The sequence below is a fragment of the Psychrobacillus sp. Z16_25 genome (genome assembly GCF_056856695.1).
The window spans coordinates 230686-281768 of record NZ_JBXEOV010000003.1 but is presented as its reverse complement, the minus strand read 5'-3'; the positions used below and the strand labels follow the sequence as shown (position 1 = coordinate 281768).

At 39.3% G+C, this 51083-nt stretch carries 51 protein-coding genes (1 of these 51 running past the window's edge); 44 read left to right on the top strand and 7 right to left on the bottom strand.

Annotated elements, in window-relative coordinates; genetic code table 11:
- Both AC1VU3_RS05890 and AC1VU3_RS05885 read right to left on the bottom strand, forming a co-directional pair.
- Positions 1 to 185, bottom strand: a 185-nt coding sequence (locus AC1VU3_RS05890; protein ID WP_482983032.1) for a hypothetical protein, incomplete at its 3' end; no start/stop codon positions are given.
- 89 nt (positions 186 to 274) lie between these two features.
- Positions 275 to 1189, bottom strand: coding sequence for a nuclease-related domain-containing protein (locus AC1VU3_RS05885; protein WP_482983031.1), 915 nt, complete (start codon positions 1187 to 1189; stop codon positions 275 to 277).
- A 152-nt stretch (positions 1190 to 1341) separates the two neighbouring features.
- On the opposite strand from AC1VU3_RS05885, the gene AC1VU3_RS05880 reads away from it, so the two are divergent.
- The 15 genes from AC1VU3_RS05880 (at position 1342) to AC1VU3_RS05810 (ending at position 13270) form a co-directional block, all read left to right on the top strand.
- Positions 1342 to 1908 (top strand): nuclear transport factor 2 family protein, encoded by a 567-nt coding sequence (locus AC1VU3_RS05880; RefSeq protein WP_482983030.1) that lies wholly within the window; start codon positions 1342 to 1344, stop codon positions 1906 to 1908.
- A gap of 107 nt (positions 1909 to 2015) precedes the next feature.
- Positions 2016 to 2861 (top strand): DegV family protein, encoded by an 846-nt coding sequence (locus AC1VU3_RS05875; RefSeq protein WP_482983029.1) that lies wholly within the window; start codon positions 2016 to 2018, stop codon positions 2859 to 2861.
- A gap of 299 nt (positions 2862 to 3160) precedes the next feature.
- A complete protein-coding gene (locus tag AC1VU3_RS05870) occupies positions 3161 to 4213 on the top strand; it encodes an ATP-dependent helicase ComFA (RefSeq protein WP_482983028.1) in 1053 nt (350 codons plus the stop codon).
- Complete coding sequence (locus tag AC1VU3_RS05865) at positions 4210 to 4827, top strand: ComF family protein (protein WP_482983027.1); 618 nt, start codon at positions 4210 to 4212, stop codon at positions 4825 to 4827. Before AC1VU3_RS05870 ends, AC1VU3_RS05865 begins: the two co-directional genes overlap by 4 nt.
- A 44-nt stretch (positions 4828 to 4871) precedes the next feature.
- The gene (locus tag AC1VU3_RS05860) at positions 4872 to 5279 is read left to right on the top strand and encodes a TIGR03826 family flagellar region protein (protein ID WP_480388854.1); all 408 of its coding nucleotides are present in this window, start codon (positions 4872 to 4874) and stop codon (positions 5277 to 5279) included.
- A gap of 81 nt (positions 5280 to 5360) precedes the next feature.
- Positions 5361 to 5621 (top strand): flagellar biosynthesis anti-sigma factor FlgM, encoded by a 261-nt coding sequence (gene flgM, locus AC1VU3_RS05855; protein WP_482983026.1) that lies wholly within the window; start codon positions 5361 to 5363, stop codon positions 5619 to 5621.
- Between the two features lie 12 nt (positions 5622 to 5633).
- Positions 5634 to 6128, top strand: a complete 495-nt coding sequence (locus tag AC1VU3_RS05850; protein WP_480388852.1) for a flagellar protein FlgN — start codon at positions 5634 to 5636, stop codon at positions 6126 to 6128.
- A 12-nt stretch (positions 6129 to 6140) separates the two neighbouring features.
- Positions 6141 to 7682 carry a flagellar hook-associated protein FlgK gene (gene flgK / locus AC1VU3_RS05845; RefSeq protein ID WP_482983025.1) on the top strand — a complete coding sequence of 514 codons (1542 nt, stop codon included), beginning with the start codon at positions 6141 to 6143 and terminating at the stop codon, positions 7680 to 7682.
- 16 nt (positions 7683 to 7698) lie between these two features.
- Positions 7699 to 8601: a flagellar hook-associated protein FlgL gene (gene flgL, locus AC1VU3_RS05840; protein WP_482983024.1), complete on the top strand. Its 903-nt coding sequence runs from the start codon at positions 7699 to 7701 to the stop codon at positions 8599 to 8601.
- An 87-nt stretch (positions 8602 to 8688) separates the two neighbouring features.
- On the top strand, positions 8689 to 9243 hold the full coding sequence (locus AC1VU3_RS05835) for a DUF6470 family protein (protein WP_482983023.1): 555 nt from the start codon (positions 8689 to 8691) through the stop codon (positions 9241 to 9243).
- Between the two features lie 94 nt (positions 9244 to 9337).
- On the top strand, positions 9338 to 9787 hold the full coding sequence (gene fliW, locus AC1VU3_RS05830; RefSeq protein WP_482983022.1) for a flagellar assembly protein FliW: 450 nt from the start codon (positions 9338 to 9340) through the stop codon (positions 9785 to 9787).
- A gap of 3 nt (positions 9788 to 9790) precedes the next feature.
- On the top strand, positions 9791 to 10012 hold the full coding sequence (csrA, locus tag AC1VU3_RS05825) for a carbon storage regulator CsrA (protein WP_482983021.1): 222 nt from the start codon (positions 9791 to 9793) through the stop codon (positions 10010 to 10012).
- Between the two features lie 178 nt (positions 10013 to 10190).
- A complete protein-coding gene (locus AC1VU3_RS05820; protein WP_482983020.1) occupies positions 10191 to 11003 on the top strand; it encodes a flagellin N-terminal helical domain-containing protein in 813 nt (270 codons plus the stop codon).
- A 31-nt stretch (positions 11004 to 11034) separates the two neighbouring features.
- Positions 11035 to 11586, top strand: a complete 552-nt coding sequence (locus AC1VU3_RS05815) for a hypothetical protein (protein ID WP_482983019.1) — start codon at positions 11035 to 11037, stop codon at positions 11584 to 11586.
- A 1-nt stretch (position 11587) separates the two neighbouring features.
- Positions 11588 to 13270, top strand: a complete 1683-nt coding sequence (locus AC1VU3_RS05810) for a motility associated factor glycosyltransferase family protein (RefSeq protein ID WP_482983018.1) — start codon at positions 11588 to 11590, stop codon at positions 13268 to 13270.
- A 553-nt stretch (positions 13271 to 13823) separates the two neighbouring features.
- Here AC1VU3_RS05810 and AC1VU3_RS05805 read toward each other — a convergent pair.
- Positions 13824 to 14090 carry a hypothetical protein gene (locus tag AC1VU3_RS05805; RefSeq protein WP_482983017.1) on the bottom strand — a complete coding sequence of 89 codons (267 nt, stop codon included), beginning with the start codon at positions 14088 to 14090 and terminating at the stop codon, positions 13824 to 13826.
- A 270-nt stretch (positions 14091 to 14360) separates the two neighbouring features.
- Complete coding sequence (locus tag AC1VU3_RS05800) at positions 14361 to 17240, bottom strand: IPT/TIG domain-containing protein (protein WP_482983016.1); 2880 nt, start codon at positions 17238 to 17240, stop codon at positions 14361 to 14363.
- 176 nt (positions 17241 to 17416) lie between these two features.
- On the opposite strand from AC1VU3_RS05800, the gene AC1VU3_RS05795 reads away from it, so the two are divergent.
- The 13 genes from AC1VU3_RS05795 to fliT all read left to right on the top strand — a co-directional run bounded on the left by AC1VU3_RS05795 (position 17417) and on the right by fliT (position 28871).
- Positions 17417 to 18421 (top strand): NAD-dependent 4,6-dehydratase LegB, encoded by a 1005-nt coding sequence (locus tag AC1VU3_RS05795; RefSeq protein WP_482983015.1) that lies wholly within the window; start codon positions 17417 to 17419, stop codon positions 18419 to 18421.
- Positions 18418 to 19572, top strand: a complete 1155-nt coding sequence (locus AC1VU3_RS05790) for a LegC family aminotransferase (protein ID WP_482983014.1) — start codon at positions 18418 to 18420, stop codon at positions 19570 to 19572. Before AC1VU3_RS05795 ends, AC1VU3_RS05790 begins: the two co-directional genes overlap by 4 nt.
- Positions 19573 to 19577: 5 nt before the next feature.
- Positions 19578 to 20705: a UDP-N-acetylglucosamine 2-epimerase gene (gene neuC / locus AC1VU3_RS05785; RefSeq protein ID WP_482983013.1), complete on the top strand. Its 1128-nt coding sequence runs from the start codon at positions 19578 to 19580 to the stop codon at positions 20703 to 20705.
- On the top strand, positions 20702 to 21781 hold the full coding sequence (neuB, locus tag AC1VU3_RS05780) for an N-acetylneuraminate synthase (protein WP_482983012.1): 1080 nt from the start codon (positions 20702 to 20704) through the stop codon (positions 21779 to 21781). The genes neuC and neuB overlap by 4 nt, the downstream gene beginning before the upstream one ends.
- Positions 21774 to 22397, top strand: a complete 624-nt coding sequence (locus tag AC1VU3_RS05775; RefSeq protein WP_482983011.1) for an acetyltransferase — start codon at positions 21774 to 21776, stop codon at positions 22395 to 22397. The genes neuB and AC1VU3_RS05775 overlap by 8 nt, the downstream gene beginning before the upstream one ends.
- A gap of 3 nt (positions 22398 to 22400) precedes the next feature.
- Positions 22401 to 23477: a nucleotidyltransferase family protein gene (locus AC1VU3_RS05770; protein ID WP_482983010.1), complete on the top strand. Its 1077-nt coding sequence runs from the start codon at positions 22401 to 22403 to the stop codon at positions 23475 to 23477.
- Positions 23464 to 24384, top strand: a complete 921-nt coding sequence (locus tag AC1VU3_RS05765; RefSeq protein WP_482983009.1) for a Gfo/Idh/MocA family protein — start codon at positions 23464 to 23466, stop codon at positions 24382 to 24384. Before AC1VU3_RS05770 ends, AC1VU3_RS05765 begins: the two co-directional genes overlap by 14 nt.
- On the top strand, positions 24377 to 25081 hold the full coding sequence (locus AC1VU3_RS05760) for an acylneuraminate cytidylyltransferase family protein (RefSeq protein ID WP_482983008.1): 705 nt from the start codon (positions 24377 to 24379) through the stop codon (positions 25079 to 25081). Before AC1VU3_RS05765 ends, AC1VU3_RS05760 begins: the two co-directional genes overlap by 8 nt.
- Positions 25081 to 25905 carry an SDR family oxidoreductase gene (locus tag AC1VU3_RS05755; protein WP_482983007.1) on the top strand — a complete coding sequence of 275 codons (825 nt, stop codon included), beginning with the start codon at positions 25081 to 25083 and terminating at the stop codon, positions 25903 to 25905. Before AC1VU3_RS05760 ends, AC1VU3_RS05755 begins: the two co-directional genes overlap by 1 nt.
- A 289-nt stretch (positions 25906 to 26194) precedes the next feature.
- Entirely contained in the window at positions 26195 to 26566 is a 372-nt protein-coding gene (locus tag AC1VU3_RS05750) for a flagellar protein FlaG (RefSeq protein WP_482983006.1), read from the top strand.
- A gap of 17 nt (positions 26567 to 26583) precedes the next feature.
- Positions 26584 to 28089, top strand: coding sequence for a flagellar hook-associated protein 2 (locus tag AC1VU3_RS05745; RefSeq protein WP_482983005.1), 1506 nt, complete (start codon positions 26584 to 26586; stop codon positions 28087 to 28089).
- A gap of 30 nt (positions 28090 to 28119) precedes the next feature.
- Positions 28120 to 28521, top strand: coding sequence for a flagellar export chaperone FliS (gene fliS, locus AC1VU3_RS05740; protein WP_482983004.1), 402 nt, complete (start codon positions 28120 to 28122; stop codon positions 28519 to 28521).
- Positions 28518 to 28871 carry a flagellar protein FliT gene (gene fliT / locus AC1VU3_RS05735; protein ID WP_482983003.1) on the top strand — a complete coding sequence of 118 codons (354 nt, stop codon included), beginning with the start codon at positions 28518 to 28520 and terminating at the stop codon, positions 28869 to 28871. Before fliS ends, fliT begins: the two co-directional genes overlap by 4 nt.
- 70 nt (positions 28872 to 28941) lie before the next feature.
- On the opposite strand, the gene AC1VU3_RS05730 is transcribed toward fliT, so the two are convergent.
- The gene (locus AC1VU3_RS05730; protein ID WP_482983002.1) at positions 28942 to 29274 is read right to left on the bottom strand and encodes an SCP2 sterol-binding domain-containing protein; all 333 of its coding nucleotides are present in this window, start codon (positions 29272 to 29274) and stop codon (positions 28942 to 28944) included.
- 160 nt (positions 29275 to 29434) lie between these two features.
- Here AC1VU3_RS05730 and AC1VU3_RS05725 point away from each other — a divergent pair, with 160 nt between their 5' ends.
- The 11 genes from AC1VU3_RS05725 (at position 29435) to AC1VU3_RS05675 (ending at position 43929) form a co-directional block, all read left to right on the top strand.
- Positions 29435 to 30124 carry a C40 family peptidase gene (locus tag AC1VU3_RS05725; protein WP_482983001.1) on the top strand — a complete coding sequence of 230 codons (690 nt, stop codon included), beginning with the start codon at positions 29435 to 29437 and terminating at the stop codon, positions 30122 to 30124.
- A gap of 17 nt (positions 30125 to 30141) precedes the next feature.
- On the top strand, positions 30142 to 31830 hold the full coding sequence (locus AC1VU3_RS05720; RefSeq protein ID WP_482983000.1) for a methyl-accepting chemotaxis protein: 1689 nt from the start codon (positions 30142 to 30144) through the stop codon (positions 31828 to 31830).
- A gap of 1009 nt (positions 31831 to 32839) precedes the next feature.
- Positions 32840 to 34507: a dihydroxy-acid dehydratase gene (gene ilvD, locus AC1VU3_RS05715; protein ID WP_482982999.1), complete on the top strand. Its 1668-nt coding sequence runs from the start codon at positions 32840 to 32842 to the stop codon at positions 34505 to 34507.
- Between the two features lie 352 nt (positions 34508 to 34859).
- Positions 34860 to 36599: an acetolactate synthase large subunit gene (gene ilvB / locus AC1VU3_RS05710; protein WP_480388880.1), complete on the top strand. Its 1740-nt coding sequence runs from the start codon at positions 34860 to 34862 to the stop codon at positions 36597 to 36599.
- Complete coding sequence (gene ilvN, locus AC1VU3_RS05705) at positions 36596 to 37111, top strand: acetolactate synthase small subunit (RefSeq protein WP_480388825.1); 516 nt, start codon at positions 36596 to 36598, stop codon at positions 37109 to 37111. The genes ilvB and ilvN overlap by 4 nt, the downstream gene beginning before the upstream one ends.
- A 186-nt stretch (positions 37112 to 37297) precedes the next feature.
- The gene (gene ilvC / locus AC1VU3_RS05700) at positions 37298 to 38332 is read left to right on the top strand and encodes a ketol-acid reductoisomerase (RefSeq protein ID WP_480388824.1); all 1035 of its coding nucleotides are present in this window, start codon (positions 37298 to 37300) and stop codon (positions 38330 to 38332) included.
- Positions 38319 to 39863 (top strand): 2-isopropylmalate synthase, encoded by a 1545-nt coding sequence (locus tag AC1VU3_RS05695; RefSeq protein ID WP_482982998.1) that lies wholly within the window; start codon positions 38319 to 38321, stop codon positions 39861 to 39863. The genes ilvC and AC1VU3_RS05695 overlap by 14 nt, the downstream gene beginning before the upstream one ends.
- A gap of 16 nt (positions 39864 to 39879) precedes the next feature.
- The gene (leuB, locus tag AC1VU3_RS05690) at positions 39880 to 40980 is read left to right on the top strand and encodes a 3-isopropylmalate dehydrogenase (protein WP_480388822.1); all 1101 of its coding nucleotides are present in this window, start codon (positions 39880 to 39882) and stop codon (positions 40978 to 40980) included.
- Between the two features lie 16 nt (positions 40981 to 40996).
- Positions 40997 to 42406, top strand: a complete 1410-nt coding sequence (gene leuC / locus AC1VU3_RS05685) for a 3-isopropylmalate dehydratase large subunit (RefSeq protein ID WP_482982997.1) — start codon at positions 40997 to 40999, stop codon at positions 42404 to 42406.
- 11 nt (positions 42407 to 42417) lie between these two features.
- Positions 42418 to 42996 carry a 3-isopropylmalate dehydratase small subunit gene (gene leuD, locus AC1VU3_RS05680; RefSeq protein ID WP_480388820.1) on the top strand — a complete coding sequence of 193 codons (579 nt, stop codon included), beginning with the start codon at positions 42418 to 42420 and terminating at the stop codon, positions 42994 to 42996.
- 87 nt (positions 42997 to 43083) lie between these two features.
- Positions 43084 to 43929, top strand: a complete 846-nt coding sequence (locus tag AC1VU3_RS05675; RefSeq protein ID WP_480388819.1) for a VOC family protein — start codon at positions 43084 to 43086, stop codon at positions 43927 to 43929.
- Positions 43930 to 44168: 239 nt separating this feature from the next.
- On the opposite strand, the gene AC1VU3_RS05670 is transcribed toward AC1VU3_RS05675, so the two are convergent.
- On the bottom strand, positions 44169 to 44297 hold the full coding sequence (locus tag AC1VU3_RS05670; RefSeq protein ID WP_482982996.1) for a hypothetical protein: 129 nt from the start codon (positions 44295 to 44297) through the stop codon (positions 44169 to 44171).
- Between the two features lie 363 nt (positions 44298 to 44660).
- On the opposite strand from AC1VU3_RS05670, the gene AC1VU3_RS05665 reads away from it, so the two are divergent.
- The gene (locus tag AC1VU3_RS05665) at positions 44661 to 45446 is read left to right on the top strand and encodes a DUF5677 domain-containing protein (RefSeq protein ID WP_482983038.1); all 786 of its coding nucleotides are present in this window, start codon (positions 44661 to 44663) and stop codon (positions 45444 to 45446) included.
- A gap of 158 nt (positions 45447 to 45604) precedes the next feature.
- Positions 45605 to 45820: a hypothetical protein gene (locus tag AC1VU3_RS05660; protein WP_482982995.1), complete on the top strand. Its 216-nt coding sequence runs from the start codon at positions 45605 to 45607 to the stop codon at positions 45818 to 45820.
- Positions 45821 to 45911: 91 nt separating this feature from the next.
- Here the strand turns inward: AC1VU3_RS05660 and AC1VU3_RS05655 are convergent, their stop codons facing one another.
- Positions 45912 to 46703: an SDR family oxidoreductase gene (locus tag AC1VU3_RS05655; RefSeq protein ID WP_482982994.1), complete on the bottom strand. Its 792-nt coding sequence runs from the start codon at positions 46701 to 46703 to the stop codon at positions 45912 to 45914.
- Positions 46704 to 47084: 381 nt separating this feature from the next.
- Between AC1VU3_RS05655 and AC1VU3_RS05650 the strand changes: the two genes are divergently transcribed.
- The 3 genes from AC1VU3_RS05650 to secA form a co-directional block, all read left to right on the top strand.
- On the top strand, positions 47085 to 47579 hold the full coding sequence (locus tag AC1VU3_RS05650; protein ID WP_480388817.1) for a C40 family peptidase: 495 nt from the start codon (positions 47085 to 47087) through the stop codon (positions 47577 to 47579).
- 486 nt (positions 47580 to 48065) lie between these two features.
- The gene (hpf, locus tag AC1VU3_RS05645) at positions 48066 to 48620 is read left to right on the top strand and encodes a ribosome hibernation-promoting factor, HPF/YfiA family (protein ID WP_480388816.1); all 555 of its coding nucleotides are present in this window, start codon (positions 48066 to 48068) and stop codon (positions 48618 to 48620) included.
- 269 nt (positions 48621 to 48889) lie between these two features.
- Positions 48890 to 51083, top strand: partial view of a preprotein translocase subunit SecA gene (gene secA, locus AC1VU3_RS05640; RefSeq protein ID WP_482983037.1) — the 5' portion only. Its footprint extends 317 nt past the window's final position; the window shows 2194 of its 2511 coding nt (coding positions 1-2194); its start codon is at positions 48890 to 48892; the stop codon falls past the right edge of the window.

The following is a 51083-nucleotide window of genomic DNA, read 5'->3' as shown; positions in this document are numbered from 1 at the left end:
TTCGCGCGGAAGACAAAGACACTTCGGGTTACCGCTCGGTAAAGAGGGTCTACTGCTCGAAAATGAGCCGCTACTGCTCGAAACTGGTAGTCTATTGCTCGAAAACAAAGTGCTTTCGCGCGGAAGATCAAAATCCTAAGGGCTACCGCTCGATAAAGCTGGTCTACTGCTCGAAAGTGAGCCACTACTGCGCGAAACTAGCAGTCTATTGCTCGAAAACCAAGCGCTATCGCGCGAAGGTCAAAAACACCTTGGTATGTCTAAGGAATCCTATCTAGCGGGTGCTATCTTTTGTGTAGTAAGTGTGCGGACCAACCTTATACATTTTTAGATTCATGTTTTGTAATAAACGATTGGCTACGTGCCGAGATTCTATTCTAGCAAACTGTCGAAATTCTTTATTCGTTACTTGGGGTTTAATTAGATGAAAATAATCCTCCACCGTCTTCTCATGCGCATTTCTACTAGTAACCCCACACGATTGGCAGCTCCACGTTTTCCCGATTCGCTTCATTCCTAGAACTCCGCATCCGGGACATTCTACTCCAGGTTTCAGCTCGCTCGGAAGTATTCGGTAGTATTCACAAAGAGGGGGTTGCTTATAGGGAGCTTGATTCTTAAGGAGAAGCTTTTCTATTTTATCAAGTTGTTTGGTAGATAGTTGATTGGCTGGGGAATTCTCATAAATGGAATGGATCTTTTCAACGATCGCTTCGAGCTTGAAAATTGGATAAAAAGAGGGTTTTTCGCGGATGCGGCTATTTTTAGAAGTGATGACTACTGCGCCGGTTATTTTTAAAGAGGGGAAATCCTTTCTCATCAACTCTTTCATAAAACGGAGATGCTTCATTAATTGGAAATAGGGGTTTGGGTAATTGATTTCTTCCTCATCCACAATTCTATAGAACTCTTCGATTTTTTCCTTAAAATACAAGTCGCCGCTCACATTCTTCGATTCAAGCACAATACAGCAGCGGTCTGTCAGAACTAGGCAATCTATCTGTATGACCCAATTTTCCATTCGGAGCTCTACATTCGGGATTACTCGAAAGCCATTCTCCAGGCGAAGCTCATTTAATTTCTTTAAAAGTCGTTCCTCGCCTCGAATACCAGACTCTCTTTTCCTTAAGTCTTCCTCAATCCAAGTATACTTTTCATTCTCTAAAGATAACCTCTTTAATAAACTCATTTTCCATCTCCTTGCTTTTTAGTGGGTGTCAAATCTCTCCTTTTATCATACTCCAATCATCAGAATATTTCATTATCCGCATTGCCGGAACATACTTATTGAGTTTTCGTCCTAACTATGACAAAATACGAACAGCAGGAGGGATTTAGACAATGAAAAAAATTCTTATAATTGCAGCGATATCCTTATTACTAGCTGCTTGTAGTGATAAAGAAGAAACACAAAATGCAGGGTCGGCAAATGACAATGCACCAACGAATGCTCAAACGGTAACGGACCATGGGGCGAAGGATAAATCGGATATAGGCTTTGAGATGGCTGGCGGTAATATTGAAGAAGCAACGAATATCCCGGAAAATGAAAAAGAAGCAATCCTTCAATCTTTCAATCAATATATCGAAGCTTTCAATAAAGAGGACCTCGCTAGCTACTTAGAGGTAATCTCCAAAAATCCAGAAGGCTTTGATTATGCAAATGAAAAAGAAGTAGTCGCACAGACCTTCGAAGAATACGACACGGTGCGGACTGCTAGCGATATAACAATCATCAAGTATGATAAAAATGAAGCACAAGTTTATTCCAACCTAGATATCTCTCTAAGTCAGCCGGAATCTGGCACAAACCTAGATCGCAAGGGTCGTCAGGTAACTGTTTTCGTAAAAGAAGAGGATAAATGGGTGGTAACAAGTGTATATTATATAGGAGAAACAGCTGAATAATAAGCGTCACCCCAGCATATATGATAAATATCATGTTTGGGGTCTTTTTATACTTTCTTTTCCATTCAAAATTAAGTAAACTGTTAGGTAGGAGTGTGATTTTTTACATGAAAACGGTAGTAGTAACTGATAGTACGGCTTATATACCTTTAGACCTACGAGAAAGATTGAATATACGTATGGTGTCGCTTAGTGTGGTAATTGGAAACGAGACACACCGCGAAGAGGTAGATATTAATGCAAGTGAGTTTTATGAAAAGATTCGAAACGAACATGCCTTACCTAAAACCTCACAGCCTGCATTAGGAGATTTTGTGAGTATGTATGAAGAGCTTTCGAAAGAATACGACGCGGTCATCTCCATCCACCTATCGAGTGGAATCAGTGGAACGCTAGCTGGAGCAGCACAAGCAGGAGAAATGGTAGACAATGTAGACGTCTATACGTTTGATACAGAAGTATCTTGTATGGTTCAAGGATTCTATGTCATCCGTGCAGCGGAAATGGCGCAAGCAGGAGAATCTGCTGAAAGCATCCTAGAAGAGCTAAACAATATGAAAAAGAAAACGCGTGCTTATTTCATGGTAGACAGCCTGGATCACCTTCACCGTGGAGGCAGACTAACAGGAATTGAACGTGTCATAGGATCTATGCTACAGGTCAAGCCGATTCTTCACTTTGAAAATAAAGTCATCGTGCCATTTGAAAAGGTTCGTACTCGCAAAAAAGCGATGAAGCGCATAGCAGACATGCTACAAGAGGACGCAAACAACTTCAAAAAAGTACAAGCGACCATCATCCATGCAAACAATGAGGACAATGCAATCGCATGGAGAGACGAGCTAGCTGCGACTATGCCGAACGTAGAGTTTATCATCAGCTACTTTGGCCCAGTTATCGGAACACATCTAGGCGAAGGCTCGATGGGACTAGGTTGGACGATTGTTGACTAGCCCAAAACGTTAGGATGATGTCCATGAACGAACACCTGCAACAATTCCTTACCGGCCGAATCTGGCTTCGTGATCATACACCATTTCCTCGCGAAGTCATCGATGCCCACATTGCCAGCGGCCACATAACCCTCAAACCTGGCATCGGTACCTTCTCAATATCTTTTTTACTTTGGGAATTAAAGAAGCAAGTTTGTAACCGATGTCTAACTACTAATCCCAATCACTTTTATCCCTTTCCCTGTTTTCGCTGTAATCAAACCTGTACCTATTGTCGCAATTGCATAAGGATGGGGCGGGTGAGCAGCTGCACCGAATTACTCCTTTGGAGCAAGGAGCATGCTCGCGGCGCGAACGCCCATGTGTTCAACTGGGAAGGGAGCCTTACCCCCCTTCAACAAAAGGCTAGCGATGAATTGCTAACCAGCGTGAAGCGAAATGAATCTCATCTATTGCACGCTGTATGTGGGGCAGGAAAGACGGAGCTTTTATTTCCGTCTATTTTCGCTGCTCTACAGGCTGGCAAGCGAGTATGCGTCGCTGCGCCGAGAACAGATGTGATTCTTGAATTATTCCCACGCTTTCAACAAGTTTTCCCTAAAACGACGATACATGCACTATATGGGGGAGCTCCGGAGCAGGACGGCTTTGCAGAGCTCGTCCTTGCTACCACTCATCAGCTATATCGATTTGAAGCTGCCTTTGACGTCATTTTCGTGGACGAGGCAGATGCCTTTCCTTACTATGCCGATCAAACCCTTCAGTCAGCGGTTCAAAAAGCTGCAAAGCCTTCTACCGCTATCCACTATGTAACAGCCACTCCTACCAAAACACTTCAAACGACCAATCATTCCTTTTTATCCAAACGATTTCATGGCTTTCCGTTGCCCGTCCCCAAATTTGTTGGGTTATGGGGCTATGCCAGACAGCTAAAGAAAGGAAAAATACCGTATCCATTACAGCAATGGATAGACGAAAAACAGAAGAAGCAGATCCCATTTCTAATCTTCCTTCCTACTATTGAAATGCTCGAAAATTTCCCGGGCAATCTTCCACGCGTCTATGCGGAGCATCCCGATCGAAAAGAGCTTGTGCTGAAGCTTCGGGCAAAAGAGCTGCCAGGGTTGCTTACGACGACCATTCTAGAAAGGGGAATCACTATCGAAAACTTACACGTAGCGGTAGTAGGTGCAGAGCAAGACATTTTCACTGCTAGTGCCTTGATTCAAATTAGTGGTCGAGTCGGACGATCTCACCGTTTTCCAAAAGGAGAGATTGTGTTTTTTCATCATGGCATCACGCTTGCGATGGACGAGGCCAAGCACTCTATAGAAGGGTGGAATAAGGAATGATTTGTTTGTTATGCCAAGGAAGGTTTGATCCGAAGCCGACCTGGCGAAGATTGTTCTTTTTAGAGCACGAAGCAAGAGCTTGCAATCGTTGTATGGAGAAATTTAAACGGTTTGAAGGGCAAATAGATTTTCAGGATTTCAAGGGAACTAGGTACGAGGGGGCCTTGGATTCAACAGCTGCAATTTACACGTATAACGAGCCGATGAAGGAGTATCTACACCAATATAAGTTTTTACAAGATGCTGCTCTGCATACTGTTTTCACAGGTGAATTGAAGGACAGGCTCGGCAAAATTCAGAGTGTGCTAGTCCCCATACCAATGCATCCAGATAAGCAGAGAATCCGAACGTTTTCCCATATAGAGTTGCTGCTAGATGGGATAGACTATCAGTCTTTATTAGGTAAGCTAGAAGCAGGGGAGCAGGGACGAAAATCGAGAAGTGAGCGGTTGCATGCAGCGCCTTTGTTTCAAGCGACTGGGAAAGTAGAAAGCAAAGACTATCTGCTCTTTGATGATATTTATACTACTGGGGCAACCTTACATCATGCTGCAAAAGCACTAAAGGAAGCTGGAGCGAGAAAGGTCTATGCGCTTACTTTAATCAAAGGATAATCTGCCGATATAAGTTATATGAACAGTATCGGGAGGTAAGCATCATGGGTGAGCTGAAAAATTGTTCTTCATGCGGTGAATTTTTTAATTATACAGGGCTTCGTGAGGTATGTAATCCTTGTGCAATGAATGAAGAAAAACAATATGAAACGGTGTATCGCTTTTTGCGTAAGCGTGAAAATCGTGCAGCAACAGTAGAGAGAATTGTAGAGGTGACGGGAGTAGAAGAAAAGCTTCTACATAAATGGGTGCGCAAGGGAAGACTGCAGCCAGCTATGTTCCCTAACCTTGGTTATCCATGCGATAATTGTGGTAAGCTAATCAATATAGGCAAGCTTTGTGTGAATTGTACGGAGGAGCTAAAGTCGAATCTTCGTCAATATGAAGCTGCGAAGGAATTTAGAGAAAAAGTAAACCAGCAAGAAGGGGCCTATCATAAAGACCAAAGATGAAATTAGAGGTAATCTCTAAACTATTGAAAAACAGTGCCGAAATATACGATAGATAATTAGAACGAAAGGGAGAGGTTTGTTATGAAGATTACGAATCTGGGAGTTAATCAAGTCAATCCGTATAAACGTCAGCAGCAAGCAGAAAAGGTGAATAGCACAATCAAGCCAGCAGCAGACCAGCTGGAGATTTCATCCGCAGCCAAAAGCATGCAAACAAAATCTCCGATAGAGGTGGAACAGGCTGAGCGTGTGGCTTCCTTAAAAGCGCAAATTGATGCAGGTACGTATCAGGTAGACCCAAAGCAGCTCGCTGCGAATATTTTAAACTATTATAAGCTATAAAGGAGAATCACCATGTCCATAAACAATATTTTGTTGGCCCTTGATAAATTAGATATGCTTCATAAAAGCTTGCTAGAGATTGCATATAAAAAAACAGAAGCCATTAAAGTGGGGGACATGGACAGCCTGAACCAGCTGCTCAAGGACGAGCAGGCACATGTAGCTGGGATTTCTCAGCTTGAGCAACAGCGTCAAATCGAGGTAACGGATTACCTTCGAGCAAAAGGAATTGCTCCGATTGATAGCCCAACCGTTGCTCATGTACTGGAGCATACCAGCACAAAGGAAGAACAAGGTTCACTAAAGGCCGCAAGAAATAAGCTGCTATTAACAGTAGAGACATTAAAGCAGCAAAACGAACTGAATCAAAAGCTGTTATTCCAATCATTACAGTTTGTCAATATGACTTTAGATTTGCTACGACCTAAGCCAGACCAAATAAATTACTCGAGAAACGAAGTAAAAAGTCCTTCAAAGGATAAATCCTATTTCGATTCACAAGCTTAAGGAGGATAACCCATGCGATCGACATTTATGGGACTAGAAACTAGTAAGCGAGGTATGTTTACTCAACAAACAGCACTATATACTACTGGACATAACATTTCCAATGCTAACACCTTAGGCTATTCTAGACAAAAAGTAAACATGCAGCCCACTCTACCGTTTCCCGGTATAGGTTTAAATGCTGGAAAAGTACCAGGTTTTATAGGAACAGGAGTAGAGGCTCATTCAATCCAGCGTATACGTGATCAATTTATTGATCGTCAATATAGACAGGAATCTAATGCGTTAGGGTATTGGAATGCCAGGTCAGAAGTTATTACGCAAGTAGAAGATGTATTGTCAGAACCATCAGATTTTGGATTAAATGAATCTTTGGATTTATTTTGGAGCTCTTTGGGTGACTTAAGTGGAAGACCAGAAAATGCAGGAACTAGAAGAGTTGTGATTGAACGAGGTATTGCGGTGGCTGATTCCTTTAATTATATTCATAAACAGCTTACCGATATCCAAGGAAACTTAAAAAATGAAATTGATATTTCTACAAAAGATATTAATTCTTTATTAAAACAAATTGCTTCTATTAATGAAAATATACAAAAAATAGAGCCAAATGGTTATATGCCAAATGATTTATATGATGAAAGAGACAACTTACTGGACGAACTATCCGAATATTTTCCGATTGAAATTAGTTATGAAAAAACTGGTGGTAATTCACTGGCGATAGCAGAAGGAACTGTCACTGTGAGCATTAAGAAAAGTGATGGCTCAACAGTTAAGCTGGTGGAAGGAAAAGAATCAACGGAGTTAGTTCATAATATTACGATGACAAATATAACGAATGATCCATTCACTCAGCTTACCTTTAATGGTGCTCCAGCGACAGCGGGAGATAGTTTATTATTTACCGATTTTAATAAGAATGAAGGAAAACTTGCTTCTCTTATCGGCTCTTATGGATATACAACACCAGGGTCAACTAATGCCATTGGATATTTTCCGGGCTTAATAAGTGATATTGATAGTATGGCAAGCTCTTTTATGAATGAATTTAATAGAGTACATGCAGAAGGATTCACATTAGCGGATAATACAGACCCAAACAATATAATCCCAAGTATAGATGGGCAACTTTTCTTCCAAGGCACAGGTGCAGGGGATATGGAAGTGCGTCAGGATATCAGAGATAATGAAAATCTACTTGCAGCTTCAACTTTAATTAATCAAGAAGGAAACGGTTTAAACAGCTTAAAATTAGCTGATGTTAAATCTGTTCCATTAATAAATGGTGCATCTGTTCAAACATTTTATGAATCCCTTATAGGAAGAATTGGGGTGGATGGGGAACAGGCAGCCCGCTTGCAAAAAACAACAGCTAATAAACAACTTACTATAGAGAACAACAGGGCATCTGTAAGTTCAGTTTCCTTAGATGAAGAAATGACGAATATGATTATGTTTCAGCAAGCATATAATGCATCTGCTAGGATGATTACTGTAGTAGATGAAACTCTAGATAAAATAATTAATGGTATGGGTAGAGTAGGTCTATAATTAGGAGGGATATTTCATGCGAGTAACCCAATCTATGCTTTCGAATAATATGCTTCGAAATTTATCGAGTAGTTATTCCAAAATGGGAGTTTTGCAAGATCAATTAAATACCGGTAAAAAGATTACAAGACCCTCACAAGATCCAGTTGTGGCTATTAAAGGAATAGGTTATCGAACTAGTCTAAATAAAATTGAGCAGTATGAACGTAATTTGGATGAGGCAAATAACTGGCTTGATTCAACTGATGATGCGTTAGATAAAGTAGGATCTGCATTACATCGAGTGAGAGAATTAATTGTTGACGCTGCAAATGATTCAAAGACACCAGACGATCGATCTAAAATAGCACAAGAAATTGAACAATTAAAATTGCAAATTTTGGATGTGTCTAACACAAAGGTTGGCGATAAACATATTTTTTCTGGAACAAAGACATTGAGTCCTTTATACAATAGTAATGGAACAGCACCAGACTATAATGCTGATGGATTTTTAATAGCAACTGGTGTCAATGAGAAAGTAAGCATTGAGGTAAATGATGGGGTAAAACTAGAAGTTAATTCTACTGGTGCTGATGCATTCCAAAGCATGAATAGCATGTTGAATGATTTAAGCGATTTGCTTACAAATGGCTCTACCGGAACGCAAATTAGCAGCATGCTTACCGAGGTAGACAATAATATAAATAGAGTATTGACTGAACGTTCACAGATAGGTGCTCGTATGAATCGAGTTGAAATGGTTACCGATAGGTTATCATCTCAAAACGTCATTATCCAAAAGCAACTTTCCAATAATGAAGATGTGGAATACGAGAAGGCTATAACAGAATTAATTACCCAAGAATCTATTCATAGTGCAGGATTATCAGTAGGTTCTCGAATTATTCAACAAACACTTGTAGATTTTCTTCGATAAGTTTCGAGGTAATTATTCATATAAAGTAAAAAATTTAAAAGGCGTTTGGATTTTAATCCAAACGTCTTTCTTTAGAAGGTGACATGATTGAATATCCCACAACTACAAATTACTACTGTACGCGGTATTCTAGGTCTTAGATCTACACCAGGAACACAAGAAATAGAACAACCACGTGCCATTCTTTCACAACAACAACCTGCTGCCATTTTGGAAATCTCAACGACAAAGCCTGAGCTTTCTATTGATACAACAGAAGTACGAGCAGATTTGGATTTAAAAAGTGTTTTTAAACGAACAGAGGAATTTGCTCAACAAGGTATCCAAGGTGGGATGGAAGGAATAGCACGACGAGCAAAACAAGGTAGAGAACTAATGGATATTACCAATGGAAATAATGCTATCAAGCAACAAGCGATTGAGAATGGAAGTCGCCCTATGAAATCATTGGGAATCAAATTTATTCCAAATCCGATGAAGCTTCAAATGTCCATCCAACCAGGAACGCTTGATATCAATGTGGAACCACAAAAACCTGTTAATGAAGTTACAGTTCAAAAACCAGTCCATCATTATACGCCTGGCAAAGTGACTGGTGAGATGGAACAATGGCCTTCCATTCATATTGATATTAAATGGTAAGTAAATACTTAGATAAAAGACTTGTTTAAATACAAGTCTTTTTATAAATGATAGAATAGTTTAAAGATAGACACATAATAAAGGAGTCGATTCTATGCACATCCAAACAAAGTTTTTTGGTGAAATTCAGCTTAATTCTGAACAACTTTGGCATTTTCCAAAAGGGATTCCAGGTTTTGAAGATGAAAAAGAATTTGTTTTACTACCAATTGAAGGCAACACGGTACTTCAAGTGCTCCAATCTATCAATGCTAGTGAAATTGCACTGATAGTTGCAAATCCATATATTTTAGTGGAAGACTATTCTTTTGATATTGATGAACCAACAATAGAATTACTGGATATAAATCATGTAAATGATATATTCATTTTAGGGGTTTTATCATTAAAAGACCCTTTAGAAGCTTCAACAATAAATTTACAGGCACCCATTGTATTCCATGCTGCAAATAAAAAAGCGAAACAAATGATTATAAATGATAATAGATTTTCTGTACGCCATGTAATTGGTTCACAACCATCTCTAACAAAAGAGGAGGCGTGACCAATGCTTGTGTTATCACGAAAAGTAAATGAAACTATAAAAATTGATGAGGAAATCGAAATTAGAGTATTAGAAGTGAAAGGCGACACGGTTAGGATAGGAATTGAAGCACCTAAGTCGATGGAAATTTTACGTGGTGAACTTATTCTTACCATTTCTGAAACAAATACAGAGGCCAATAAACTGAATCATGATCTTTTTGATAAACTTTCAAAAAAGAATTAAAAGTTTAAAAAAAGAATTAAAAGTTTTAAAAAAAGCTAAACATACTAATAGGAAATCCGATAATATTATTGTAAGCAGCAAGTAAGGAATACCGGCCGATTCCTGAAAGTTGTTAACAAACAAAAAACTGGTTCACATGGATGTGAACCAAACACACACTCAAGGAGGAAATACTATTATGAGAATCAATCACAACATTGCTGCGCTTAACACGCACCGTCAATTAACTACAAACAACTCTGCTGCTTCTAAAAGCATCGAAAAATTATCTTCAGGTCTTCGTATTAACCGTGCTGGTGATGACGCTGCTGGATTAGCAATTTCTGAAAAAATGCGTGCACAAGTTCGCGGACTTGACATGGCTTCTAAAAATGCACAAGATGGTATCTCTTTACTTCAAACAGCTGAAGGTGCATTAAACGAAACACATTCAATTCTTCAACGTATGCGTGAATTAGCTGTTCAGGGTTCTAACGACACAAATACTGCAGAAGATCGTGCTGCTGTCCAATTAGAAGTAGACGAACTAATAAAAGAAATTGATCGTATTGCTGAAACAACAGAATTTAATACACAAAAACTATTAAATGGCGATATTACTGACCTAAAACTACAAGTTGGAGCTAACTCAGGTCAATCAATTTCAGTGGTAATTAATGAGATGTCTACCGTCACTCTAGGAGTCGATGGTGTCGCATTAACAGACCATGCAGCTTCAACTGCTGCAATTAAAACAATTGATGGAGCTATTAGTATGGTTTCTGCACAAAGAGCAAACTTAGGAGCGATTCAAAATCGCCTTGAACACACAATCAATAATTTAGGAACATCTTCTGAAAACCTAACTGCTGCAGAATCACGTGTTCGTGATGTTGACATGGCGAAGGAAATGATGGAATTCACAAAAAATAATATCCTAACACAAGCTTCTCAAGCTATGCTTGCACAAGCTAACCAACAACCACAAGGTGTTCTTCAATTACTTCGTTAATAAATAAACTACTGAAAATAGGTAGCCATCAATGGCTATCTATTTTTTAGATTGGAGAGATAATATTATGATATATGTAAATGGTAATCTGGTGACCGAAGAGACAATGCCTGAAATAGTTGCAGAGCATCTTAAGAGTTATTTGAATAAAAAAAAGTTGATTATTGTAAATGATAATGATGAGCCAATGGCACAACAAGAACTATCAGTACTAATTTTAAGGAATTCTAAAGAGATTAAGTTAAAAGCAATAAGTACCTCTATATTGTTAAGAGGATTTAAAGAAGAGTTACATAATTATATACTAAAAGTTGAACAATACATAGAAGGTACTCGTGAATCTGAAAATTTTTCTTCTGTGTTAAACAATTTTATACAAGTAGTTGAGGCGCTAATAGAGTTCTCAGCAGTGGAAAATTTTTTACAAAAAGAAATGGTTCCGCAACAACAGATTAATAATATTACTAAAAAAACCTTCGAACAAGCAGAAGTGGGAAATGACGAATACATTTTGGATATTTTAGAATATGAATTACTACCAATTTTAAACCGAATTTTAGAAGAGACAAATGAGGTAATGTAGAATGGTATATAAAATTAGTACTGATCTGACAAATTCTAACGAAAAAGTTTATATTTACGAAACGGATAACAAAAAAATACCATTGAATTCATTGTATTCTCCTGACAAAGAAATAGACAGATTTTTAAAGAAGTTAACAGACACCAAAAAAACTTTTGTTATCTTTATTGGATTTGGTAATGGAAAATTGTTAGAAAAACTGGTTGATAATGAAATATATAAACAAAATATACACTTTCTTTTTATAGAACCTTTTAGTGAAATAGAACTTTCTGAAGTCCATAAAAAAATACTTTCGACTACAAAAAAAATATCTTTTGTCTATGCAGATAATTTAACTTCTATTTTATTTGCAGATTTTTTAACAAAGTTAATAGGGGTAGGGGTTACAATTCAATTCCATCCTAACTATATGAAATTAAATGAATTAAAAATCAGAGAAATTTTGCAAGTAATTAATGAAGGTATTGAGACTAAGCAAGTAATAAATAATACGGAAATGAAGTTTGCGATAGATTGGATATTAGAACCGATTTCAAATAAAGATTCTATCGTAAATTCGATAAGTTTAAAAGAATTACAAGGAAAGTTTAAAGGAGAACGAGCATTACTAATCGCTTCTGGTCCGTCACTAAATACTCATATGGATTTTATTAAAGCTAATCAGGAGGGATTTCATCTATTTGCACTAGGTCCCTCGTTGCGTGCATTACTAGCAAACAATATTGAGCCTGATTATACTTTAAGTATAGATTCATCAACAGTTAACTATGAAACCCATTTTAGAGGGTTGGATTATAATGGGGCACTTATATATGAAACAATTTCGAATTCACAAATTCAAAGCAATCATAAAGGGCAATTAATCGCTGTCAAGTCAACTGCAGATCATGTTACCTCTCCAGTGTTTCCAAATTTATTTAGTTTTGAAAAAGCATCACCTAGTGTTGCGGTTTTTACATTACAAGTAATAAATTATTTAGGTTTTTCGGAAGTATACTTTGTTGGCCAAGACTTGGCACTTATAGATGGTAATTATTATGCAGAAGGTATTAAGCAACATGAGGGTTCGAAAAATGTAAGAGAAGAGCTTACTGTAGAGGACAATCAAGGAAATCAGGTAGGTACGACACAATCACTAAAAATATTTTTGGAGACATTTGAATATATCATTAAAACTTTAAGAAAGGATTTAAAGCTTTACAACCTTTCTGAAAAGGGTGCTAAAATTGAAGGTGTTAGCTTAATTAAAGAGAATAAGATTGCGCCAAGTAAAAAGAAACAGATAGTTATTCCAATAGATGATAGAGTTCTGCCGCATATTGATACCGAAATATTCTTTAAGGAGTTTGTTCAAGAATTGCACTCATTAAAACAAGAAGTGAAAGTTGCACTGACTAATTTGAATAAGTTCTTAAAAATGGGGGTAGCTACATCAAAAGATATGGAAAAAATATTAAAAGAGTATAGAAAAATAACAGCAAATAAGGTACTAGATAATGTTTTATTATCGTATCTCACCTTTTTGTTTAAAAGAATTACGAATACATTTAAATTAATGGATAATAAAAAGAGTTATATGAGTAAAGATTATTTGGAAATAATTAAAGAACTTGAGAGATTTTATTCGATAATTTTTAGTTTTAGTGAAGGATTATTGAAAGATAAAAGATTGAAAAGATAAATAGTATATATATGATTACAATCGAGGTACTCATACAATATTAATCCTAGTTATTCATCAAACAACTCAAGATCTCGTAACAAATACTGTGAGCCTGTTTTTTTGATTGGATTTTTTTCACCTTTAAAATGCAAAAAAATCCAATCAATTTCTGATAAGTTAAAATCGACCAAGAACTAATCAAAATGTAGTTACTTCTATTGATAAGATTACCGCAAACGATTCATATTTCAATCGCCAGCTAATGCTATCCATTAGATTAGCGTTTTTTTGTATTAGTCCAAATGGACGTTTCTTAGTCAAAAAAACAATTAATCACTGGCTATGGTGAAGATGAAGTAGCGGATCAACTCAAAACGCGGGCTACCTTAATCACACAAGTTAAGGTCTCATCGTGGCTTTCCTCTCAACAGTCCTTATTGAGTTTCTTCTATGGTCTTTGTACAATCGCTTTACCTTGCTTCAAGCAGACAATCAAATACATATGACCGTGCAATCAAGAAAAGTCTGATTGTACGGAATTCCAGTGCTAATCCTATGAATCCCATTTTTCCTAAATCATCGTGTATTTTCTTTTTGTACGATGTAGTTTTTTCTTTAGCTTCGAATCTTCTTCGAGCCATTCAATCACGATCTCTCCCCATCCCTCCTCGTACATCATCTTTTTTTTATGAGTTTTTTCTTGTGGCAACTGATCGCCATCTCCATATTTTTTTGCTGTACGCCAATTCACTTTCAATGTTTTGGCTATTTCAGAAATGGATAACTCTTTTTCATTCCGTAATGTTTTTATACAAATAACTTCATACATTGCTAGCATCCTTTCTTACCTCCCCGTTTAGATTCGACAACTAAAACAGTAGAGGGACTTGTGGTGGCTGGCAAGTCTTTTTTTATGCACCAAAAAAAGTGCAGGACTCTGTACAAATTCTTTGCACTAGTCTGCACTTTTATTTTGCAATACACACGTGTACTTATACTTAGCGTAATAATACACCTTATAGGTTAGTGAATTTAGATACAGCTTTTTTCTGAAAATGCCCCCTGAAGTAGTATTTACTATCATCAAGGAGGCATTTTTGTATATCATTTAGTTATACGTAAACTGTGTTGTAGCTGATTCGCCATCAACATCCACAGTAATATCTACTATCCCTGGAGTTCCGGCTGGAATAATTATTCTAATTCTACCTGTATTAAAATAAGTGTAAGCTACTTCCTTACCACCAACAGTTACTTTCATGCTTTTAGCTGTAAAATTACTTCCATAGATTAAGACAGCATAACCACCCTTTGAGGCACCGTTATTGGGTGACAAACTTGTGATAGTTGGCTTAATACCTTCGTATAAATAGCCATCTTGTAATGTGTATTCTTGATTATCTGGATTAACCACTTTTACAGGGGTAAGGCCTTTAACCTCAACTGCTGGTGTAATAACTACTATTTCCGTATCAGTAACCGAAACAACACGTGCTAACTTGTTACCAAAATATACTTTTGCGTATTTTTGGAAATTATTCCCGAATATAGTGATTGTTTCATTTCCTTGGAATGAGCCCGTTGAATTTGAAAGAACGGTTATAATTGGTGATGGATCTAACACTGGTTCTGTATAAGTGAATCCATTTGAAAGTAATCCGAATTTACCTTCATCATTTGCTACTTTAACATCAACGATTCCAGATGTTAAACTTATGGGAACTGATGCACGTAACTTAGTAGTTGATAAATAAGTTACTGATGGTGATTCTTGGTTCCCGAAAAAGACTTTTGAAGATGGAGATAAGTTTTTTCCATAAATAATAATTTGTTTTGTTGTACCAGTAAGAATAGAATTTTCAGACAATGATGTTATTTCTGGAACAGGCATCGGTGGTGGTGCCAGGTACTCATAACCGTTTATTAACTCGGCTGTAGCACCATCAGGATTTTCTGCTTTAATTGTTACAAATCCAGGGGTAAGAGCCTCTGGGACGGTCACTCGAACACTAGTAGAGCTTAGGAAAGTAGTGCCAATTGCCTCCTGGTCTGCGAAATAGATTTTAATTCCTTTTTCGAAATTTTTACCATATACAATAATAGAGTTTTTACCAGCCATCTCACCTGAAGGGGCAGATAAACGTTCTAATTCAACTGCAGGCTTTGGTGGTGGTGTTAAATATTCATAAGCATTTGAAAGTTCAGCTGTTGAATTACTTGGATTAACTACTTTTACAGATACAAGGCCTGGAATTACTCCTTCAGGAACGGTAACCCGTATGGAAGTCGTTGATATATAAGCAGAAACAATAGCTTCTGTATCACCAAAATAAGCTTTTATACCTTGTTCGAAATTTTTGCCAGTTAGTATTATAGAATCTCCACCAATAAGCTGTCCGCTGGTTGTTGATAAAGATAATAGCTCCACCTCAGGTGGTGGTGGTGGGACAAGGTAATTATAAGCATCATTTAATTCTACGTTAGTATTATCAGGGTTTACGACTTTTATAGTAACTAAACCACTTTTTTCGGCAAGAGGTGCGGTTGCCCGTATCACGCCTGTATTAACAAAAGTAGTTTCAGCTTGAATACCATTAAAGTATACAACTGCACCTTTTAGATAATTTGTACCAGTAACAATTACGCTAGTACCACCTTCTATAGGCCCTTCATTAGGAGAAATAGAGGTAATTGTTGGTTCTGCATAATAACTAAAGCTGCCAATTGCAGATTGACGATCTGGATTTTCAACTTTTACCTCTACTGCTCCTTGTTTACCAACAGGAGTAGTAACAACAATCTCACTATCAGTAGCTGATACAACAGTTCCTAAAGTTGCTCCGAAATATACTTTCACACCAGGTAAGAAGTTTTGTCCAGTTATCGTAACAGTTTCTCCACCTGTTGTAAGACCTTTATCTTCTTCGATACTTGTAATAATTGGTGCGTGATTTTTAATTTCAACAATTGGATTTGTTGTGTTTAAGGAGTAAGTAGAACCATCTCCGATTTCAAAGGTTGAAGATGTTTGTGCTAAGGTATATTTACCTGCAGTAGCGCTATCTTTTGCTCGAATTTGGTAAGTAAAGCTTAGCTCGTCTGTTTTTAATTCTGAGATAAACCATGAGATTGTGTTACCATTTACGGTAGGTCTAGGGATATGATGATCATATGAGCCCGGAACCAATTCAAACTCAGGAGAAATTGTATCAGTGATTGTTACATTATAAGCACTTGCAAGACCAATTTCTTCTACAATTGCTCTGTAGACATCAGAAAGTCCTACTGAACCTAATACGAAATGATGGTGATCGTAGGAAGATGCCATTTCTTTTAGTAATTTGTTAGGTGCGCTAGTATCAGGATTTTCGTTTGGTCCTAGTAAAGCAATTGAATAGAATGTGATACCAGCATCCTTCGCAGCTTTCGCAGCAGCTAAAGCATCAGTTGAATTGTTGGCTTCTCCATCCGTCATAATAACGATGGTCGGTTGTGCTTCAGAACGTTTATTTGCTAGCATTGTTGTAGCTGTTCTGATTGCATCACTTGTATTTGTGCCTCCACCAAGTTGAATGGTATCAACATACGTTTTCGCAGCATCTTTGTCAGTAGATAATGGAAAAGAAGATGCACGATCACTGAAGTCAACTATTCCAAGTTCATGCGTCGTTAAATCCATCAAATCGATAAACTCTTTCGCAGCTTGTTTGGCTGCATTAAGTCTATTATCTGATTGCATGCTTCCGGACTTATCTATAATTAAGATAACGTCATTTGGTTTCACAAATGTAGAATCTTGTGGAGTCCCCTTTACAGTTAGTGTTACCTCAGCAATTTCCCCTTTTACAAGGGTGTCTGTGCTGACTGTCTTATTAATTTTCATTAAATCGCCACTTTTCACAGTTGCTGCTTCTGTTGAAAGTGGAGTAGCTATGCCGATAATAAGGATAGCGATTAAAAATACTTTTAAACTTTTTAAGAACTTCATGTATTTCATTCCTTCCTATTTAAAGTATATTTCCTTTCTTTTATCGACAGGAAAAACTGAATGTTTAGGTATTTTATATCATGGAGTTAAATAGGGTAATTAGAACTGAATTTTCAAAAAGATATAATAAAAGATAATTAATTTCACATCAATAGTAATAGGAGGTAGAAGTTAAGGTGACAAATAAAAAGGTATTAGTAACGGGGGCAGATGGTTTCATTGGCTCCCATCTTACTGAAGAGCTTATACAACAGGGGTACGATGTACGTGCTTTTGTTTACTATAATTCGTTTAATTCGTGGGGATGGCTCGACCACTCTTCAAATGAGATAAAAAGGAACTTAGATATATTTTCTGGAGATATTCGTGATCCACACGGTGTTAAGGAAGCAATGAAAGGATGTACGCATGTACTAAATCTAGCAGCTTTAATTGCAATTCCATATTCTTATCATTCTCCAGATACGTATGTGGATACGAATATAAAAGGAACATTAAATGTAGTTCAGGCAGCTCGTGAGTTAAATATTGAAAAAGTTGTACATACATCTACGAGTGAAGTATATGGAACTGCCCAATATGTACCTATTGATGAAAATCATCCTCTTCAGGGCCAATCTCCGTACTCTGCTTCTAAGATTGGGGCAGACCAGATGGCATTATCCTTTCATAAATCATTTGATACGCCGGTTTCCATCATTCGACCATTCAATACATATGGTCCTCGTCAATCTGCACGTGCTGTTATACCAACAATTATTAGTCAGCTAGCAGCCGGAAAGACAAGTATCAAGCTTGGTGCAGTAAGCCCTACACGGGATTTTAATTTTGTTAAAGATACTGTTAATGGTTTTATCTCTATTATGAATAGCGACAAGTCGAACGGAGAAGTTATTAATATAGGATCAAATTACGAGATTTCCATAGGGGAAACAGCAGAAATGATTGCAGATATTATGGGGGTCAAATTGAGTATTGAAACAGATGAGCAACGTATTCGTCCTGACAAAAGCGAAGTTGAACGTTTGTGGGCAGATAATCAAAAAGCAAAAGAGATACTTGGATGGGAACCTAACTACGGTGGGAAATCTGGCTTACGAAGAGGCTTAGAGGAAACAGTGAAATGGTTTACAGATGCAAAGAATTTAGCCTCTTACAAAACGGATGTGTATAATATATGAACCAGCACTGGGGTACATTTGTTAACGCCATAAAAGAACTGTATAAAAAAGAGTTTATTCCACTTCATGAACCGACATTTAATGAGAAAGAGATTGAATACGTAACTGATTGTATTAAGTCAGGATGGGTTTCTTCGGTCGGTAAGTACGTAGACCGTTTAGAAAAGGAACTAGCTGAGTATACAGGAGTGAAGCGAGCCGTTGCGGTAGTGAACGGTACGGCAGCTCTGCACATTGCATTGAAGATAGCGGGTGTAAAACCAAATGATGAGGTATTTATGCCAGCCTTGACTTTTGTTGCGACAGCAAATGTAGCATCGTATTTACAGGCAATTCCGCATTTTGTTGATGTAAGTAAGGAAACATTAGGTTTAGACCCGATAAAGCTAGAAGAACATATCAAAGAAATTGGTGTAATGAAAAATGGACAACTTTTCAATAAACAATCCGGGCGAATAATACGGGCTGTTGTACCAATGCATACATTCGGACATCCTGTAGACTTAGATCCTTTAATTGAGTTATGTGAGCGATATAATTTGGTGCTTGTAGAAGATGCTGCTGAGTCACTAGGTTCCTATTATAAAGGAAAACATACAGGTGGATTTGGAAGTGTCAGTGCGATCAGCTTTAATGGAAATAAGATACTGACTACAGGTGGCGGTGGTGCTATCTTAACAAATAATGATCAATTAGCCGATTATGCGAAACATTTAACGACAACGGCGAAGGTGCCGCATCGCTGGGCATATGAGCATGATGAAATTGGCTATAATTATAGAATGCCAAACATTAATGCAGCGATAGGTTGTGCGCAGCTACAAAAAATGCCAGCATTTATTGAACAAAAGAGACAATTAACCCTGGTTTATGAGGATTTTATTAAGAGTTTAGATGGTGTAACCCTATTTAAAGAACCAATTCACGCAAAAGGAAACTATTGGTTACAATCTTTAATATTAGAAGAAACTTTAAACCGTGATGTTATCTTGGAATATTTAAATGAAAATGGTGTCATGTCCCGACCGATATGGACACCGATGGATGAGTTAGTCCAATTTCAACAAATGCCAAAAGCTGACTTAACTGTAACGAAACGATTGAAAAATTCATTGATTAATATCCCGAGTACACCTTTGGAAGTGAAGTGAAATAATTGCGTCGAAAAATATGTGTTGTTACCGGAACGAGAGCTGAATACGGGCTGCTCTACTGGCTTATGAAGGAAATTCAACAGGATGAAGAGTTGGAATTACAAATAGTTGCAACAGGAATGCATTTATCACCAGAATTTGGCTTAACATATAAACAAATTGAAGAAGATGGATTTAGGATTGATGAAAAGGTGGAAATGCTTTTATCGTCAGATACAAAGATAGGTGTGACAAAATCAATGGGACTAGCAACCATTGGGTTTGCTGACTCATTCCAACGATTAAATCCTGATAGCCTTATTATTCTTGGTGATCGATTTGAAATGCTGGCGGCTGCGCAAACAGCACTGATCATGCAAATGCCGATTGTTCATTTGCATGGAGGGGAATTAACTTTCGGGGCATACGATGACGCCATTCGTCATTCTATTACGAAAATGGCAAGCTGGCATTTTGTCAGTACAGAAACACACCGTAAGCGGGTCATCCAACTTGGAGAACAACCTGAACATGTTTGGAATGTTGGGGCTCTTGGAATAGAAAGTATTTTAAAAATACCGTTACTATCCAAAGCAGAATTATGTGCTGAACTAGAGCTCGACTCCAGTATTCCTTACTTTTTAATTACCTATCACCCTGAAACAAATGGTGATACAAATGGGATCTATCAACTTCTAGCTGCTTTAGAACGATACTCACATGTACAGCTTATTTTCACAAAAGCAAATGCGGATAACGGTGGGAGGACAATCAATGATGCAATTGAGCAATTTGTTTTAAAAAATACAAATGCTTTTCTTTTCGAGTCACTGGGACAACTGCGATACTTAAGTGCTGTTAAACACGCAAGGCTTGTTATTGGTAACTCATCTAGTGGACTTATTGAGGTACCTTACTTGCATACTCCAACTGTAAATTGTGGCAGTCGCCAATCGGGTAGAGAATGTCCATCTTCAGTTATACATACCTCTATGGACAAGCTTTCCATTTTGGAAGCGATAGAAACTGCCCAGAAATATCAAGGTCCTTATGATCAGATATTTGGAGATGGAAATGTATCTAAAAAGATTATCAAGCAAATAAAAACCTTACCTTCTGAGCTTAAGCGAAAGGAGTTTTATGACTTATGAGCAATCAAACATATATTATTGCCGAAGCCGGTGTTAATCATAATGGTTCATTTGAAATGGCAAAACAATTAGTAGATGTTGCAAAGATAGCTGGCGCTGATGCAGTAAAGTTTCAAACATTCAAAGCTGAAAACTTAGTAACCCATTCTGCAAAACAAGCTAATTATCAAGTGAATAATTTAGGTGAAGCTACTTCCCAATTTGAGATGTTGAAAAAGCTAGAGTTATCTTACAAGGAATTTGTGGAACTTAAATTATATTGTGATGCTCATCAGATTGAATTTTTGTCGACGCCTTTTGATATGGAAAGTGTCGATTTTTTATTGAATGATATTGGAATGAGCAAGTTTAAAATACCTTCCGGTGAAGTAACGAATAGTCCTTTTATTCATTATATTGCTACAAAGAAGAAGCCAATGATTCTGTCAACGGGAATGACGACAATGGAAGATATTCATGAAGCATTGTCATACATAGCCTACGGTTTAACTTTTCCAGAGCAGAAGGTGGATATCGATCAGGTTAGGGAATTCTATCAAACTCTAGAAGCAAAATTAATATTGAAAGAATATGTAACTGTTCTGCATTGTACAACTGAATATCCTGCCCCTTTCGAAACAATCAATTTAAATGCAATGATTAAGATGAAAAGGGAGTTACACTTGCCAATTGGCTTTTCTGATCATTCCCAGGGTATTACAGTTCCGATTGCGGCAGTAGCTCTTGGAGCAGAGGTAATTGAGAAACATTTTACGTTAGATCAAAGTTTGCCGGGACCAGATCATTTAGCTTCCTTGGAACCAACAGATTTAAAAGAAATGGTTGCAGGGGTTAGAGCGATTGAAAAATCCCTTGGCACAGGAGAGAAAATACCGACCTCCATTGAATATGAAAATCGCCAAGCAGCTAGGAAGAGTATTGTAGCGAAGGTAAAGATAGCTGAGGGTGAAATATTTACAGAAAGCCATCTAGCAATTAAACGCCCTGGTAATGGGATGCCTCCTTCAAAGTACTGGACGTTAATTGGAAAAGTTGCGAAGAAATCTTATGAAGTAGATGAGCTAATCGATGAATAAACAAATAATAATTATTGGTGATGGTGGTCATGCAAGTGTTTTGGCAGAAATATTAATGGCTCAGCAAAGAAAAATAATTGGTTATACTGCACCTCAAGAAAGTAAGTCCTTTTTCAATTTACCTTACTTAGGTACAGATGATGTTATTGTTAACTATCCCTCTGAAATGGTGGAACTTGTTTTAGGGTTAGGTTTGATTAATATCTCTCCATTACGCAAATCAATTTTTGAAAGATTTAGTTCAAAAGGATATGTATTTGCAAATGTCATACACTCGACTGCTATTATTTCTCCCTCAGTACAAATAGGACAAGGGATTCAAATTATGGCGGGGGCAATTGTCCAAACAAATGCGATTATTGGAAGCAACACAATCATTAATACAGGTTCTATTGTTGAACATGACGTTGAAATTGGAAAGCATGTCCATATAGCTCCTAATTCAACCTTATCTGGTGGAGTTATAATCGGTGAAGGTTCTCTAATCGGTGTAGGCTCCTCAATTATTCAAGGGATTAACATAGGAAATGAAACCATAGTGGGAGCAGGGTCAGTCGTTATAAAAAATATCGGGGATAAGAAAATTGCCTATGGAGTTCCAGCAAAGGAAGTGTAAAAAATGAAAAGTTGGAAAGACGTTCTCATAAAACCTCAAACAACAATACTAGAAGCGATGAAAATAATTGATGCGACTACTATGCAATTTGCAGCTGTTGTCGACAGGAATATGATTTTGCTGGGGACGGTAACTGACGGTGATATTCGGCGTGGGATATTAAAAGGTCTCCCACTGGACGCCGCAATAAGTGAAGTGATGAATACTTCTCCAATTTGTGAAAGAGAAGGGAACAATTCATTTTATTATAAAAAAAGAATGCGGGAAAGAAAACTAAAGCAATTGCCGCTAGTTTCAAATAACAATCTACTAAAATATATAGTATTTTCTGATGATTTGGAATTGATTTCAAATAAAGCTAATAAAGTAGTTTTGATGGTTGGAGGGCTCGGTACAAGGCTTCGTCCGCTAACAGATTCAATCCCTAAACCAATGTTACATGTAGGAAATAAACCAATTGTAGAAACGATAATTGAAAGTTTTAAAGCCCATGGTTTTACGAATTTTGTCTTTTCAGTTAACTATAAAAAAGAAATGATTATTGATTATTTTCAAGATGGAACCCATCTAGGTGTAAATATCGAGTACATTGAGGAATCAAAAAGATTAGGTACAGCGGGCGCTCTTTCTTTATTATCTGAAAAACCAACTCAGCCTTTCTTCGTGATGAATGGAGATTTGTTGACTAAGATTAATTTTGAACAGCTTTTAAATTTTCATAAAGAAACAAATGCGACTGCAACAATGTGTGTACGTGAATATGAGTATCAGATTCCATATGGAGTTATTGAGACGGACAATCATCAGTTGCAATCAATTGTAGAAAAGCCAATACACAAAAGCTTTGTGAATGCAGGTATCTATGTATTAAATCCTGTTGCATTGGAATATATCCCTAATGGAGATTTTTATGATATGCCAGAGCTATTAAAAAAGCTGATGAATGAACAAAACAAAGTATCGGCATTTCCATTGAGAGAATACTGGCTCGATATAGGTCGTTTAGATGATTATGAGAAGGCAAACATGGATTACAGTAAAAGTTTTCAATATGGTAGGCTAAAAAATGAAGAAATATAAATGTCTTGTTATTGGTTACGGGTCAATTGGTAAAAGGCATACTAAGGTATTGAAAGAACTAGGGCATCATGTAGCAGTGGTCTCTCGGAGAAAGATAGATTACGATTGTTTTTACAACAATCTTAATGAAGCTTTGCTAATAGAGAAACCAAGTTATATAGTGATAGCTAATGAGACTAGCGAGCATGAAATGACAATAAATCAACTAAGGAATTTCGGGTATACACAAAAAATACTAGTAGAAAAACCGCTGTTTCCGAATCTTATAAATATTGATTTAGATTTTGCTAAGTTGTATGTTGGCTATAATATACGTTTTCACCCATTGGTGCAAACACTTTTTAATGAATTAAAAAATTCAAATATCATATCAGTGTTATGCTATGTTGGTCAATACTTGCCATCTTGGAGACCTGGCACCGATTATACAGAATCATATTCTGCTAGCGTATCAAAGGGCGGGGGGGTTCTTCGGGACTTAAGTCATGAACTTGATTATCTACATTTCCTTTTTGGTGAATGGGAGGAAATGACATCCCTGGGTGGCAAGTTAAGTCATCTAGAAATCGATTCTGATGATCATTTTTCTCTAATTTATCATACCAAACAAGTATCACAGATTACGCTTCACATGAATTACTTGGACCATATAGTGCAACGAATGTTGATAATAAACACAGATAAATTTACATATAAAGCTGACTTCATTCAGAATACTTTGCAAATAAATGAAGAATTAATTCAATTTAATATCGAAAAAAATGATACTTATAAAAAACAGCATTTAGCTATTTTAAATGATGAAGAGAAGTTTTTATGCAACTATAAAAATGGTTTACGTGTTATTAAAATGATTGAGAAAGCTCAGCAAGCTTCAAAAGAGAAAGTGTGGGTGTCGAATGAGTAGAATTTGTACTATTTGTGCAAGAGGTGGCTCAAAGGGTGTAAAGAATAAAAATATAAAATTATTAGTAGGGAAACCTTTAATTGCACACAGCATTGAACAGGCAAAAAAAAGTGGTTTGTTTGATACGATAGCGGTGAGCAGTGATAGTGATGAAATATTAGCAATCGCTAAGCAATTTGGTGCCGATATATTGGTTGAAAGGCCCGTTGAACTTGCAACTGATCAAGCTGCAAAAATACCGGTGATTCAGCATTGTTTATTAACCGTGGAAAAGAGAATGGGTAAACAATTTGAAGTTATTGTAGATTTGGATGCTACAGCACCATTAAGAATAGTAGAGGATATTATACAATCAGTTCAATTATTTGAAGATAACTTAGATGTAGAAAATTTAATTACAGGTACACCATCTAGAAAGAGCCCATACTTTAATCTGGTTGAAGTAAACGAAGAAGGGTATGCTGATTTGTCTAAGAAGCTTGATAAAGTAATTGTACGCAGACAAGAAGCTCCTAAATGTTATGATATGAATGCCTCTATTTATATTTGGAAAAGAGAAATTCTGTTGAGTTCAACATCTGTATTTCAGTCAAAAACTATGTTGTATGAAATGCCTGAGGAACGATCAGTAGATATTGATACTGAACTTGATTTTGAGTTTGTTTCTTTTTTGGCAATGAAAAGAGGGGAAATATAATGCCTCAATCTTATATTGAGAAGTTTATGTTGAATGGGAAAAACGCTATTATAACTGGTGGTGCTGGTATATTAGGTAGACACTTTTGTTCAGGTTTGGCAGATGCTGGAGCAAACATTGCAGTGGTAGATATCAATTTGGAAGCAGCCAAAGATATTGCAAAATTTATTACAGAACGTTTTGGTGTAAAAGCTATTGCTTTTGAATGTGATGTTGCATCTGAGTCATCAGTAAAGAAAATGGTTGAATCAGTTCAAAACGAATTTGGTAAAATTCATATCCTACATAATAATGCTGCCGGAAAATCAAATGATTTAGATGCTTTTTTTGCTGACTTTGAAGATTACAAGCTTGATCAATGGAAAGAAATCATGGGAACAAACTTAGATGGAATGTTTCTTGTGGCCAAGCATGTTGGTAAAGTTATGAGGGAACAGGGAATAGGTGGCTCTATTATACAGACTTCATCTATATATGGTGTAATGGCCCCAGATCAACGAATATATGAAGGCTCGTATTACTTAGAACGCCAAATTAACTCTCCTGCTATTTATTCAGCTTCCAAAGCAGGAGTTATAGGGCTGACTAAATATCTTGCCACCTATTGGGCGCAGGAAGGTATTCGAGTTAATGCGATTACTCCTGGCGGGGTAGAAAGTGGACAGAACGATACTTTCAAGGATAAATATAGCTCTCGTATACCATTGGGACGGATGTCACAACCTGAGGAAATGGTAGGTGCACTTATTTATTTAGCATCTGATGCATCAAGTTATGTAACTGGACAGAACATCATTGTAGATGGAGGCTTAAATGCTTGGTAATTCCAAAGTATTAAGTATTTCGTTTTCTATTCTAATTGTAAAGATAAAATAATTTAAATAAAAAATTTTTAAAAGTAGTATTCAGAAAAGTTGTAATGCTGTTATTTTAAAAAAATAAATTAAAGTTTCAAAAGTTTAGGATGTAGATATTCGGCTTTCTGAACTCTTCAGTCCAAACCAAATTTGTGATTTAACGTAATAAAGTTCTAACACTTATATCTTAACTTCTTTTTTGGATAGCCGATATAATTTGTATGTGAGTGCTCTCAAATACAAGGAGGTATGGGAAATGGTAAATAATATTGAACGCAATGGGGTATCGATGCAAGGGAGTATAAAATTGGATCCTAAAGGACCTGACAAGGATGTCATGGTTGAAGAATTCCAAAAAATAGTGAACGGAACCATTGAAAAGGTTAACGATGGGAATCAGTTACCTGCCGAACAGGCAAAGGAAATAATGGAAAGCATGAATAAATTCTTGAAAGGTTCTAATTCAGAGCTTCGATTTGAGTTTCATGAAAAATTGAATGAATATTATGTTACAATCGTCGATCCCAAAACACATGAAGTTATTAAAGAGATTCCTTCAAAAAAATTGATGGATGCTCATGCTGCAATGCGGGAGTTCAATGGCTTGTTTGTCAATCACAAAATATAAGGAAGGAGTGACCGTTTGTGAAAATTGGTGGTTTAGCATCTGGAATAGATACAGACTCAATTATTAACGATTTAATGAAAGTACAAAGAATCCCACTTACGAAGGTTACACAGAAGAAACAAACGCTTCAGTGGCAACTAGACAGTTATCGTGCTGTAAATAGAAAAGTAAAAGAGTTCAGTGATAATATTTTCAACAATATGGTACTTTCAACCAAGTTTAGTGCGAAAATCACGGAAAGTTCTGCACCAAATGATGTTTCCGTTAAAAACAAAAACTCGACGAGCGATTTTTCGGGAACAATTAAAATAGAACAGTTAGCCAAAAATTCAACGATGCAGAGTGACGTAATAGCAGGAGGAGCCGGTAAACCGGCAACTACTACTATGGCAGATCTAGGAATTACGGGAACGAACATGAAAATAAGTGCCATAGATGAAAACGGAGTAATGCAGGAAAAAGAAGTTACTATTGCTTCAACAGATACCATTCAGAACGTAATGGATAAGATTACGAAACAAACAGGGGTTAATGCTTTTTATGATGCCAATTCTGGTCAAATTGCGCTATCTACAAAAAATGGAGGCGCTAATGCAAATGGCAGCAGTGAAATCGTTGTTTCTAGTGATGGGAACATTGCCCAAAGATTAGGTTTGTTCGGAAAATCTGTTGAGACTGCCAATAAGGGGCAAGTAGCGATATATACTGTAAATGGTCTTAGAATGGAAAGTTCAGCAAATACGGTTGTTGTCAACGGATATGAGTTTACCCTGAAAGCAGCAAATAATACTGATATAAACTTCAGTTCGAAGCCAGACACAGATGCTGTTTTTGAAAATATCGTTAAGTTTGTAGATGACTATAATAAATTGATAGATGAGTTGAATGGCCTAGTTAAAGAAAAAAATTATCGAGATTTTCACCCACTTTCAGCGGAAGAAAAGGCTGAAATGTCAGAAAAAGAAGTTGAATTATGGGAAGAAAAAGCAAAAAGCGGTTTGCTAAGAAACGATCCAGTTATTTCAGGCATGATAACACAGATGCGATCTGCACTTATGGGTTCCGTTAAAGATCAAGGTTCACTGAAAGATATTGGCATTGCGACCCCTGGTGGTCAATATGCTTGGCAAGATAATGGTAAACTAGTTGTTAATGAGACAAAGTTGAAGGAAGCCATTAACACTGATCCGGACAAAGTTCAAAAACTATTCGCGCAATCTGGCGCTACAGTGTCTCCAGGTAGTCCAACTGGCGAGCAAGGATTTGCAGTTCGTCTAAGAGCTATTGCAGAGAGTAGTTATAAAGAAATTCATAAACGAGCGGGAAGTGCTAGTTCCACGGAAGACTCATTTACTTTAGGACGAAATTTAAAAGAAATGAATAAGCAGATGGATAGGTTCCAAGATCGCTTAAAAGTAATGGAAGAACGTTATTGGAAACAGTTTACGGCTATGGAAAATGCGATTCAACGTGCAAATGCACAATCTGCTAACTTGATGAATGCTCTTGGTGGAGGCGCTTGATAAAAGTGGCAACAAAAAGGAGAGATTTTAATGGCTGCTAATAATCCATATGCAACGTATCAGAATAACTCAATAAATACATCGACGCCTGGCGAACTAACACTTATGCTGTACAACGGTTGCCTGAAATTTATCCACAAGGCTAAAAGTTCACTTGAAAATAATAATATCCAAGAGATGAATTTATCTTCTCAAAAGGCTCAGGCAATCGTAACTGAGTTGATGCTTACATTAGATACTTCTTATCCGGTATCTCAAAATATGCTTACACTATATGAATTTGTAAATAATCGCCTTATAGAAGGAAACATCAAAAAAGATGGTAAGATGTTCGATGAAGCAGCTGCAATCATTACTGATTTTCGCGATACATGGAAGCAAGTTATCCAAATTAACCGTCAAAAACAATACGGGGAAGTAAAGGAAATATGATTCGACCAGCAATGAAAGTTTGGCGTGAAGTGTCTGAGACTCTTTTGAAACTCACACAGCAGACGGACGAAGCAAGTCGAGATGAGACAATAGCTAATATTGAAAAGTGTTTAGATATCCGTGACCAATTACAATCACAAATAACTAGTCCGTATACTGCGGAGGAAGAAACCCTTGGTAAAGAACTTATAGCAATGGAAGAAAGTCTTCAGAAGAGCCTAGTCATATTCAACAATGAAATAAAAAAGAACCTTCACGACGCTAAGGCGAAAAAAAGTAATATAAAAAACTATGTTAATCCCTATAGTAATGTTACAAAAGATGGGACATTCTACGATACAAAAAACTAAGTCATAGAAAGGCTTGTGAGAAAGTAGTTTCTTTTTCTCACAAGCCTTTCTTCTTTCTAATGTTGAATTACTAACTCTTAAATTGATACTGCTTTAACAGACCTTCCAATTTCAATGCTAACCCCATACTTCCATCCACCTTCAGCTTGCCAAACATAAATGCAGCCGTCGCATTTAGATCCCCATTGATCAGCTTGATGAAGTCTTTGGAACTCATCGTCAATTTGCAGTCTGCTTTTTCAGATGTATCATCTGTCACAGTTGCAAGCCCGTCAGCTAATACAAGCTGTTTAACGGATGGTTCATCACCAGTCAGGTTGAACTCATAGCGAACATTTTGGTTCTGAATTGGTGCATTGTTCTCGTTCATTGTCTTTTCGATTAATTGCCATGTTTCATTCATTTCTTCATCCCCTTTAAAATATGAATGCTCATTCATTTATTATCATGACATATTCTCTGAGAATTTGCTAGATTTTTTATTTCCCAGGCAATATTTCGACATTGTCTTCACAATTCTGCCTTTTTAGCCGATAATAAAGAGAAAGGGGGAGAAAAGTATTGTGAAAAAAGTACTGTTTGTCTTCATTCTATTATTTGCTTTTTCGGGAGAAGTTCATGCTAATACAGTTTATGAAGTAAAAAAAGGCGATACGCTATCAAAAATAGCAAAGATTCATAAGGTAACTGTTCAAGACCTGAAGAATTGGAATAAGCTAAAGAAGGACAACCTTTCAATCAAGCAGAAGCTTGTAGTTCAAAAACCAAAAACATCCACTCCTGTAGTCAAGAAGCCAGTAGAAAAGGAAAAGCCGGTTGTACAGAAAGATTATCAGTTAGGAGTCCCTAATGTTTCTCCTGCTATCTCGGCAAGTAGTCAAACTACCTATCAGTTCTTAATAGATTTTGCTCATCGATTAGAAGGCATCCCTTATTTGTTTGGTGGTAATACAATGACTGGCTTTGATTGCAGTGGCTTTATTTATTTTATTCATTCTCAAGCTGGTGTTGATATTACTAGAAAAAGTAGCGATGACTACTTTAAAGAAACAGTTGTTGTGGTAGAGCCTATCCCCGGAGATTTAGTGTTTTTTCAAAATACATACAAAGCTGGAATCTCACATATGGGAATCTATTTAGGAGAAAATAGATTTATCCATGCGGGAACTAAAGGGGTAGAGGTTACGAATTTAGATAATGTTTATTGGCAGGAACGATTTGTTTCCTTTAATAGATTTCAACACATTCAATAGAGGGGGATTGTAGTCGGATGAGATGGACAATAGGGAAGAAGCTAATGCTTAGTAATCTAGCCATTCTCGTTATTTTATTAGCAGTAGGTCTTTTTAGTATTTTGACTTTAAAGGATGTTAGTGACCAATATAAGCTGTTGCTAGACGATCGAATGGAAAAGGTGAATTTAATTAAGGAAATTAAGGGAGCACAGAAGGATTCGGCTTCTCATCTTTTTGATCATTTGTTGACAAGCACAGATGCGTCCAAAAAGGGCGTGTTAGAAAGTGAGGAGTTAACGAAGAATTTAACAACTGAGCTTATAGAAGGTATCTCTGAGCCAAAATCTGTTGATTTATTAAACGAGTTTGAGAATAAACTAAATGTCTTTATTTCAACGAATGAAACTATTATTGCAGCGAAAGCAGCTAAGGACCAAGCAACGTTAAATACAATGACGACAAACTCGAAAAATATTAATCAAACGATGGTTGGTATTTTAGAAAAAGTAGAACAGAATCTTCAAGAGGAAATGTTGGCAACGAGAGCGGAAATTGATGATTTTATGGAAGGGGCATCTATCTTAGTTATTGCTGTATCGCTGGCAGGCGTTGTGTTAGGGATGTTACTTGCCTATGCTGTAACGAAAAGCATTACGAGACCAATTCATAAAGTGACAGACAGTCTAAAGGAAATAGCAAGTGGCAATTTGACGGTATCCTCCATACATATTAAAAATAAGGACGAGACTGGCGAGATGGCATCTGCTTTTAATCGAATGACAGAGGATTTGCGTTTAATCGTTACAAATGTAACAGATTCCTCGCTTAAGCTTGCAGCAAATGCAGAGGAGCTTTCAGCAGGAGCAGAGCAAAGCTTAGCATCGTCCCAACTTGTAGTAAAATCTGCAGGAGATCAAGTAGCATCTACTGACTCACAAATGAGTCATATGGACACTTCTGTGCAAGCCATGAATGAGCTTAAAAACGGAATTGACGAAATTTCTACAAGCAATGAGGACATGCTGCATTCCACAACAGAAGTACGTGAACTAATTGGAACCGGTTCAGAGGTGGTTGCTTCTGTTGCCGACCACATGAATACCATCCAAACTACGATTCATGAAGCGGCAGGAATCGTGACAGATATGGCAAAGCATTCAAATGAAATTCAAAGTATCACAGCCTTAATCAGTGATATTTCAGAGCAGACAAATCTCCTCTCCTTAAACGCTGCTATCGAAGCGGCAAGAGCAGGGGAGCATGGAAAAGGCTTTGCAGTTGTAGCGGAAGAAGTTCGCAAGCTAGCAGAGCAATCTAAAAACTCCGCAGCAGAAATTGACCGAATGATTGCGGTCATTCAAGCCTCCTCGAACAAAGCAGTCAAAGCGATAGCTGTCGGAGAAGAAAAAGTCGAGCAGGGAATATCTAAAACAGATGAATCACTAGAAGTGTTCAACCAAATTGAATCGGCCGTATCAGGAGTCAATGATAAGGTTCAATCTGTCTCCAGTGCCGTTCATCAAATCCAAGAAATCGCAGCAATGGTATCAGAGGGATCCAAAGAGGTTCAACGCCTTGCAGCAATCGTAGCGGACGGAGCGAACGACACAAGCGCCGCAACAGAGGAGCAGCTAGCAGTAAACGAGGAAATCACAGCAAACGCCCAATCCCTCGCAAACCTAGCAGAAAACCTCCAAGACACCATCAGCCATTTTAAAATATAAGAGCAACCCCCGTCCACTTGGTGGATGGGGGTTTTTGTTGGGTTAGGGGGACGGTGACAGGGATGGCTTTGAATGAAGAGAGATTACATAGAGGGTGATGACCGTCCTATTGATAGCTTCCAGTAGGGCGAGTGTAGCGAAAGTCTGTGACCGTCTTTTAAAATGAGAAGGGTATTGAGTGGAGGTTGGAAGCAAAATGGTAATACGTGCGGTTAATCCAGATTTACTTGCAGTTTAAGAATCGTTACTTGTGCTTAAGTAACCTTTACTAGCGGTAGCCAGGAGCTTACTTGCGATTGTCAAACTTTTTAGTTGCTCTTATTGATCAAATAGTTGCGCTAACCCATAATTTAGTTGCACTTTTGCTTGCTTTAGTTGCTCAAAGGGATATATTGATAATTTGTGTTTTCGATTGGTTGCAATTAAAGTTTGAGTGGTTGATAGCGTTACTGCTAGCGGAGAGTCAGGAGTTTAATGCGGACAAAAATTTAAGATACTCACCTATTTCAAGACACTGATCAAAATCACTATGCAAGTAGCCTCTCCAAGTGGTTCGGAGCGGCACCGACGACTCCTGTGGGAACGCACGAGGGAGAGACCTTGGCTCGACCCGTGCCCACGGAAAGCGTCGGCGCAGCGTAGAACCGAAGGTTAAGAAAATAAGAAGGATAAACATCTTCTTAAGACACAAAATCATACTTGCAAAATTTCAAACTCCAAATCTCCAGTCCTCTCTCAAAATAAATCTCCCATCAATCCGTCAAATTTCTAAAACTTTTAATAAAAATTTTTTCTATATGCAAAATGCGATATATCACCAATGTAAGCGATTACATAATAACCAAATATTCTAAACTAACTGAAAATTTGTAAAAAGCCTGTTGACTCTTGGTTTTGAGGGAGGTATGATAGCTTCAATATATTTTTATTGCAAGAAAATTCACAAACTTATTGATGGAATTTTCTAGATATAAATGACTACTCGGCAAAAGATTTAGGAGAGATGTTTATGAGAAGTGACATGATCAAGAAAGGTGTTGACCGGGCACCACATCGAAGCTTACTTTACGCAACCGGGGTCAAGACAAGAGACTTAGATAAGCCGTTTATCGGTGTATGTAACTCCTATATAGATATCATTCCAGGGCATATGCATTTAAATAAATTCGCCGAAGTGGTAAAAGAGGCAATTCGAGAAGCAGGCGGAATTCCGTTTGAGTTCAACACAATCGGTGTAGATGACGGCATTGCGATGGGGCATATCGGGATGAGATACTCGCTGCCAAGTAGAGAGCTAATTGCCGATTCAGCGGAAACAGTTATTAACGCACATTGGTTTGACGGCGTGTTCTACATTCCGAACTGTGACAAAATCACACCAGGCATGCTGATGGCAGCGGTGAGAACGAATGTCCCAGCGGTATTTGTTTCGGGAGGACCGATGGAAGCAGGAGTGTCCCAGGACGGGAAGCAGCTTTCCCTTACTTCCGTATTTGAAGGAGTCGGCTCCTATAAGTCTGGTGGGATGACAGCAGAGCAGCTGCTCGACATTGAACAGAATGCATGTCCTACTTGTGGGTCTTGCTCTGGAATGTTTACAGCAAATTCGATGAACTCTCTAATGGAAATGCTAGGTGTGACACTTCCGGGTAACGGAACGATTGTTGCAACGTCTGATGAGCGACACGAGTTAATTCGGGAGGCTGCGAGACATTTGATTCGCATGGTAAAGGAAGATGTGAAGCCGAGAGATTTGATTACGAAGGAAACGATTGACGATGCGTTCGCGCTTGATATGGCGATGGGCGGCTCTACGAATACAGTGCTTCATACACTGGCGATTGCTCACGAGGCAGAAATTGATTACAACGTTAGTGACATTAACGAGGTTGCGAAGCGGATTCCTTATTTATCAAAAATCATGCCGGCATCTGATTACTCCATGCATGACGTACATCTTGCAGGAGGCGTAAGCGCCATCATCAAAGAGCTTTGTGAAATACCGGGCGCTGTCCATCCGGATCGACTCACGATTACAGGGAAGACACTCTATGAAAATGTGAAAGATTGCGAGATTACGAATGAGCAAGTCATTCGAAGAAAAGAAAATCCTTATAGTCCGGTTGGAGGCTTATCCGTACTATTCGGAAATATTGCTCCTGAGGGTGGGGTTATCAAGGTAGGAGCAGTAGATCCATCTATCAAGGACTTTACGGGGAAGGCAATCGTGTTTGATTCACAAGAGGCTTGCCAAGAAGCGATTGATAATGGAACTGTGCAAGAAGGGCATGTGGTGGTCATACGCTACGAAGGTCCAAGAGGAGGCCCGGGAATGCCGGAGATGCTAGCTCCAACTTCTGCGATTCAAGGACGTGGACTTGGAACGAAGGTTGCGCTCATTACAGACGGAAGGTTTTCCGGAGCATCGAGAGGTATATCTATCGGTCATATTTCTCCGGAAGCAGCAGACGGTGGTCCAATTGCGTTAGTAGAGGATGGAGATATTATTTCAATCGACCTAACGGAAAGAACGATTGAGCTTCAGGTAAGTGAAGAGGAGCTTACAAATAGAAGGGCAAAGCTACCGCCATTTGAGCCGAAGATTAAAAAAGGATACTTAGCAAGATATTCGAAGCTTGTTACTTCAGCTAGCACTGGTGGAGTAATGAAAATATAAAACTACATAGACAAAGCGTTGATGAGGTTAAAGGAAGAGGAGCATTGTATTCACAGAGAGTCGGTATTGCTGGGAGCCGACAATACAACCTTTTCCGACATCCCCTCGGAGTGAGGTGCTGAACGGAGTAAAGTCCTAAGGCATTTCCGGGAGCAGTGAAGGACTGCCCCGTTAGAAAAGGATATACGGTTTTTCGCCGTATGTTCATGAGGCAGCATTGCTGCGAATTAGGGTGGTACCATGAAAGAATTTCATCCCTATGCAAACGAACGAAGGTTTTTTTGTATGGGAAGAGATTCTTTCTTTTTTTACAACTAATTACTGGACGAATAGGAGGAAACAGATGATGAAAATGACTGTGGAAGCCGAGCAATTAAGGACCGAGCCGTTTAGTGAAGAAGTCGCCAAAAGGAACGGGGCTGAGGTTTTTATTGAAACGTTGAAAAAGCATCAGGTGGAAGTAGTATTTGGGTACCCGGGAGGTGCAGTTTTGCCAATCTATGATGCGCTGCACAAGAATCCGATTAAGCATATCCTCGCAAGGCACGAGCAAGGAGCCATTCACGCGGCAGAGGGCTATGCACGGGTTTCTGGAAAGGTGGGAGTGGTCATCGCAACCTCTGGACCTGGTGCAACGAACGTGGTCACAGGGATAGCAGATGCCATGATGGACTCCATTCCACTTGTAGTGTTTACAGGGCAGGTTGCTACAACGGTCATTGGGACAGATGCCTTTCAGGAGGCGGATATTATAGGCATTACACAGCCAATCACGAAGCACAACTATCAGGTGAAGGATGTAGCAGACTTCCCGAGGATAATAAACGAAGCATTTCACATCGCATCCACTGGTCGTCCAGGACCCGTTGTCGTAGATATACCGAAAAATATGGCATTAGCCATTTTTGAAGAGCAGGTGGAGGAGGAAGAAAAGGTTTGCCTTCCAGGCTATCAGCCGACGACCTCTCCAAACTTCTTACAAATACAAAAGGCGGCTCTTGCCATCTCCCAAGCGAAGCAGCCATTGATTCTAGCAGGAGCAGGTGTTTTATTCGCAAAAGCAACAGACGAGCTAGCAGCGTTTGCGGAGAAATATCAAATTCCGGTGGCCAATACATTGCTAGGACTAGGATCTATCAAAGGAGACCATCCTCTATCCCTTGGAATGGCAGGGATGCACGGAACATATACAGCGAACATGGCCATTCAGACCTGTGACCTGCTCATTAACATTGGCGCTCGATTTGATGATCGACTGACAGGGAATTTAGCACATTTTGCACCGAATGCAAAAGTCATTCATATTGATATCGATCCAGCCGAGATTGGAAAAAACGTCCCAACAGAAATTCCGATAGTGGCGGATGCGAAGGAAGCATTACAGGCACTGCTCAATCAGAACGGTCCAAATGGCAACACTGCCGCATGGTTGGAGAGCCTTAAGGCGAATCAAAAACAGTATCCGCTATTCTATGAAAATGCACAGGAAAGTGGACTTCTGCCACAGCAGGTGCTAGAGCTAATTCAAGAATATACGGGTGGAGAGGCAGTCATTACAACGGATGTAGGTCAGCATCAGATGTGGACCGCTCAATATTACAAATTTGCGAGCCCACATAATTGGGTGACCTCTGGTGGACTAGGGACGATGGGCTTTGGTTTTCCTGCAGCGATTGGTGCTCAAATCGCAAAGCCGGACGCAAAGGTGGTCTCAATAGTAGGAGATGCAGGCTTTCAGATGACGCTTCAGGAGCTATCTCTTTTACAGGAGCTTAGAATTCCGGTAAAGGTCATTATTTTGAACAATCAAGCACTTGGAATGGTGAGACAGTGGCAGGAGACCTTCCATGGAGAGCGCTATTCTCATTCATTGATCCCAGTCCAGCCAGATTTTATGAAACTGGCAGCAGCCTATGCCATCAAGGGATACAAGATTGAAACGCTGGAACAAGCGAAGGAGCAGCTGAAGGAGGCACTCGAATCCGATGAGCCCGTCTTAATTGATTGTCGAGTGGTACAAAAGGTAAGTGTATACCCGATGGTTGCTCCAGGGAAAGGCTTGCATGAAATGATTGGGGTGAAGCCAGAGTGAGACGAATGATAACGATCACAGTAATCAATCAAAGTGGCGTGCTGAACAGGGTGACGGGATTGTTGATGAAAAGGCAATTCAATATTGAAAGCATCACAGTCGGGCACACAGAACAACCGCAGATTTCCAAGATGACGATTGTCGTCCATGTGGAGGATAAACAAAAGCTTGAGCAGCTTCTCAAACAGTTACAGAAGCAGGTAGATGTACTAAAGGTACAGGATATTTCGGATAAAGCGATTGTCGTTCGAGAGCTGGCGCTCATAAAGGTCGTTTCTCCTCCGGCAGTAAGGGCGGAAATCAATAGTATCGTAGAGCCGTTCCGAGCACAGACAATTGATACAGGAAAGAACGTCGTAACCTTTCAAGTCACTGGGCATTCAGAAAAGATAGATGCATTCATTGAGCTAGTAAGGCCTTATGGAATAAAAGAGCTTACGAGAACCGGTGTCACTGCCTTTGTAAGGGAAACACAAAAGGCTCCTGCGCCACAGCTATCCATTTTACAATAAAGTGAAATTTTGATTGGTAGGGGTTTTCTTTCATCCCCCAGCAATCATTAGTTGAACCAATCGGGCTTTTAGGGACAGTTGATCTCCCGCTTAGCTGTTTCATTTCTTTTACCATCTTGAATTGGGAATCTTACTGTCCCTTAATGCGGGATAACAAAACAATATAAAAACTAGGAGGAATTTATTATGGCGAAAATGTATTATAACGGGGATATCAACGAGGCAGTTCTACAGGAAAAGACAATCGCAATCATCGGCTATGGCTCGCAGGGGCATGCACATGCATCGAACTTGAAGGATTCCGGCTATAACGTGGTAGTAGGGATTCGCCCAGGGAAATCGTATGATCAGGCAAAAGAGGACGGTCATGAGGTGTATATGGTGAAGGAAGCGGCTGAACGTGCAGACGTAATCATGGTTTTATTGCCAGATGAAAAACAAAAGGCAGTATATGAGGCAGAAATCGAGCAGGCTCTAGCAGCTGGGAAGTCACTAGCATTTGCACACGGCTTTAACATTCACTTTGGTCAAATCATTCCACCTGAGGATGTAGATGTATTCCTAGTTGCACCTAAGGGACCGGGACATTTAGTGCGTAGAACATACGAATCTGGTGCTGGAGTTCCAGGATTATTCGCTGTATACCAAGATGCAACCGGAAATGCGAAGGAAACGGCACTTGCCTATGCAAAAGGAATCGGGTCTGCAAGAGCTGGTGTATTAGAAACGTCCTTTAAAGAAGAAACAGAGACAGATCTATTCGGTGAGCAGGCTGTACTTTGTGGAGGAACGACTGCTCTTGTGAAAGCCGGCTTTGAAACACTTGTGGAAGCAGGTTATCAGCCAGAGCTAGCCTATTTTGAAACGCTCCATGAGCTGAAGCTCATTGTCGACCTAATGTATGAGGGAGGACTTTCTACGATGCGATATTCCATCTCCGATACAGCAGAATGGGGCGATTTCGTATCAGGGCCTAGAATCATAGATGCATCAGTGAAGGAACGGATGAAAGATGTACTGGCAGATATCCAAAGCGGAAAGTTTGCAAAGGAATGGATTGAGGAGAACGAAACGAATCGTCCGAAATATAATGCGATCAAGGAAGCAGAATCGAAGCACCAAATTGAAGAGGTGGGAGAAAAACTTCGTGAGATGATGCCATTTATCAACGCAGGTAAAAAACAGGTGAGGAAAGAAGTGGTGACTAGTGGGCAAGGTTGACATATTTGATACTACCCTAAGAGATGGCGAGCAGTCCGCTGGGATTAACCTGAATACGCAGGAAAAGCTAGAAATCGCACGTCAGCTTGAAAGATATGGCGTTTCCATTATTGAGGCGGGGTTTCCTGCCTCCTCACCTGGAGACTTTCATGCAGTGAAGCAAATTGCGGACACTGTCAAGAATTCCGTGGTAACTGGCTTGGCTCGCTCGATGAAAAGTGATATTGAGACATCTTGGGAGGCACTAAGAGGCGGGGTACAGCCACATCTTCATACATTTATCGCAACCTCTCCAATTCATATGCAATATAAGCTGAATAAAACACCGGAGCAGGTAATCGAGCTGGCAGTGGAATCCGTTAAGCTGGCACGAAAATATTTTCCGCTGGTGCAATGGTCTGCAGAGGATGCGACACGTTCCGATCGAGACTTCCTTGTGAGAATCATTCAAGAGGTAATTAAGGCAGGAGCTACCACGATCAATATTCCAGATACGGTGGGATATGCCACTCCTATTGAATACGGCGCACTTTTCCGATATTTATCGGAAAATGTGCATGGCATAGAAAAGGTAAAGCTCTCTGCACATTGTCATGACGACTTAGGCTTTGCCGTAGCGAACTCCTTGGCAGCTGTTGAAAACGGAGCCACGCAGGTGGAGGGAACGATTAACGGTATTGGAGAACGGGCTGGAAATGCGGCGCTAGAGGAAGTGGCGGTAGCCATTCATATACGAAAGGATTATTATCAAACGGAATCTGGCATTGTGCTGAAGGAAACCAAACGCACGAGCCAGCTCGTAAGCAAGCTGACAGGGGTTGTCATTCAGCCGAATAAAGCAGTAGTCGGGAAAAATGCTTTTGCCCATGAATCTGGCATCCATCAGGACGGCATGCTAAAGAATCCAGAAACCTATGAAATTATTACCCCGGCTTTAATTGGAGAAGCAGCAACTGAGCTAGTGTTAGGAAAGCATTCCGGACGCCATGCCTTTTCGAAAAGGGCAGAGGAGCTAGGGTTTCAGCTAGAGCCGGATAAATTAAACGCTGCTTTTGCTACTTTTAAAAAGCTAGCCGATCGGAAAAAGGAAATTTCCGAAGAGGATCTATTCACTTTATTGACAGAGCAGCAGGTAACTAGTGGAGAAGTCGAGGTTTACGAGCTAGAGGAGCTGGTCGTTCATTATGAAAACAATGTGCCAACCTCTACAATTCGAATCAAAACCCCAAGTGGAGAAAGTCTTATTGCAAAAGGAGAGGGCTCCGGAGCGGTAGAAGCAATTTTTCAGACGTTAGAAATACTGGTGAATGGAGAGGTGAAAATCCTAGATTACCGAGTATCCTCTATTTCAAAAGGAAGAGATGCGCTTGGGGAAGCAGTGATCAACCTTTCTTATAATGGTGCAGTATCCACTGGAAGAAATTCGTCACAGGATGTGTTAAAGGCATCCGCGAGAGCTTATATAAATGCGATCAATCGTCGACTGATGCAAGAGCATGTGCAAGAACGTAAGGCATTAGTGAATCAATAAAAGAGGAGTGAGTGAGATGGAAAAAACAATCACTGTATTACCAGGCGATGGAATCGGCTTAGAGGTGACAGAGGCTGCCGTTAAGGTGTTAAAGGCAATCGGCAAACGCTACAACCATACCTTTCATATGCAATACGGCGTCATTGGGGGAGCGGCGATTGATGCATTTGAAAACCCCCTGCCGAAAGAGACGATTCGTATGTGTGGCGAGAGTGATGCAATCCTTTTAGGTGCCGTTGGAGGTCCAAAGTGGGATCAGTATCCATCTCACTTACGTCCGGAAAAGGGCTTGCTGGCTCTTCGAAAGCATTTCGGGCTTTATGCGAATATCCGCCCGGTGAAGGCGATCCCTGCACTATTAGACGCATCTCCTTTGAAAAAGGAAATCGCGGAACATGTAGATATGGTCATTGTGCGAGAGCTGACCGGAGGCTTATATTTCGCAGAGCCAAGGAAGAAAACGAATGACTACGCAGTAGATTCCCTTGTCTATACAAGAGAAGAAATCGAGCGAATTGTCGATGTGGCCTTCCAGCTTGCGAGAAGCCGGAGAGGGAAGCTGGCATCCGTTGACAAGGCGAATGTATTAGATTCCAGTAAGCTGTGGCGTGAAATTGTGGAAGAGAAGAAGCAGGGCTACCCTGATGTGAAGGTAGAGCATATGCTCGTAGATTCTACTTCCATGAAGCTAATTACAGGCCCGGCGGAGTTTGATGTAATCGTGACGGAGAATATGTTCGGAGATATTTTGAGCGATGAGGCTTCTGTTATAACAGGCTCTCTAGGTATGCTACCATCTGCAAGTATGCGAGAGGATGGCTTTGGTTTATTCGAACCGGTGCACGGCTCTGCACCTGATATCGCTGGACAGAATAAGGCAAACCCAGCAGCGGCCATTCTTTCTGCGGCAATGATGCTAAGGGAGTCCTTCCAAATGGAAACAGAGGCTATAGCAATAGAGGAAGCCGTTAATAGTGTACTAAATGATGGATTCTTTACAGGTGATTTGGCGCCGAAAGGTAGTAGGGTTTTATCCACAAAAGAATGGACGGATAAGGTATTAGATGAACTAGATTTAGAGTTTGTTTCCGATAGTATCATGTATTCATATGTGTAAGTGAGGAGAGAGCGGGATGGCAAAGACGATTATTGAAAAAATTTGGGAGCAGCATGTGGTTTATCGAGAGGAAGGGAAGCCGGATCTTCTTTATATTGACCTTCATTTAATACACGAGGTTACTTCACCTCAGGCGTTTGAAGGCTTACGTATAAATAATCGCAAGGTTCGCAGACCGGACTTATGCTATGCGACGATGGATCATAATGTACCAACCCTCAATAGGCACGTAATAAAGGATCCCATCGCCTCCAAGCAGATTAATACACTTCAACAGAACTGCGAGGAATTTGGCATCCCTCTTGCAAATATTGGCCACCCAGATCAAGGGATTGTGCATATCATTGGTCCCGAGTTAGGCCTTACGCAGCCAGGAAAAACAATTGTGTGTGGAGACAGCCATACCTCCACACACGGTGCTTTTGGAGCTATCGCATTTGGAATCGGTACTAGTGAGGTGGAGCATGTGCTTTCCACTCAGACGCTTTGGCAAGCCAGACCGAAAACAATGGAAATCAAAGTGACAGGGGAACTAGGTCATGGCGTAGCTGCAAAGGATATTATTCTTGCGATTATCTCCAAGTTTGGCATCGACATGGGTACCGGTTATATCGTGGAATACACCGGGGACGCTATTAGGAAGCTTTCGATGGAGGAGCGCATGACTATTTGTAATATGTCAATCGAAGCTGGAGCGAGAGCTGGTTTGATTAGCCCGGATGAAACAACGATTGAATTTCTACGAGGACGTGAGTATTCTCCGAAGGGTGAAGCTTTTGAAGAAGAAGCGAAGCGCTGGCTTGCGTTGGCGACAGATTCGGGAGCAGTATACGATAAAACGGTGGAAATTTCCGCTGACGAAATAGAGCCGTTTGTCACTTGGGGGACAAATCCTTCCATGGGCTCTGGCGTGACGCAAAGAATCCCATATAAGGCAGATTTCACAGATGTTAGTGACCAGCAGGCACATGAGAAGGCATTAGCATATATGGGCTTGCAAGAGGGAATGCCGATTGAGGATATCCAAATCAGCAATGTATTTATTGGCTCCTGTACGAATGCTCGAATAAGCGATTTGCGAGCGGCTGCTAAGATAGTAGAAGGACGAAAAGTACATCCTAACGTGCATGCCATCGTGGTACCAGGATCGCAAACCGTGAAGGCTCAGGCAGAGCAGGAAGGGCTTGACCAAGTGTTCAAGAATGCTGGGTTTGAATGGAGAGACTCGGGCTGCAGCATGTGTCTTGCGATGAACGATGATGTGGTACCAGCCGGAGAGCATTGTGCCTCCACCTCCAATCGAAATTTTGAAGGTCGTCAAGGAGCTGGCGCTAGAACTCATTTAATGAGTCCAGCAATGGCAGCAGCTGCCGCAATAGAAGGTCATATAGTGGACGTAAGAAAATTTCAGCTGGCACATGTGTAAGGAGGAACACCATGGAACCGATTAATATAGTGAAAAGTGTTATCACACCTCTTAATAGAAAGAACGTCGATACTGACCAGATTATCTCGAAGGAATTTTTGAAGCGTATTGAACGTACAGGCTTTGGCAAGTATCTATTTTATCATTGGAGATTTGATTCGGCTGGGAATGAAAGAGAAGATTTTATTTTAAATGATGCTCGCTACAAAGGCTCCTCTATTTTAGTTGCACAAGACAATTTTGGGTGTGGCTCCTCTCGTGAGCATGCACCTTGGGCAATATTTGACTATGGCTTTCGTGTGGTCATTGCACCTAGCTTTGCGGATATCTTCTATAATAACTGTATGAAAAATGGTCTATTGCCAATCAAGCTAGGGGTAGAAGAGGTGGAGCAGCTATTAGCGAAAGAAACGTATTTGATGGAGGTAAACCTAGAGGAGCAAACTGTAATCGGCGAGGAGGGCACGGTCTTTCATTTTGATATCGACCCTTATCAGAAGAAAATGCTGCTTAATGGCTGGGATGAAATTTCACTGACCTTTCAATATGAGGAACACATAAAAGCATACGAGGAACGCTCACTGGCTTAAGCTGGTGAGTTTTTTTGTGGACACTTGACTTATAGCGGTAACTAAAATATAATTAGTTACGAAAAGTAACTGCAGAGGGGTTATCCTATGAAATATCATCAAAAGCCTTTGACGTACGTGGAGTTAGTAGAATTAAAGGTAATGGATTTAGAAAAATCCAATCGCTTCTATCAAGAGGTGCTAGGCTTCCAAGTTCTAGAGCAGACGGACAATAAAATAGTCTATACAGCAGATGGAGAGACAGCACTTGTTTCCATCACGAAGCCAGCAGAAGTAACGGCGAAGCCACCAAAAACAACGGGCTTGTACCACCTAGCCATATTGCTCCCTAGTCGAGCAGATTTAGGTGCGTTCCTACGGCATGCCATTGAATCAAATATCCAATTAGGAGCAAGCGACCACATCGTCAGTGAAGCATTGTATCTGAACGACCCAGACGGAAACGGGATAGAAATCTATCGAGATCGTCCAGACAATGAATGGAACTGGGAGAAAGGCAACGTAGCAATGGACTCCTTACCAATTGACGGAGCAGGTGTCTTAGAGGCAGGTCAGCATACCGAATGGAAAGGCATGCCGAAAGAAACGCTAATGGGCCATATCCATTTACAAGTGGCTGATTTAAAAGCAACTCAGCAATTCTACGAGCTTCTAGGCTTTGAATTAGTAACCCCATATCCAGGTGCACTCTTCATGTCCTCCGGCAAGTACCATCACCATATCGGATTCAATACATGGGGTAGTCAAGGCGCACAGCCAGCTCCGGATACAGCAACCGGACTCGAGGCTTTTACAGTTGTTTATCCTTCTTTTGAGGAAAGGGAAAAGGTGATTGAGAGGCTTGGGGAGAAGGGGATATCTGTTAGTGAGGAAGACGGGGTATTTATAGTTAAGGATCCATCGCAAAATAGAATGAAGCTAGTTGTGAAGTGATAGAGGAAACCGCTACCGTATAGGTGGCGGTTTTTAGTTGGAGATAACATTGCTTTGAAGGTTGTTGTCTATGATAATAGTCATCGTTTGATAATCGCAAGATTCCCGCATAATCGCAAGATTCATCCCTATAATCGCAAGATCAGGACCGTAATCGCAAGATCCAACCAGTTAATCGCAAAGACCACGTCGCTAATCGTTAAGATTGGGAGGCAGAAATTCTTCATCGTAAAGATAGGTCATGGAATCGTCAAGACTGCCTCCATAATCGTCAAGATATGAAGGATAATCGCAAAGATCCGGCTGCTAATCGTTAAGATTGGGAGGCGGAAATTCTTCATCGTAAAGATTGGTCGTGGAATCGTCAAGACTGCCTCCATAATCGTCAAGATACGAAGGTTAATCGTAAAGATCTGGTCGCTAATCGTTAAGATTGGGAGGCAGAAAATCTTCATCGTAAAGATAGGTCATGGAATCGTCAAGACTGCCTCTATAATCGTCAAGATATGAAGGATAATCGCAAAGAGCCGGCTGCTAATCCTTAATATTGGTCAGTTTATAAAAAGACAAAGATTCTCCTAGCTACCGATTCAATTTGAACGCACTTGGAGTAATTTTATTTAATATGAAAAATATAAAAATGAATACTGGTACAAATTTCTTTACAGTTGGTACAATGGATATATATACCAGTTGAGACCTAATGTGGGAAGGGGCGATAAGTTTTGAAAATGCTTGCTATTATTATTAGAGAGTCTGATAAAGTTGCCGAAAAAATTTTGAAAGAGTTTGAACAACCTGCTAATAAAAGAGAATTTAATTTTCATGATGGAGTAATAATTAGTTTACTTGAAGATATGATATCTAAAACGAAGTCTTTAAGAGTTTTATTAGAAGCTCAATGTTATGATTCCAACGATTTAATAAGCAGGTCGATATTTGAATCACATCTTTACTTGAAATTTATCCTACAAGAAGATACTGAAAGAAGAGGGAAACTTTACGCATATGGAGAACGAGTGAAGGACTTGCAATTATTTGATAAAATAAGGGGCACGAATAAAGTAGCAAGGAGAATTAGAGATTTTTTAGATATTTCGATTGAAGATGTCGATAAAGTGTTTTCGGAGAATCCTGACCCCGACTATTTCGAAAGAATTAAAGAAGAGTATAAAAGTTTAAGGGAACCAGAATTTGAAAAGAATAATTGGTACGACATAGATGGTAAGACTCGCAGTGTAGAACAGCTCAGCATAAAAATGGGGATGCAAACAGAGTATGAGATTATTTACCGTCTTTTATCAAAAGAAGTTCATTCCAGTAATGCATTATCTAGAATAAAAGTCAGCCCCAATGAAGTGAAGATAGGAAAATTCGATATTAATCCATCGTTAAATATTAATATTTGTTCATTATTGTTAATGGAAAGTACACGAGACGTATTAAACTATTACGGGCTAATGAGTGCGTTAACATTGTTTAATCTAAACGTCAGAGTCAATCGCAAAATGAAATAGTCCCACAAGTTAACCCAAGTACAAAATTGGATTATAATATTACGAAGTGTAGTTTGTTGACTTCTTTTTTTATACATTTAAAGAAGAACTTTATAAACTTTGTATAGAAAGAAATTAGCAAACATTAGATGAGCTAAGAATTACGGGGGATATTATGGTTGATCGCTGAAATGTCGGGGGGAGGTAAACGAAACCCATTAGTAAGAAGTGCTAGATTATTCATTCTTTATATTAATACCAAGTATAGAGATAGACATAGGTTGTTCGAAGTGCAGGCGGCGACACCACCGGGAACAGTACGAGCGGAAGCACCCGGACTGAGCGAAGCGAAGGAGAAGGCTGGAGCCGTACCCGGGGTAAGCGTCCGCCGTTAACGGAGAACCAGACTTTCTTCTAATAAAAAGGCCATTATGATATACAATCATGATGACCTTTTATTTTGTATATATCTCTATATCCCTATTATCAATGCGCCTTCAACATACCACCATCGACCACTAAGCTTTGCCCGGTCATATAAGAGTTTGCCTCGGAGCATAGGAAAGTGATAACCTTTGCGAATTCCTCTGGTTCTCCGTAACGTCTGATCGGGATAGCCTCGCGATTACCCTGGCGGATTTCCTCTAGCGACACTTGTTTTTTATTAGCTGCAATTTCATCAAGCTCTGTCACTCGGTCCGTCTGAATTCTCCCTGGTCCTACGGTATTTATCATGATATTGTACTTGGCATTTTCTCTCGCCAAGGTTTTAGATAGCCCCACCATCCCTAATCGGAAGGTGTTGGACAAGATAAGTCCATCAATAACCTCTTTCGTTGAGGAGGATGAAATGTTTACGATCCTGCCGAAGTTTTGCTCACGCATATGCGGGAGAGCCAGTCTGATTGTGCGTATGTAGCTTAGTAGATTTTTTTCAAATGAGTTGATCCAATCGGAATCATTTACCTGGTCGAACCCGCCGGCAGTTGGGCCACCTGCATTATTTACTAAGATATCGATCCCTCCGAGCTGCTTGTTCACTGTATCGAAAAGGCTTTGGATATCCTCTTCTTTTGTTACATCGCATACTTGATAGAAGACCTGCTCGGTTTCGGAGACGTTTCGAATCTCTTCTACAGTGGCCTGTAGCTCCTCTTCGCTTCTACTCGAAATAAAAACAAATGCCCCTTCTTTTGCGAATTGAGTGGCAGTCGCTTTCCCTAACCCCTTACTCGAAGCCATGACAACTACGCGCTTTCCATTCAGTCCTAAATTCATAAAAACATCTCTCCTTCCTTGGTCTTTCTATACATTTTACCGAGAAAAAAGCCTTCTGTCTTTACGGACATTCTTACTATTCCAAAAAATGTAATTAGAACTAGAACATTAGACAATATGCCTAAGTAGAATTTCCTCTAAAAAACTCATATTTTATTGGTTGATGGGAGTATAAGTCATTCTCAAGAGAGGTTTCTGTCGAATTGATTTTTTAGAAATGCAGTAATAGCAAGGCTTGTCCCGTTTTTTCTATTTTTTATCCAAAAGAATTAGACGTTCTCTGTAACATATTTGTTACACAATTGTAAAAATAAAAGAGTTTAAAAAGTGGTAAGATGGGTTTAGATAAATTTTCAGAAAATTAAGTTTTGGGGGAGCCAAATGAGATTGAGATCTATGTTGCAAAAGGCCATGGCTATATTCGTACTATCTTTTCTTATAGTATCAACAACATTCGCTGTTAATACCGAAGCTGCAAGCTCTGTAAATTCATCCGACTTAGTTTCAACAGCAAAAGATTTGATTGGTATCAAATATCGCGGCGGTGGCACGACAAAAGCTGGTTTTGATTGCTCAGGATTTGTGGGGTATGTTTACAAGGATTTAGGAATAAGTTTACCAAGATCTTCTTCAGGGATGTATGCAACTGGTACAAAGGTGAAAAAAGATGACTTAGCCTCTGGTGATTTAGTATTTTTTAATACATCTGGTAAAGGTGTATCACATGTAGGAATATACATTGGAAATGGTAAGTTTATTCATTCATCCAGTTCAAAGGGTGTAAAAATTGATAAACTAAGCGACCCATATTATTGGGGGAAACGCTATGTTGGTGCTAAGCGTGTAGCAGAGGTTACTGTAGCTAAAAACGAATAAAAACATATTAAAATGTGCTCTATCGTATACTAAAGCGATAGAGCATTTTTCTTTGGTAAGTAATTATAATTTTACTAAAGCTTGGTGAAAATAGAATGTATATAGTTGATTATTTGGGACTCCTTCGTCATAATGGAAAAAAGATGAAAATCGTGACCGGGAGGGATCAAAAGGAATGAGTATTTCCGTTATACATTTGGTGAACCGAGCAAGGCGAGCTTCCGTTTAATTATGCAGAAGGATAAGGAAAAGGAGGTTGAGCTCTCGGAAAAAGGAAAATGCTATATTGTAGATATTAGTCCGAATGGTGCTAGGATTTTGTCTAATCGTAAATGAATTAAAGAATCGCAGAAAAAAAGAAATAAGCAGAGTTCACTGATTCGACAAAAAACGACAAAAATTAAATAAATATATTTTAAAAAAGCAGGATATTATAGATTGGTGTAGAAATATTATTATAGAGCTTAAATTAAAGGAGGAGTTTACATGTTAAACTTTAACATTCGCGGAGAAAATATTGAGGTGACTCCTGCAATTAGAGAATACGTTGAAGGGAAAATCGACAAAGTTGGCCGCTACTTTAATGAGGATATTCAAGCTACAGCAAACGTCAATCTAAAAGTTTATAATGATAAACAAACAAAAATAGAAGTAACAATCCCGATGAAAAACTTGACTCTTAGAGCAGAAGAGCGTCATTCAGATATGTATGCTGCAATTGATTTAATTGTAGATAAATTAGAAAGACAAATCCGTAAATATAAAACAAAAGTAAACCGCAAATTCCGTGAGCGTGAAGGTGTTGGAGCATACTTTGCAACAATCGAAGCTCCGGATGCACCAGTAGCTACAGAAGAAGATGAATACAATATCGTACGTACGAAGCAATTTGATCTTAAACCAATGGATCAAGAGGAAGCAGTATTACAAATGAATATGCTTGGTCACAATTTCTTCATCTTCACTGATGCAGATTCTATGGGAACTAACATTGTGTATAAACGTAAAGATGGAAAATACGGCTTAATCGAAACAAACTAAATCGACATCGACCCATCCCTTTTTTAGGGATGGGTTTTCTATTTGTGTTCTACAATTTTCGTTGAGGTGTCCACATATAAATAGTACAAGTTCGAACTGTATATAAAGCAACAGTGTGAATGAAACATGGACATTAATTCGACATGGCACGAGAACCTTACTAGAAGTGAACTACCTAATTATGTAAGACTATTTTGATTAGCTTATTTGCGTAGGGTACTATCGAATGGTAAAATGGAGAGTAAGACTAAATGGGAAGTGAAGATAACATGCTAAGTGTTTTAAATAAAGTATTTGATCTGAACAAACGTGAACTGAAGAAGCTAGAGAAAATCGCCGACCAGGTGGAAGCTCTTGCAGGAAAAATGGAAGCATTGTCCGATGAAGAGCTAAGCGCAAAAACAGTTGAATTCCGTGAGAGATATGCAAATGGAGAAACGCTAGAAGAATTGCGTGCAGAAGCTTTTGCAGTAGCAAGAGAAGGTGCAAGACGAGTCCTTGGAATGTATCCATTCCGCGTTCAAGTTATGGGTGCTGCTGCATTACATGATGGAAACATTGCGGAAATGAAGACAGGGGAAGGGAAAACACTTACCTCTACGATGGCAGTTTATTTGAATGCTATTCCGGGCCTAGGAGCTCATGTCGTAACAGTCAATGAATACCTATCTAGCCGTGATGCGGAAGAAATGGGTAAATTATATAAGTTTTTAGGTTTGACGGTAGGATTAAATTTAAACTCCATGTCGAAGGAAGAAAAACGCGAAGCGTATGCGGCTGATGTAACATATTCCACAAACAATGAGCTTGGATTTGATTATTTAAGAGATAACATGGTTCTTTATAAGGAAGAAAAAGTTCAACGTCCTCTACATTATGCTGTAATCGATGAGGTGGATTCTATCCTGGTCGATGAAGCGAGAACGCCTTTGATTATCTCAGGACAAGCAAATAGAGCAGCTGTCCTTTATAAGCAAGCAAACGCATTCGTTCGTACGCTGAAAAAGGACGAGGACTACACATACGAGGAAACAACAAAAGGAGTAACTCTAACAGACGATGGTGTGGAAAAAGCGGAGAAAGCATTCAATATTGATAATTTATTTGATTTGACTCATGTACGTCTGAACCATGCGATTAACCAATCCTTAAAAGCACATGTTTCCATGCACGTGGATGTGGACTATGTTGTACAAGATGGGGATGTTGTCATTGTTGACTCCTTCACTGGTCGTCTAATGAAGGGACGTCGCTATAGCGATGGTTTGCACCAAGCAATTGAGGCGAAGGAAGGTCTTGAGATTCAAAATGAGTCCATGACAATGGCGACTATTACCTTCCAAAATTTCTTCCGTATGTATGACAAGCTATCAGGTATGACTGGTACTGCGAAGACGGAGGAAGAAGAGTTCCGCAACATCTACAACATGAACGTAGTGGCAATTCCAACAAACCGTCCAATCATGCGTGACGATAGACCAGATTTAATCTATGCATCTATGAAAGGGAAATTTGAGGCAGTTGCTGCGGATATTGCAGAGCGTCATAAAAAAGGACAGCCTGTGCTGATTGGTACGGTAGCAATTGAAACGTCTGAAATCATATCACAGCTATTAACAAAGCACGGCATTAAGCATAATGTATTAAATGCGAAAAACCATGAGCGTGAAGCGGAAATTATTGCAGAAGCAGGTCAGCTTGGCGCAGTAACGATCGCAACAAACATGGCTGGTCGTGGTACGGACATTAAGCTTGGTGAAGGTGTAATAGAAGTTGGCGGCCTTGCAGTAATCGGTACAGAACGCCATGAATCTAGACGTATTGACAACCAGCTACGTGGACGTTCTGGTCGTCAAGGAGACCCAGGGGTAACGCAATTCTATCTTTCTATGGAAGATGAGCTAATGCGTCGTTTTGGATCTGACAACATGAAAAACATGATGACCAAGCTAGGAATGGACGATTCACAGCCAATCCAATCCAAAATGGTATCTAGAGCAGTAGAATCGGCACAAAAACGTGTAGAAGGAAATAACTTCGACTCTCGTAAACGCCTATTGCAATATGACGATGTGCTTCGCCAGCAAAGGGAAATTATCTACAAGGAGCGTAATGAGGTTCTTGAAACAGACAACATGCGTGAGCTTGTGGAATCAATGATTTTCAATGTAATAGAGCGTCTTGTTACGGCTCATACAAATGCAGATAATAAAGCGGAGTGGAACCTGAAGGCAATTGAAGATTATGCACATGCAAACCTTCTTCCAGAGGGTGTTATCACACAAGAAACGCTTCAGGATCTCTCTCAAGAGGAAATTATTGAGAAATTAAAAGCAGAAGTGCTTCGTCTATATGACGCAAAAGAAGAAGAGTTAACCTCAGAGCGTATGCGTGAATTTGAAAAGGTAGTATTGTTACGTTCCATTGATTCCAAATGGATTGACCATATTGATGCGATGGATC

What these genes read in the sequence shown, in the direction of transcription:
- AC1VU3_RS05885 (WP_482983031.1), bottom strand. Translation starts at nt 1,189, where the DNA reads ATGAGTTTATTAAAGAGGTTATCTTTAGAGAATGAAAAGTATACTTGG.
- AC1VU3_RS05880 (WP_482983030.1), top strand. Translation starts at nt 1,342, where the DNA reads ATGAAAAAAATTCTTATAATTGCAGCGATATCCTTATTACTAGCTGCT.
- AC1VU3_RS05875 (WP_482983029.1), top strand. Translation starts at nt 2,016, where the DNA reads ATGAAAACGGTAGTAGTAACTGATAGTACGGCTTATATACCTTTAGAC.
- AC1VU3_RS05865 (WP_482983027.1), top strand. Translation starts at nt 4,210, where the DNA reads ATGATTTGTTTGTTATGCCAAGGAAGGTTTGATCCGAAGCCGACCTGG.
- AC1VU3_RS05860 (WP_480388854.1), top strand. Translation starts at nt 4,872, where the DNA reads ATGGGTGAGCTGAAAAATTGTTCTTCATGCGGTGAATTTTTTAATTAT.
- flgM (WP_482983026.1), top strand. Translation starts at nt 5,361, where the DNA reads ATGAAGATTACGAATCTGGGAGTTAATCAAGTCAATCCGTATAAACGT.
- AC1VU3_RS05850 (WP_480388852.1), top strand. Translation starts at nt 5,634, where the DNA reads ATGTCCATAAACAATATTTTGTTGGCCCTTGATAAATTAGATATGCTT.
- flgK (WP_482983025.1), top strand. Translation starts at nt 6,141, where the DNA reads ATGCGATCGACATTTATGGGACTAGAAACTAGTAAGCGAGGTATGTTT.
- flgL (WP_482983024.1), top strand. Translation starts at nt 7,699, where the DNA reads ATGCGAGTAACCCAATCTATGCTTTCGAATAATATGCTTCGAAATTTA.
- fliW (WP_482983022.1), top strand. Translation starts at nt 9,338, where the DNA reads ATGCACATCCAAACAAAGTTTTTTGGTGAAATTCAGCTTAATTCTGAA.
- csrA (WP_482983021.1), top strand. Translation starts at nt 9,791, where the DNA reads ATGCTTGTGTTATCACGAAAAGTAAATGAAACTATAAAAATTGATGAG.
- AC1VU3_RS05820 (WP_482983020.1), top strand. Translation starts at nt 10,191, where the DNA reads ATGAGAATCAATCACAACATTGCTGCGCTTAACACGCACCGTCAATTA.
- AC1VU3_RS05815 (WP_482983019.1), top strand. Translation starts at nt 11,035, where the DNA reads ATGGCTATCTATTTTTTAGATTGGAGAGATAATATTATGATATATGTA.
- AC1VU3_RS05810 (WP_482983018.1), top strand. Translation starts at nt 11,588, where the DNA reads ATGGTATATAAAATTAGTACTGATCTGACAAATTCTAACGAAAAAGTT.
- AC1VU3_RS05805 (WP_482983017.1), bottom strand. Translation starts at nt 14,090, where the DNA reads ATGCTAGCAATGTATGAAGTTATTTGTATAAAAACATTACGGAATGAA.
- AC1VU3_RS05800 (WP_482983016.1), bottom strand. Translation starts at nt 17,240, where the DNA reads ATGAAGTTCTTAAAAAGTTTAAAAGTATTTTTAATCGCTATCCTTATT.
- AC1VU3_RS05790 (WP_482983014.1), top strand. Translation starts at nt 18,418, where the DNA reads ATGAACCAGCACTGGGGTACATTTGTTAACGCCATAAAAGAACTGTAT.
- neuB (WP_482983012.1), top strand. Translation starts at nt 20,702, where the DNA reads ATGAGCAATCAAACATATATTATTGCCGAAGCCGGTGTTAATCATAAT.
- AC1VU3_RS05775 (WP_482983011.1), top strand. Translation starts at nt 21,774, where the DNA reads ATGAATAAACAAATAATAATTATTGGTGATGGTGGTCATGCAAGTGTT.
- AC1VU3_RS05770 (WP_482983010.1), top strand. Translation starts at nt 22,401, where the DNA reads ATGAAAAGTTGGAAAGACGTTCTCATAAAACCTCAAACAACAATACTA.
- AC1VU3_RS05765 (WP_482983009.1), top strand. Translation starts at nt 23,464, where the DNA reads ATGAAGAAATATAAATGTCTTGTTATTGGTTACGGGTCAATTGGTAAA.
- AC1VU3_RS05760 (WP_482983008.1), top strand. Translation starts at nt 24,377, where the DNA reads ATGAGTAGAATTTGTACTATTTGTGCAAGAGGTGGCTCAAAGGGTGTA.
- AC1VU3_RS05755 (WP_482983007.1), top strand. Translation starts at nt 25,081, where the DNA reads ATGCCTCAATCTTATATTGAGAAGTTTATGTTGAATGGGAAAAACGCT.
- AC1VU3_RS05750 (WP_482983006.1), top strand. Translation starts at nt 26,195, where the DNA reads ATGGTAAATAATATTGAACGCAATGGGGTATCGATGCAAGGGAGTATA.
- fliS (WP_482983004.1), top strand. Translation starts at nt 28,120, where the DNA reads ATGGCTGCTAATAATCCATATGCAACGTATCAGAATAACTCAATAAAT.
- fliT (WP_482983003.1), top strand. Translation starts at nt 28,518, where the DNA reads ATGATTCGACCAGCAATGAAAGTTTGGCGTGAAGTGTCTGAGACTCTT.
- AC1VU3_RS05730 (WP_482983002.1), bottom strand. Translation starts at nt 29,274, where the DNA reads ATGAATGAAACATGGCAATTAATCGAAAAGACAATGAACGAGAACAAT.
- AC1VU3_RS05720 (WP_482983000.1), top strand. Translation starts at nt 30,142, where the DNA reads ATGAGATGGACAATAGGGAAGAAGCTAATGCTTAGTAATCTAGCCATT.
- ilvD (WP_482982999.1), top strand. Translation starts at nt 32,840, where the DNA reads ATGAGAAGTGACATGATCAAGAAAGGTGTTGACCGGGCACCACATCGA.
- ilvB (WP_480388880.1), top strand. Translation starts at nt 34,860, where the DNA reads ATGACTGTGGAAGCCGAGCAATTAAGGACCGAGCCGTTTAGTGAAGAA.
- ilvC (WP_480388824.1), top strand. Translation starts at nt 37,298, where the DNA reads ATGGCGAAAATGTATTATAACGGGGATATCAACGAGGCAGTTCTACAG.
- leuB (WP_480388822.1), top strand. Translation starts at nt 39,880, where the DNA reads ATGGAAAAAACAATCACTGTATTACCAGGCGATGGAATCGGCTTAGAG.
- leuC (WP_482982997.1), top strand. Translation starts at nt 40,997, where the DNA reads ATGGCAAAGACGATTATTGAAAAAATTTGGGAGCAGCATGTGGTTTAT.
- leuD (WP_480388820.1), top strand. Translation starts at nt 42,418, where the DNA reads ATGGAACCGATTAATATAGTGAAAAGTGTTATCACACCTCTTAATAGA.
- AC1VU3_RS05675 (WP_480388819.1), top strand. Translation starts at nt 43,084, where the DNA reads ATGAAATATCATCAAAAGCCTTTGACGTACGTGGAGTTAGTAGAATTA.
- AC1VU3_RS05665 (WP_482983038.1), top strand. Translation starts at nt 44,661, where the DNA reads ATGCTTGCTATTATTATTAGAGAGTCTGATAAAGTTGCCGAAAAAATT.
- AC1VU3_RS05655 (WP_482982994.1), bottom strand. Translation starts at nt 46,703, where the DNA reads ATGAATTTAGGACTGAATGGAAAGCGCGTAGTTGTCATGGCTTCGAGT.
- AC1VU3_RS05650 (WP_480388817.1), top strand. Translation starts at nt 47,085, where the DNA reads ATGAGATTGAGATCTATGTTGCAAAAGGCCATGGCTATATTCGTACTA.
- hpf (WP_480388816.1), top strand. Translation starts at nt 48,066, where the DNA reads ATGTTAAACTTTAACATTCGCGGAGAAAATATTGAGGTGACTCCTGCA.